This is a genomic window from Neisseria sp. P0021.S007, from assembly GCF_051956855.1.
Window position 1 is genome coordinate 1 of record NZ_JBQCXA010000001.1, and the last position, 55,916, is coordinate 55,916.

The 55,916-nt window shown below is 47.8% G+C and carries 55 protein-coding genes, 2 tRNA genes and 1 riboswitch; of the genes, 34 read left to right on the forward strand and 23 right to left on the reverse strand.

What is annotated here, in order from left to right; translation table 11 throughout:
• The first annotated feature begins 378 nt into the window (after window positions 1-378).
• Window positions 379-666, forward strand: a complete 288-nt coding sequence (locus tag ACTHUR_RS00005; protein ID WP_004520163.1) for a ComEA family DNA-binding protein — start codon at window positions 379-381, stop codon at window positions 664-666.
• Between the two features lie 188 nt (window positions 667-854).
• Window positions 855-1,349, forward strand: coding sequence for a type IV pilin protein (locus ACTHUR_RS00010; protein WP_049337096.1), 495 nt, complete (start codon window positions 855-857; stop codon window positions 1,347-1,349).
• A gap of 71 nt (window positions 1,350-1,420) precedes the next feature.
• Here ACTHUR_RS00010 and ACTHUR_RS00015 read toward each other — a convergent pair whose 3' ends face one another.
• The 7 genes from ACTHUR_RS00015 to metK all read right to left on the reverse strand — a co-directional run bounded on the left by ACTHUR_RS00015 (window position 1,421) and on the right by metK (window position 8,480).
• A complete protein-coding gene (locus ACTHUR_RS00015) occupies window positions 1,421-2,245 on the reverse strand; it encodes an undecaprenyl-diphosphate phosphatase (protein WP_049337089.1) in 825 nt (274 codons plus the stop codon).
• A 44-nt stretch (window positions 2,246-2,289) separates the two neighbouring features.
• Complete coding sequence (locus tag ACTHUR_RS00020; protein WP_049344447.1) at window positions 2,290-2,931, reverse strand: thiol:disulfide interchange protein DsbA/DsbL; 642 nt, start codon at window positions 2,929-2,931, stop codon at window positions 2,290-2,292.
• An 11-nt stretch (window positions 2,932-2,942) separates the two neighbouring features.
• A complete protein-coding gene (locus ACTHUR_RS00025) occupies window positions 2,943-3,962 on the reverse strand; it encodes an SPOR domain-containing protein (RefSeq protein WP_440361151.1) in 1,020 nt (339 codons plus the stop codon).
• 154 nt (window positions 3,963-4,116) lie between these two features.
• Window positions 4,117-5,613, reverse strand: coding sequence for a YifB family Mg chelatase-like AAA ATPase (locus tag ACTHUR_RS00030; RefSeq protein ID WP_049337086.1), 1,497 nt, complete (start codon window positions 5,611-5,613; stop codon window positions 4,117-4,119).
• Between the two features lie 13 nt (window positions 5,614-5,626).
• Window positions 5,627-5,947, reverse strand: coding sequence for an accessory factor UbiK family protein (locus ACTHUR_RS00035; RefSeq protein ID WP_004521053.1), 321 nt, complete (start codon window positions 5,945-5,947; stop codon window positions 5,627-5,629).
• A 124-nt stretch (window positions 5,948-6,071) separates the two neighbouring features.
• The gene (locus ACTHUR_RS00040) at window positions 6,072-7,139 is read right to left on the reverse strand and encodes a DUF1176 domain-containing protein (RefSeq protein WP_004521055.1); all 1,068 of its coding nucleotides are present in this window, start codon (window positions 7,137-7,139) and stop codon (window positions 6,072-6,074) included.
• A gap of 171 nt (window positions 7,140-7,310) precedes the next feature.
• Window positions 7,311-8,480 (reverse strand): methionine adenosyltransferase, encoded by a 1,170-nt coding sequence (gene metK / locus ACTHUR_RS00045; RefSeq protein WP_004521057.1) that lies wholly within the window; start codon window positions 8,478-8,480, stop codon window positions 7,311-7,313.
• Window positions 8,481-8,653: 173 nt separating this feature from the next.
• A riboswitch (SAM-I-IV-variant riboswitch) is annotated at window positions 8,654-8,764 on the reverse strand.
• Window positions 8,765-8,872: 108 nt separating this feature from the next.
• Here metK and ACTHUR_RS00050 point away from each other — a divergent pair.
• Window positions 8,873-9,751 (forward strand): lysophospholipid acyltransferase family protein, encoded by an 879-nt coding sequence (locus ACTHUR_RS00050; protein WP_440361150.1) that lies wholly within the window; start codon window positions 8,873-8,875, stop codon window positions 9,749-9,751.
• Between the two features lie 49 nt (window positions 9,752-9,800).
• Here ACTHUR_RS00050 and ACTHUR_RS00055 read toward each other — a convergent pair.
• Window positions 9,801-9,877, reverse strand: a tRNA-Pro gene (locus ACTHUR_RS00055).
• Window positions 9,878-10,081: 204 nt separating this feature from the next.
• On the opposite strand from ACTHUR_RS00055, the gene recC reads away from it, so the two are divergent.
• Both recC and ACTHUR_RS00065 read left to right on the forward strand, forming a co-directional pair.
• On the forward strand, window positions 10,082-13,381 hold the full coding sequence (gene recC / locus ACTHUR_RS00060) for an exodeoxyribonuclease V subunit gamma (RefSeq protein ID WP_004521059.1): 3,300 nt from the start codon (window positions 10,082-10,084) through the stop codon (window positions 13,379-13,381).
• A 3-nt stretch (window positions 13,382-13,384) separates the two neighbouring features.
• Entirely contained in the window at window positions 13,385-13,891 is a 507-nt protein-coding gene (locus ACTHUR_RS00065; RefSeq protein ID WP_004521060.1) for a thioredoxin family protein, read from the forward strand.
• A 76-nt stretch (window positions 13,892-13,967) separates the two neighbouring features.
• Here ACTHUR_RS00065 and ACTHUR_RS00070 read toward each other — a convergent pair whose 3' ends face one another.
• The 3 genes from ACTHUR_RS00070 to ACTHUR_RS00080 form a co-directional block, all read right to left on the reverse strand.
• Window positions 13,968-14,453 (reverse strand): GNAT family N-acetyltransferase, encoded by a 486-nt coding sequence (locus ACTHUR_RS00070; RefSeq protein ID WP_440392563.1) that lies wholly within the window; start codon window positions 14,451-14,453, stop codon window positions 13,968-13,970.
• A 156-nt stretch (window positions 14,454-14,609) separates the two neighbouring features.
• Window positions 14,610-15,779 carry a lipopolysaccharide assembly protein LapB gene (gene lapB / locus ACTHUR_RS00075; protein ID WP_003684462.1) on the reverse strand — a complete coding sequence of 390 codons (1,170 nt, stop codon included), beginning with the start codon at window positions 15,777-15,779 and terminating at the stop codon, window positions 14,610-14,612.
• A 25-nt stretch (window positions 15,780-15,804) separates the two neighbouring features.
• The gene (locus ACTHUR_RS00080; protein ID WP_004521063.1) at window positions 15,805-16,128 is read right to left on the reverse strand and encodes a LapA family protein; all 324 of its coding nucleotides are present in this window, start codon (window positions 16,126-16,128) and stop codon (window positions 15,805-15,807) included.
• 213 nt (window positions 16,129-16,341) lie between these two features.
• On the opposite strand from ACTHUR_RS00080, the gene ilvE reads away from it, so the two are divergent.
• On the forward strand, window positions 16,342-17,340 hold the full coding sequence (gene ilvE / locus ACTHUR_RS00085; RefSeq protein WP_049344435.1) for a branched-chain-amino-acid transaminase: 999 nt from the start codon (window positions 16,342-16,344) through the stop codon (window positions 17,338-17,340).
• Between the two features lie 1,085 nt (window positions 17,341-18,425).
• On the forward strand, window positions 18,426-20,666 hold the full coding sequence (locus tag ACTHUR_RS00090) for a right-handed parallel beta-helix repeat-containing protein (RefSeq protein ID WP_070588515.1): 2,241 nt from the start codon (window positions 18,426-18,428) through the stop codon (window positions 20,664-20,666).
• 92 nt (window positions 20,667-20,758) lie between these two features.
• On the opposite strand, the gene metE is transcribed toward ACTHUR_RS00090, so the two are convergent.
• From metE to iscX, 3 genes are all read right to left on the reverse strand, one after another.
• On the reverse strand, window positions 20,759-23,035 hold the full coding sequence (gene metE / locus ACTHUR_RS00095; RefSeq protein WP_004521067.1) for a 5-methyltetrahydropteroyltriglutamate--homocysteine S-methyltransferase: 2,277 nt from the start codon (window positions 23,033-23,035) through the stop codon (window positions 20,759-20,761).
• Window positions 23,036-23,124: 89 nt separating this feature from the next.
• Window positions 23,125-24,006, reverse strand: a complete 882-nt coding sequence (gene metF, locus ACTHUR_RS00100; RefSeq protein ID WP_049323818.1) for a methylenetetrahydrofolate reductase — start codon at window positions 24,004-24,006, stop codon at window positions 23,125-23,127.
• 171 nt (window positions 24,007-24,177) lie between these two features.
• On the reverse strand, window positions 24,178-24,375 hold the full coding sequence (gene iscX / locus ACTHUR_RS00105) for a Fe-S cluster assembly protein IscX (RefSeq protein WP_039861945.1): 198 nt from the start codon (window positions 24,373-24,375) through the stop codon (window positions 24,178-24,180).
• 299 nt (window positions 24,376-24,674) lie between these two features.
• Between iscX and ACTHUR_RS00110 the strand changes: the two genes are divergently transcribed.
• Window positions 24,675-25,295, forward strand: coding sequence for a hypothetical protein (locus ACTHUR_RS00110; RefSeq protein ID WP_049337078.1), 621 nt, complete (start codon window positions 24,675-24,677; stop codon window positions 25,293-25,295).
• 76 nt (window positions 25,296-25,371) lie between these two features.
• On the opposite strand, the gene fdx is transcribed toward ACTHUR_RS00110, so the two are convergent.
• The 4 genes from fdx to hscA all read right to left on the reverse strand — a co-directional run bounded on the left by fdx (window position 25,372) and on the right by hscA (window position 28,736).
• Complete coding sequence (gene fdx, locus ACTHUR_RS00115) at window positions 25,372-25,713, reverse strand: ISC system 2Fe-2S type ferredoxin (protein ID WP_003686005.1); 342 nt, start codon at window positions 25,711-25,713, stop codon at window positions 25,372-25,374.
• Window positions 25,714-25,805: 92 nt separating this feature from the next.
• Window positions 25,806-26,168, reverse strand: a complete 363-nt coding sequence (locus tag ACTHUR_RS00120) for a TIGR02328 family protein (RefSeq protein ID WP_049337076.1) — start codon at window positions 26,166-26,168, stop codon at window positions 25,806-25,808.
• Window positions 26,165-26,794, reverse strand: a complete 630-nt coding sequence (locus ACTHUR_RS00125) for a GIY-YIG nuclease family protein (RefSeq protein ID WP_049337074.1) — start codon at window positions 26,792-26,794, stop codon at window positions 26,165-26,167. Before ACTHUR_RS00125 ends, ACTHUR_RS00120 begins: the two co-directional genes overlap by 4 nt.
• Window positions 26,795-26,876: 82 nt before the next feature.
• Complete coding sequence (gene hscA / locus ACTHUR_RS00130; protein ID WP_049337073.1) at window positions 26,877-28,736, reverse strand: Fe-S protein assembly chaperone HscA; 1,860 nt, start codon at window positions 28,734-28,736, stop codon at window positions 26,877-26,879.
• A gap of 245 nt (window positions 28,737-28,981) precedes the next feature.
• Here hscA and rpsF point away from each other — a divergent pair, with 245 nt between their 5' ends.
• From rpsF to mltB, 5 genes are all read left to right on the forward strand, one after another.
• A complete protein-coding gene (rpsF, locus tag ACTHUR_RS00135; RefSeq protein ID WP_004519252.1) occupies window positions 28,982-29,353 on the forward strand; it encodes a 30S ribosomal protein S6 in 372 nt (123 codons plus the stop codon).
• The gene (gene priB, locus ACTHUR_RS00140) at window positions 29,350-29,652 is read left to right on the forward strand and encodes a primosomal replication protein N (protein ID WP_180947864.1); all 303 of its coding nucleotides are present in this window, start codon (window positions 29,350-29,352) and stop codon (window positions 29,650-29,652) included. The genes rpsF and priB overlap by 4 nt, the downstream gene beginning before the upstream one ends.
• Before the next feature lie 6 nt (window positions 29,653-29,658).
• On the forward strand, window positions 29,659-29,889 hold the full coding sequence (gene rpsR / locus ACTHUR_RS00145; RefSeq protein WP_003678863.1) for a 30S ribosomal protein S18: 231 nt from the start codon (window positions 29,659-29,661) through the stop codon (window positions 29,887-29,889).
• A gap of 16 nt (window positions 29,890-29,905) precedes the next feature.
• A complete protein-coding gene (gene rplI, locus ACTHUR_RS00150; protein WP_003678862.1) occupies window positions 29,906-30,358 on the forward strand; it encodes a 50S ribosomal protein L9 in 453 nt (150 codons plus the stop codon).
• A gap of 201 nt (window positions 30,359-30,559) precedes the next feature.
• The gene (mltB, locus tag ACTHUR_RS00155) at window positions 30,560-31,639 is read left to right on the forward strand and encodes a lytic murein transglycosylase B (protein ID WP_049337071.1); all 1,080 of its coding nucleotides are present in this window, start codon (window positions 30,560-30,562) and stop codon (window positions 31,637-31,639) included.
• Window positions 31,640-31,697: 58 nt separating this feature from the next.
• Here the strand turns inward: mltB and ACTHUR_RS00160 are convergent, their stop codons facing one another.
• Entirely contained in the window at window positions 31,698-32,411 is a 714-nt protein-coding gene (locus ACTHUR_RS00160) for an aldose epimerase family protein (RefSeq protein WP_004519255.1), read from the reverse strand.
• 198 nt (window positions 32,412-32,609) lie between these two features.
• On the opposite strand from ACTHUR_RS00160, the gene dnaX reads away from it, so the two are divergent.
• Both dnaX and ACTHUR_RS00170 read left to right on the forward strand, forming a co-directional pair.
• Entirely contained in the window at window positions 32,610-34,601 is a 1,992-nt protein-coding gene (gene dnaX, locus ACTHUR_RS00165) for a DNA polymerase III subunit gamma/tau (RefSeq protein WP_049337069.1), read from the forward strand.
• Window positions 34,602-34,691: 90 nt separating this feature from the next.
• Window positions 34,692-35,027 (forward strand): YbaB/EbfC family nucleoid-associated protein, encoded by a 336-nt coding sequence (locus tag ACTHUR_RS00170; protein WP_003678854.1) that lies wholly within the window; start codon window positions 34,692-34,694, stop codon window positions 35,025-35,027.
• A 148-nt stretch (window positions 35,028-35,175) separates the two neighbouring features.
• Here the strand turns inward: ACTHUR_RS00170 and ACTHUR_RS00175 are convergent.
• Window positions 35,176-35,251, reverse strand: a tRNA-Asn gene (locus tag ACTHUR_RS00175).
• 139 nt (window positions 35,252-35,390) lie between these two features.
• A complete protein-coding gene (locus ACTHUR_RS00180; RefSeq protein WP_049336771.1) occupies window positions 35,391-35,882 on the reverse strand; it encodes a hypothetical protein in 492 nt (163 codons plus the stop codon).
• 180 nt (window positions 35,883-36,062) lie between these two features.
• Between ACTHUR_RS00180 and dapF the strand changes: the two genes are divergently transcribed.
• The 4 genes from dapF (at window position 36,063) to ACTHUR_RS00200 (ending at window position 39,207) form a co-directional block, all read left to right on the forward strand.
• A complete protein-coding gene (gene dapF / locus ACTHUR_RS00185) occupies window positions 36,063-36,914 on the forward strand; it encodes a diaminopimelate epimerase (protein ID WP_049336770.1) in 852 nt (283 codons plus the stop codon).
• Window positions 36,911-37,513: a hypothetical protein gene (locus ACTHUR_RS00190; RefSeq protein WP_049336767.1), complete on the forward strand. Its 603-nt coding sequence runs from the start codon at window positions 36,911-36,913 to the stop codon at window positions 37,511-37,513. The genes dapF and ACTHUR_RS00190 overlap by 4 nt, the downstream gene beginning before the upstream one ends.
• 106 nt (window positions 37,514-37,619) lie before the next feature.
• Window positions 37,620-38,552 (forward strand): cysteine synthase A, encoded by a 933-nt coding sequence (cysK, locus tag ACTHUR_RS00195; protein ID WP_107723629.1) that lies wholly within the window; start codon window positions 37,620-37,622, stop codon window positions 38,550-38,552.
• Window positions 38,553-38,706: 154 nt separating this feature from the next.
• Window positions 38,707-39,207, forward strand: a complete 501-nt coding sequence (locus ACTHUR_RS00200) for a membrane lipoprotein lipid attachment site-containing protein (protein ID WP_371440888.1) — start codon at window positions 38,707-38,709, stop codon at window positions 39,205-39,207.
• Window positions 39,208-39,290: 83 nt separating this feature from the next.
• On the opposite strand, the gene ACTHUR_RS00205 is transcribed toward ACTHUR_RS00200, so the two are convergent.
• Entirely contained in the window at window positions 39,291-39,674 is a 384-nt protein-coding gene (locus ACTHUR_RS00205) for a YkvA family protein (protein ID WP_049329785.1), read from the reverse strand.
• A gap of 460 nt (window positions 39,675-40,134) precedes the next feature.
• On the opposite strand from ACTHUR_RS00205, the gene sdhC reads away from it, so the two are divergent.
• The 14 genes from sdhC to ACTHUR_RS00275 all read left to right on the forward strand — a co-directional run bounded on the left by sdhC (window position 40,135) and on the right by ACTHUR_RS00275 (window position 54,806).
• A complete protein-coding gene (sdhC, locus tag ACTHUR_RS00210) occupies window positions 40,135-40,512 on the forward strand; it encodes a succinate dehydrogenase, cytochrome b556 subunit (protein ID WP_049336763.1) in 378 nt (125 codons plus the stop codon).
• Window positions 40,506-40,847: a succinate dehydrogenase, hydrophobic membrane anchor protein gene (sdhD, locus tag ACTHUR_RS00215; protein ID WP_003678837.1), complete on the forward strand. Its 342-nt coding sequence runs from the start codon at window positions 40,506-40,508 to the stop codon at window positions 40,845-40,847. The genes sdhC and sdhD overlap by 7 nt, the downstream gene beginning before the upstream one ends.
• Before the next feature lie 2 nt (window positions 40,848-40,849).
• A complete protein-coding gene (gene sdhA / locus ACTHUR_RS00220; RefSeq protein ID WP_049336762.1) occupies window positions 40,850-42,613 on the forward strand; it encodes a succinate dehydrogenase flavoprotein subunit in 1,764 nt (587 codons plus the stop codon).
• A gap of 119 nt (window positions 42,614-42,732) precedes the next feature.
• On the forward strand, window positions 42,733-43,440 hold the full coding sequence (locus ACTHUR_RS00225; RefSeq protein ID WP_003678833.1) for a succinate dehydrogenase iron-sulfur subunit: 708 nt from the start codon (window positions 42,733-42,735) through the stop codon (window positions 43,438-43,440).
• Between the two features lie 3 nt (window positions 43,441-43,443).
• The gene (locus tag ACTHUR_RS00230; protein WP_003678830.1) at window positions 43,444-43,692 is read left to right on the forward strand and encodes an FAD assembly factor SdhE; all 249 of its coding nucleotides are present in this window, start codon (window positions 43,444-43,446) and stop codon (window positions 43,690-43,692) included.
• A gap of 123 nt (window positions 43,693-43,815) precedes the next feature.
• Window positions 43,816-45,099, forward strand: a complete 1,284-nt coding sequence (gltA, locus tag ACTHUR_RS00235) for a citrate synthase (RefSeq protein ID WP_004519267.1) — start codon at window positions 43,816-43,818, stop codon at window positions 45,097-45,099.
• A gap of 209 nt (window positions 45,100-45,308) precedes the next feature.
• Complete coding sequence (locus tag ACTHUR_RS00240) at window positions 45,309-48,137, forward strand: 2-oxoglutarate dehydrogenase E1 component (protein WP_004519268.1); 2,829 nt, start codon at window positions 45,309-45,311, stop codon at window positions 48,135-48,137.
• 99 nt (window positions 48,138-48,236) lie between these two features.
• Window positions 48,237-49,418: a 2-oxoglutarate dehydrogenase complex dihydrolipoyllysine-residue succinyltransferase gene (gene odhB, locus ACTHUR_RS00245; protein ID WP_004519270.1), complete on the forward strand. Its 1,182-nt coding sequence runs from the start codon at window positions 48,237-48,239 to the stop codon at window positions 49,416-49,418.
• 258 nt (window positions 49,419-49,676) lie between these two features.
• The gene (gene lpdA, locus ACTHUR_RS00250) at window positions 49,677-51,110 is read left to right on the forward strand and encodes a dihydrolipoyl dehydrogenase (protein WP_002217382.1); all 1,434 of its coding nucleotides are present in this window, start codon (window positions 49,677-49,679) and stop codon (window positions 51,108-51,110) included.
• Between the two features lie 124 nt (window positions 51,111-51,234).
• Complete coding sequence (locus ACTHUR_RS00255; protein WP_004519272.1) at window positions 51,235-51,522, forward strand: hypothetical protein; 288 nt, start codon at window positions 51,235-51,237, stop codon at window positions 51,520-51,522.
• A gap of 71 nt (window positions 51,523-51,593) precedes the next feature.
• Window positions 51,594-52,760, forward strand: a complete 1,167-nt coding sequence (sucC, locus tag ACTHUR_RS00260) for an ADP-forming succinate--CoA ligase subunit beta (RefSeq protein ID WP_003675098.1) — start codon at window positions 51,594-51,596, stop codon at window positions 52,758-52,760.
• Window positions 52,761-52,770: 10 nt separating this feature from the next.
• A complete protein-coding gene (gene sucD, locus ACTHUR_RS00265; protein WP_002221113.1) occupies window positions 52,771-53,661 on the forward strand; it encodes a succinate--CoA ligase subunit alpha in 891 nt (296 codons plus the stop codon).
• A 193-nt stretch (window positions 53,662-53,854) separates the two neighbouring features.
• Window positions 53,855-54,289, forward strand: a complete 435-nt coding sequence (locus tag ACTHUR_RS00270) for a DUF883 family protein (protein ID WP_004519274.1) — start codon at window positions 53,855-53,857, stop codon at window positions 54,287-54,289.
• 109 nt (window positions 54,290-54,398) lie between these two features.
• Entirely contained in the window at window positions 54,399-54,806 is a 408-nt protein-coding gene (locus ACTHUR_RS00275; RefSeq protein WP_039861951.1) for a phage holin family protein, read from the forward strand.
• A 174-nt stretch (window positions 54,807-54,980) separates the two neighbouring features.
• On the opposite strand, the gene ACTHUR_RS00280 is transcribed toward ACTHUR_RS00275, so the two are convergent.
• A complete protein-coding gene (locus ACTHUR_RS00280; protein WP_004519276.1) occupies window positions 54,981-55,307 on the reverse strand; it encodes a hypothetical protein in 327 nt (108 codons plus the stop codon).
• Between the two features lie 341 nt (window positions 55,308-55,648).
• Between ACTHUR_RS00280 and ACTHUR_RS00285 the strand changes: the two genes are divergently transcribed.
• Window positions 55,649-55,915, forward strand: a complete 267-nt coding sequence (locus ACTHUR_RS00285) for a hypothetical protein (RefSeq protein WP_039861953.1) — start codon at window positions 55,649-55,651, stop codon at window positions 55,913-55,915.
• Window position 55,916 lies beyond the last annotated feature (1 nt).

Sequence of the window (55,916 nt, forward strand, 5' to 3'; positions counted from 1 at the left end):
TGAAACGACTCAGCGCCGATGATAGTGTGGTTCTTCCATGTGAAAGTAGGTCACCGCCAAACACTCATTCCGAAGCCCCCGACTGATGTCGGGGGCTTTTTACATGCCTGTCGGTTCTGTCGGTTTGATGACTCATGCATTCTTGTTGTTTAAATTAAAGGATGATAACTATGTTGTTATTCTTGAACATAAAGTGCCGAAAGTTACGGTTAACTGTTTAGAATATTTGAAATCGAACGGTATTTGCGTTATTATGTCGTATGCATTTATATGGAATAGGGCCGTGTTCTACTGTCGTGTGGCAGTGTCTGCGGGGAAGTAAAACTGTCCTGCAGCCGGCCCGGTTGATTCAATCCAACACGTTATAGGAAAACCCTGATGAAGAAATTTTTATTTGGTGTCTTTGCCGCCGTGTGTACGGCATTCTCTTTGGCTGCCGTGAACGTCAATACGGCCTCTTCTGCCGAACTGGAGGCATTGCCGGGTATCGGCCCGGCTAAGGCGAAAGCGATTGTGGAATATCGTCAGAAGAACGGTGCGTTCAAATCGGTGGAGGAGCTGAAAAACGTGAAGGGCATCGGTGATGCGGTGCTGAACAAGTTGAAGGCGGAGGCGACGGTTTCTTCTGCCGCGCCTAAGGCCGCGCAGCCTGCCGTGAAAAAATAAGTCTGACGGACGTTTGTGCCGTATATGCCGCCCCGAGGCCGAACCGTTTGCCGGTTGGGCCACGGGGCGGCTTTGTTTGGGGGTGGGAATAAAACTTGAACCAGTGGAGACTTTACATGGGGTGAAGGGATAAACGGATAGGGTGCCTCTTGTTGGATAGAGATATAGAAGATAAAGGGAAGAAAGATATGTACTTAAAGGCATTTGACAGAAAATGGGATAGGGCAACTGTGCAGAGGGGCTACTCCTTGATACAGCTGCTGGTGGTGATGCTGCTGGTTTCGATCTTGGCAACGGCGGCCTTTACGGTCTATCGGGAATCGGTCCGCTCGGCCAACCTGCGTGCGGCTCATGCAGCGCTGCTGGAAAATGCGCGCTTTATGGAGCAGTTCTATACGAAAAAGGGCAGCTTTAAGCTGACGTCGACGAAGTGGCCGGAACTGCCGGTGAAGGAGGCGGGCGGTTTCTGTATCAGGATGAGCGGTCAGGCTAAGGGCATCCTGGAGGGTAAGTTTACCTTGAAGGCGGTGGCGCTGGACAGGGAGGCGGAGCCGAGGGTGCTGCGCTTGAACGAGTCGCTGACGGCGGTGGTGTGCGGGAAGATGAAGGGGAAGGGCAGCTGTACGGACGGTGAGGAGATATTTAGGGGCAATGATGCGGAGTGTCGGCCTTTTACGGGGTAGAAACCTGATCTAAAGGGAGGAAGCGGATAAAGAAATAGGACGTGCTCAGGCACGTCCTTTAGGGAGAGGGGCTATTCGCTCCAGCTGACCCAGCCCAGCATCCAAGTAAGGAGAATCAGACCACCAAATACAATACGGTAGTAGGCAAAAGGTACATAGTTTTTACTGGAGATAAATTTCAGCAAAGCTTTTACTGCCAATAGACCGGCGATAAATGCTGCGATAAAACCGATGGCAATTTGTCCGACATCTTGTAAGGTAAAGAGTTTGTAGTTTTTTAAGATGTCGTAACCTGTTGCCGCAATCATCATTGGTACAGCAAGGAAGAATGAAAATTCGGTAGCCGTTTTACGTTCTAATCCCCACAGCATACCGCCCATGATGGTGCTGCCTGAACGTGATGTCCCAGGGATAAGGGCACAAATTTGGGCGCATCCTACAACAAATGCGTCGATTGGGCGCATATCGTCTACATGATTGACTTTAGGTTTGGCTGTTGTTTGGCGTTTTTCAACCCATAAAATGAAGAAACCACCGAGTACTAGCATAGTAGCAACAGTAATGGGGTTGAAAAGATGCAATTTAATTTGTTTACTGAATAAGAGGCCAACAATCGCAGCGGGGATGAACGCGATAAATAAATTCAGCACAAAGCGATTGGCTGTTCGCTCTTTGCCTAGTCCTTTTATGATATGGGTAAATCGTTGGCGATATTCGAATACGACGGCTAATACGGCACCGAGCTGGATGGCAATTTCGAATACTTTTCCGTTGCTTTGGAAATTCATTAAGTCGCCAAATACAATCAAGTGACCGGTACTTGAAATAGGGAGGAACTCGGTTAAACCTTCGATAATACCGAGAATAAGTGCTTTAAATAAAATCAAAATGTCCATAAGTTTTCAGACGGCCTTGAGGCCGTCTTTCTTTTGTTGAATAGTTAAAGTGGTTTTGAGGATTGTTCGCGGCGGACTTTGACGATGAGCTCGTCTATGGTTTTCATACCGACTTTCCAGTCGCTACCATTGAAATTGACTTTGTATTTACCACCGACGATGACAGTTGGTGTGTTTTCAATTCGATAAGTTTCCGTCAATTGCTGCATTTTTGCAGCAGCCGACGCGGCAGCAGGGCTATTGTAGGTTTGAAGTAGTTTTTGACTGTCAAAACTTGTCTGTTTGCCGACCCATGATCGGAATACATTTGCATCAGCCAAGTTAATCTTCTGTTCGTAAACAGCTTTGAAGATGACTGGATTGGCCTGATATTTTAAACCTGAAAGATTGACGGCAGCGGCTACTTTGGCCAAGCCTAACATTTCAGGCATCCAAACGACGTGTTCTGTCCGTAAGGAAACATCTTTGGCAAAGGTTTTGCTGTGTTGCAACAAAACTGGATCGAGATGGTAACAATGGACGCAGAAGTAGCCGAAAAATTCTAGCACTTCAATTTTTCCGGCTTGCTGCTGCGGGATAGGGCGACTAAGAACGGTATAGTCCACGCCTTCGGTAGCAGCCTGCGCACTCAGACTGAGCAGGATCAGGCTGAGTACGGCAATGGTTTGTTTCATACGCTGCTTCATCAGTGATTCCATTATTTGGTAGAACGAATCAAGCTGTTGATATTATGGTCTTGCAGGTTTTTTTGCAGTTTCACAGCGGCTTCCTGCTGCATAGTGTTACTTTGAACTCGGTAAATGGTTTTGTCGCCGTTTTGCGATTCAACCACTTTGGAAGAAACACCTAAAATAGCCAGTTTTGCACGTTGTGAATCTGCGCTGGAACGGTCTGCATATGAACCAAGTTGCAGGAAGGCTTTTTTACCGCTGTTGGCAGCTGCTTCGGCTTTTTCTGCTGACTGTTTATTTGCAGCGTTGCTGCTTTCTTTTGTTGCAGAGGCATTTGCTGCTTTACGTGCTTTTTCGATGCTGCCGCTGTTGAGGATTTGCTCAGGTGTCGGCTTGTTTTGTTTTTTGGCTTCGGCTGCTTTTTTCTCAGCCAATTTGCGCTCGGCACGCTCTTTTTGTTTGTCGGTCAGTTGGTCGGCTGCTTTTTTATCTTTTGCAGTTTTATCAGTAGCTTCTTTTTCAGCTTTGGCTTTTTCTGCGCGTTTTTTCTCTAATTCGGCTTTTTTCTCGGACAGTTTTTTCTTGGCGGCTTCTTTTTCTGCTTCCGTTTTTGCGGCTTTTTCTTTGGCTTCACGTTCGGCTTTGTCGGCGGCGGCTTTTTCAGCTTTTTCTTTGGCTTCACGTTCTGCTTGTTCGGCTTTTTCCTGAGCTTCTTTTTCCGCTTGAGCTTTTTCTTCAGCTTCTTTGGCAGCCTTTTCAGCCTCTTCTTTAGCTTTGGCTTCTTTCTCAGCAGCTTCTTTTTCTGCTTTGGCTTTTTCTTCATCTGCTTGGGTAGATGAAGTGTCGGTGGTTGGGCGTTTCTCTGCTTTGTCCTGAGGTTTCAGGATTTCAGGTTCTTCGCTTTGTTTAGGCTGAGTCAGCTCTTTGAAAACGTTTTGGTTGCCTTGGTTCAAGAAGAACAAAATACCGGCAATAATACCTGTTGCCAGTATCAGGCCGAAAAAGAAACCGGCCAAGCCTTTGCCATATTGTGTAGATTTTTTCATGACTTACCTTGTAATAATGTGTTCAGACGGCCTGAAGGGAGACTGTCTGAGTTTGGATTCGATATTTTATCAATAACCGTTATGGACGGCAAAATCCTGATGCTTTGTTTACTCTAGTTTTACTTAAACATAAAGATTCAGGCCGTCTGAAAAGTTAAAGGGCGCGACGGAAGCCGATGGCTTTCATCACATGGGTTTTGCTGACTTCTTCGTCGCCTGCCAAATCAGCCAGCGTACGGGCAACGCGCATGATGCGGTGGAAGCTTCGAGCGGAAAGGGATAGTTTTTCGAGCATGGTTCCCAAGGCTTCTTGCGCTTCTTTTTGGATGCGGGCTTTACCATCGAGCTCGCTGACACTCAGTTCGGCATTGACTTTGCCTTGTCTGTTGTATTGGATTTTGCGTGCGGCGGTAACGCGTTCCAATACTGTGGCACTGGATTCGCCTGCTTCTTGTTGCATCAATTCGGCAGCGGAAAGGCTGGGTACTTCGATGGTTAAATCAATACGGTCGAGCAATGGCCCTGAAATTTTGTTGCGGTAGCGGGCAACGCTTTCAGGCGTGCAGCAGCAAGGTTTGGATGGATGACCAAGATAGCCGCAAGGGCAGGGGTTCATGGCGGCGACAAGTTGGAACTTGGCCGGATAAACTGCTTGGCGTGCGGCGCGGGAAATATGGATTTCGCCGTTTTCCAAAGGTTCGCGCAACACTTCTAATACTTTACGGTCAAACTCGGGCAATTCGTCTAAAAACAACACTCCGTGGTGCGCCAATGAAATTTCGCCCGGACGCGGGTCTGAACCGCCACCCACCATAGCAGCCGAGCTGGCACTGTGATGAGGGCTGCGGAAAGGACGGTTGCTGTCGAGTTGCTGTTGATGGTTGGGCAGGAGCGAACGCAAAGCCCATACTTCGACCAATTCGTCTTCGGTCAAAGGCGGAAGGATGCCGGGCAAACGTTGCGAAAGCATGGATTTGCCCGTACCCGGCGGGCCCATCATCAACAGGCTGTGTCCGCCTGCCGCTGCGATTTCTAAAGCAAGGCGAGCGGTATGCTGGCCTTTAACATCGGCTAAATCAGGTATTTTACTTTGTTCAGACGGCCTTTGCGTCAGCTTGCATTCAGTTTGTGTCAGCGGTTCGATACCGTTTAAATGTGCGGCCACTTCGCCTAAAGAACGCGCACCATAAACCGCGATACCGCGCATAACGGCAGCCTGTTCGGCATTTTCTTGCGGCAAGACGAACGAACGACCTGCCTGCATTCCCTGCCATGCCATGGCCAGCGCGCCGCGTACGGGACGCAGCAGCCCGGACAGCGCCAATTCTCCGGCAAACTCATATTGCGCGAGCTTTTCAGGATTAATTTGTCCCGATGCGGCAAGAATGCCCAAGGCAATCGGTAAATCGAAACGGCCGGATTCTTTGGGGAGGTCGGCCGGTGCGAGGTTGACGGTAATTTTCTTGGCGGGGAAGTCGAAACCGCTTTGGATGATGGCGGCACGCACACGGTCGCGGCTTTCTTTGACTTCAGTATCGGGCAAGCCGACGATATTGAAATGTGGCAAGCCGTTGGCAAGGTGGGCTTCCACTTCGACCAACGGCGCATTCATGCCGCTTAAGGCGCGGCTGTAAACCAAAGCAAGCGACATGTTTCAGACGGCCTTATTCGGCAGCTTCAGTTTGTTGTTTGATTTCGGCAACAGCTTCTTCCGCAGCAGCTTCGGCCGCTTTCAAAGCAGCTTCTTCAGGCTCTTGAGCGGCTTCGAGTTTGACCAAACGGGCTTCCAATTCGGCCAGTTTGGTACGGGTTTTAATCAAAACCTGTTGTTGGATGTCGAATTCTTCGCGGGTCACCAAGTCCATGCGGTTGAACGCGCTGCCGAGCATGGCTTTAACGTTTTTTTCCATGTCTTTGGCAGGGCTGTTGGCGATGGTTTCGCTGATTTTGGAGCTGACTTCTTCAAAAAGTTGTTTGCCGAACATAATCCGTATCCTTTATTCAGAATGTATATAGAAATTCAAGTGGCTATTGTATAAGGAAAAAGGCCGTCTGAAAACGGGAATTTTGAGACGGCCTTTGCTTTCTATCGTAAATATTCCGTGTATTTTAACGTTCAACACGGGCTTCAAAAATAGGCATCAGCCACGCGCCGCCTGTGAAGCCTTTGCATGAACCGGTGGTGTGTTCCTCACTGCGGACAAACGTTTTACCGTCCCACACCGCTGCATTACCAGACCAGCAGTCGCCGATCCCTCGGCCTTTGAAGCTGCCGCTAAGGGTGGCTGTTTTCTCATCGAATCCACCGTGACCGCCGTATGTCATTGGCGGTAGCACTTGTTCGATTTTGGTTAATTCTTTGTTGGCAATGGCATAGTAGCCGCCGGTTTGATAGGCTCCGCCGATACAGATGGCCTCTACCAATACTTGTTGTTTGTTGAGCGGATAAATACTTAGGCTGCGATTCCAATCCATGTGCTCTTTATCATGCAGGGCGGGGCAGTAATTGTCATCGTCAGTGGGAGCATAGTTGTTGCTGTCTCGCAGCAGTTTCATGACGGCATTGTGGCGCGGCGTGTTTTGCTCCAGCGTATCGCCTGCATTTTTCGGCACGGCAACGGCGCGGATAACGGGTTTGGGTTGAGGATTGAGGACTGCCTGACTGCTGTTGCCTTTGCGTATCAGTGCGGAAGGTGTGTTCAGACGGCCTTGGAATTCGTCCGTTTTCAACATCGCCGCCGCTGCGCCTTTGTCGGACAAATGCCATTCATATTTTCCAGAGCGGATGCTGATTTTGCTCTCTTTTTTCAATGCTTCGAGTAAGGCACTGGTTTGCGCGCTGCTCAATTTGCCTTGGCCTTTTTTATTGAACGCCAATTTGCCCAGTGATTTACCGTTCAATACCAATTCGTTGCGGGTTGCAATGCTGGCGAGTTGTGCTTCATCGTCATTAAATGGCAGTAGGGAAACTTCGCCAATTACTGCGGCATTCGCCCCTGCTTGTCGGGTAAACAGGATAGAAACCGGTGGTTCTATTTCATCTGCTTGGTATCCGGCAAGACGGCAGGTGCCGGTATTGTCGCAAGCAATGTCCCAGTCTTTGTAATTTTGATAAAAGCCTTGAGGCGGAGCAGCCAGTGCGGTGGCAGGCAAAACAGCCAGCAGCCATTTCTTCATGATGTATGCTTTCAATTTTATTTATGTAGATTCACAAAGACAGCATAGCAATCCAAGGTTTCGTTGCGCTGTTTTTGTGAAAATACGATGTGTCGTTCGTAAAAAGGTTTTGAATATTTAGATGTAAAAAGGCCGTCTGAAACTCCCGTTCAGACGACCTTTATTATTTTTTTACACGCCTGCGGCTGCTTTCAATGCGGCTGATTTGTCGGTGCACTCCCAAGTAAATTCAGGCTCTTCGCGACCGAAGTGGCCGTAGGCGGCGGATTTTCCGTAAATCGGGCGCAGCAGGTCGAGCATTTGGACGATGCCTTTAGGGCGCAGGTCGAAATGTTCGCGAACCAGGGCAATCAGTTTTTCTTCGCTGATTTTGCCGGTGCCGAAAGTATCGATGGAAATCGAAGTCGGTTCGGCAACGCCGATGGCGTAGGAAACTTGGATTTGGCATTGGGTTGCCAAACCGGCGGCGACGATGTTTTTCGCAACGTAGCGGCAGGCGTAAGCGGCGGAACGGTCCACTTTGGACGGATCTTTGCCGGAGAATGCACCGCCACCGTGCGGAGCTGCGCCGCCGTAGGTATCGACGATGATTTTGCGGCCGGTCAAACCGCAGTCGCCTTGCGGGCCGCCGATAACGAAGCGGCCGGTCGGGTTGATCAGGTATTTGGTTTCGTCGGTCAGCAGTTCAGACGGCAGAACCGGTTTGATGATGTGTTCGATCACGGCGTTTTTCAGCTCTTCGTAACCGATAGACGGATCGTGCTGGGTAGACAGGACGACTGTGTCGATGCGTTTTACTTTGCCGGTTTCGCTGTCGTAAACCACGGTCAGTTGGGCTTTGGCATCAGGACGCAGCCAAGGCAGGCGGCCGTCTTTGCGCAATTCGCTTTGGCGTTGCATCAGGCGGTGGCTGTAATAGATGGCAAACGGCATCAGGGTAGGGGTTTCGTCGCAGGCATAGCCGAACATCAAACCTTGATCGCCCGCGCCTTGGTTCAGGTCGATGCCTTCGCCTTCGTTCACGCCTTGGGCGATGTCCGGAGATTGTTGGTCGTAGTACACGCCGACTGCGCAGCCGTTGGCATCAAAGCCCAGCTCGGAGGAGTTGTAGCCGATGCGTTTGATGGTTTCGCGTGCAACTTTGATGTAGTCCACTTGGGCGGTGGTAGTGATTTCGCCTGCCAATACGCACAAGCCTGTGTTGACCAAGGTTTCTGCTGCGACACGCGCTTTGGGGTCTTGCGCCAAGATGGCATCCAAAATCGCATCGGATACTTGGTCGGCAACTTTATCCGGATGGCCTTCGGATACCGATTCGGAAGTAAACAGATATTCGCTCATTGCTATTCTTTCATTAAAAACAGGCTGCTGTGTTTTCAGACAGCCTTTTATTTCGGACAGCGGAAATCATAACAAAAACTCCGCTTTTTCTCTATACAAGTGAGAAACATTCGCACTTGTCTGCTGTTTCGGAATCCTGTTGCACGTTTCTTACAGGCAAAAAAATTCCCGCATTAAGCGGGTTTGGATTGCTCTGGCGAGCCACATCGGTTTTTCAACCGTCCACCTTACCTTTCCGTTTGAAAAGCAGGTTGGCATGGAATTCCCAACTCTTAATGCAGCGCGGATAGTAGCAGAAAAGCAGGTGTGCCGCAATATATTTGCCCGAAGTCTGTTTTGTTCAGACGGCCTGTTTCGTTTACAATCTGTCCACTTCATTTTGGTAAAACCTTATGCAAACGCTTGTTACCTTTGTTTTTAAATTTTTGGCCGCGCTGCCTTTGGCTTGGTTGCACAAATTAGGCAATCTGCTGGGCAGTTTGGGTTTCCGTTTGCTGTCGAAAGATCGCCGACGTGTTTTCGAAAACATGAAACTTGCCGGCTTGAACCCGACGGACGAGGCGGTGAAAAAAGTTTTCCGTGAAACGGCAAAAGGCGGCTTGGAATTGCCGGTGGCGTTTTTCAGACGGCCTGAGGAAATTGAAAACCTGTTTGTCAGCGTCAATGGTTGGGAACATGTTCAGACGGCCTTGAGCGCGGGCGAAGGTTTGCTGTTTATCACGCCGCACATCGGCAGCTATGATTTGGCCGGCCGCTACATCAGCCAGCAGCTGCCGTTTCCGCTGACGGCGATGTACAAGCCTCCGAAAATCAAGGCTTTTGATGCGGTGATGCAGGCGGGGCGCGTGCGTGGCAAGGGTAAGACTGCGCCGACCAGCATTCAGGGCGTCAAACAAATCATCAAAGCGCTGCGCGGCGGCGAAGCGACCATTGTGTTGCCGGACCATGTGCCGTCTCCGGAAGAAGGCGGCGACGGCGTGTGGGTAGACTTTTTCGGCAAACCTGCCTACACTATGACGTTGGCGGGCAAGCTGGCGCAAGTCAAAGGCGTGAAGGCTTTGTTTTTCTGCGGCGAGCGTCTGCCCGATGGGAAAGGCTTTGTCTTGCACATCGAGCCTTTGCGCGGCGAATTGAACGGTGATAAGGAGCACGACGCGCGTGTTATCAATGAAAATACCGAATATTGGATACGCCGTTTTCCGGAACAATATTTGTTTATGTACAACCGCTACAAACATCCCGAAGGCGCGCCTTTCCCGCCGGAAGTATAGGCTTGCCGAATGTAAAAAAACCTGCTTGGACTCAAGCAGGTTTTGTATTTGGTCGGAATGAGAGGATTCGAACCTCCGACCCCTTCGTCCCGAACGAAGTGCGCTACCGGGCTGCGCTACATTCCGAATGTGGGAAATTATAGGATAGGGGAAGCCGGTTTGTACAGAGGTCGATAAATAATTAATAATTGGCTGCTGATGGGTTTGTTGTGTTTTAGGCCGTCTGAAGCGATGTGTTTCAGACGGCCTGTGTTTTTGTTTGCCGCTTCTGCTGAAGCATTTGTCCTAATGGCATTATAATGTGGGCAATTGTTTTTTAGATTGTCTGCTATGTTTTATCTTTATCAGTCCGACCGTTTGGAAGCGCTTGCCGAAATGTGCGCGCATATTCATCAGGCCTTGCCTTTGGATGTGGTATTGGCACAGGAAGAAGTGGTGGTGCAGAGCCAGGGGATGCGGCGTTATCTGAATGTGTTTTTCGCGCGCAAACTCGGCGTGGCGGCGAATTTGAAGTTCAGCCTGCCTGCCGGTTTGGCGTGGCAGCTGATGCGCAAATTGGTTCCCGATGTGCCGCCGCTCAGTCCGTTTTCGCCTGAAGTTATGCGCTGGCGTTTGCTGGATTTGTTCCGCAGCGAAGCGTTTCAGACGGCCCCGGAGTACGAAAACGTGCGCCTGAAGCTGGAAAGTTATTTGCACAGCTCGGCATCGGCGGATTATCAGCTTGCCGGACAGATGGCAGATATTTTCGACCAATATTTGGTGTACCGCCCGGATTGGATTGATGCGTGGCAGGCTGGGAAGCTGCTGGGTTTGGGCGATGATGAGGATTGGCAGGCGCGGCTGTGGCGTTATTTGGATGATGGCAGCCAATCGGCGCCGCACCGCGTGGCCTTGTGGGAAAAGCTGTTGGCGCAGTTGGATAAATCGGTTTTGCCGCAAAGGTTGTTTGTATTCGGCATTTCGACAATGGCACCGATGTATCTGCAACTGCTGCACCAAATTTCCAAGCATTGCGATGTGTTTGTGTTCGCGCTCAACCCGAGCAGCCAATATTGGGGCGAGGTCATCGACGAGGCGCAAATTTTGAAAAGGGGCGATGAGGCGGATTTGTCGCAGGCAGGGCATCCGCTGTTGGCTTCTTTGGGCAAGCAGGGACGCGATTTCTTTGATTTTCTGTCGGAAGTGGAAACCGAGCAGGATATTCAGGTTTATGAAGAGGGAAGAGACGATACCTTGTTGCATTGCCTGCAAAACGATATCCAAAACTTGATCATGCCGTCTGAACGCTTATATCAACAGGAAGAAGGCGAAGCAGGCGCGCAGCAGGCTTTGGTTCAGGTTCACGATGCGGACGGCAATCCAGTGTGTGTCGAGCCGGACAAGCTGCTGAACGACGGCTCAGTCAAAATCGTTGCGGCACACAGCCCTTTGCGCGAATTGCAGATTTTGAAAGAAGAGCTGTCGCTGGTGTTGCAAAAAAATCCCGACTGGCAGCCGCACGATATTGCCGTTTTGACGCCGAACATCGAGCCGTACAGTCCGTTTATCGAAGCCGTTTTTGGACAGGAGCATGTAGGCAGCCAGGCTTTGCCGTATTCGATTTCGGATGTGAAACTCAGCCGCCGTCAGCCCTTGCTGTATGCTTTGGCGCAAACTTTGGACTTGCTGGAGAGCCGGTTTGAAGTGGACAAGGTTTTGCCTTTACTGGAGAGTTGGTTGGTGCTGCAACGCTTCGGTTTGAGCGAAGAGGATGTGCCGCTGCTGCATGAGACTGTTGCCGGATTGAATGTGCATTGGGGGTTGGACCAAACCATGCGCGAGGGTAAAGACAACCTCTTTACTTGGCAGCAGGCGGTAGAGCGTTTGGCCTTGGGCTGGATGCTGCCTGAAGGCGGCAACGGCATGTGGCAGGGCGTGAGCGCGTGGCATAGCAATGTCAATCAGCTGGACGTGTTCAGCGGTTTTGCCGAATTTATCCGTACTTTAGCCGATATGGCGGCGCAATGGCAAGAGCCTGCCAATGTGGAGAGCTGGGTGCAGCGTTGCCGTGATTTGCTGGAGAAACTGTTTGCTCCGGATACGGACGACCAATACGCCAAGCAGCAGTTTGAGCAGTCTTTGGCGAAATGGCAGGAAGAGGCGCAGTTGGCCGAATTTGACGGATTGTTGCCGTGTAAAACCGTTATCCGCCATATCCGCCGCTTTTTGGACAGCGAAAGCCAAGCCGGATTTTTGAGCGGCGGCATCACTTTTTGCAGTATGGTGCCGATGCGCAGCCTGCCGTTTAAAATGGTTTGCCTACTGGGTTTGAATGACGGCGATTTTCCTCGCAATACCAAAGCGGCGGTGTTCGACCTGATTGCCAAACATCCGAAAAAAGGCGACCGCGCCCGCCGTGACGACGACCGTTATCTCTTCCTCGAAGCCTTAATCAGCGCGCGCGAAATGTTGTATTTGTCTTATATCGGCCGCGATATACGCAATGATGCCGAGTTTGCGCCGTCTTCATTAATCAGCGAGCTGCTGGATACCATCGCCGCCATGACGGGGAAAAGCGGGCGTGAGTTGTCGGAGAAATGGGTGAAACATCATCCTTTGCAGGCGTTTTCGCGCCGTTATTTCCAAAAGGACGCGCTTTCAGACGGCCTCTTCAGTACGCGCCAAGATTATGCCGATGCATTGAACCAACCGCAAGCGGAAGCGCAGCCGTTTTTCCTTGAGGCTTTAAGTCAGGAAGAGCCGGGCAAAACCATTCATCAAGGCGAACTCATCAGTTTTTGGCGCAATCCTGTCAAAGTTTGGCTGAAGAAAAATTTAAGCTGGGATCAGCCGTATCTGGACGGCGCATGGGAATCTGCCGAACCGTTTGAGCCGCAACATGAAGGTCGGATTGCCGATGCCTATTTGGATGCGCGGCGCAAAGGTGAAGATTTTGAAGATACGGCCATTCGGCTGAATGCAGAAAGTCTGATGCCGGTAGGCGAGTTGGGCGGCTTATGGCAGAAGCAGTATCAGATATCTGCGAAAAACGTGGATACCGAGTTGATACACAGTAACAAAAGGCCGTCTGAACCTTATGAAGAATCCTTTGACGATTTGGTTTTACAAGGCACCATCGGCAATCTTTATGAGTGCGGCCGCATTGTGTTCCTAAATCAAAAAGACAATGCACCCAACCGCATTGCCCGTTTATTGGAGCATTTGATTTTTTGCGCCATCGCCCCTAAATCCGTTGAAAGCCGACAAACCTATATTGTCAGCCTGGGACAGACCGAAACCTATGCCGCCATCGGGCAAGAGGTGGCGAGGGCACTTTTGAAAGAATGGTTGGTATATTTCCGAATCGGACAAAATACCCCCTTGCCGTTTTTTGCCAAAACCAGCCTTGCCGCTGCGGAGGAGTACAACAAGAAAGAGGATTGGGATGCTGCCTTGAGAAAAGCCCATGATGTTTTTAATGGCAATAAAATGAGCAAAGGGCAGAAAGAATATACCGAAGTGAAGCTGGTGTTTGGTCATTCGGAAGAATCGCCGCTTGATGAGCCACTATTTGAAAACCTCGTCGTCAATCTACTTGTTCCACTTTTGACCGGCGTAGCAGGGAAAACCAATGCAACAGAACAGGAGTAAAGCATGGCCACTTATGCAGAATATTTGGATTTTGATACTGAAGAAGACAAATTGAAACAGCAGCAACTCTATCAGGCGACCGAGTTGTCGGCGCAAACGGTAGCAGAGGTTAAAAAGATCAGTCGTCCGCAAAACTGGTTGCTTGCCGCTGCGCCATATTGTCCTGATTGTCGCGTGTTTGTGCCGTTTATTCAGAAAATGGCGGAGTTGAACCCCAATATCCGCGTCAACTATATTGCCCGTAACGATTTTGACGACAGCAGCCGTTTCGATAATCCTCGCCAACAGGAAATCGTCCGTACCAACCAAAAAATTCCTGCACTGTTCCTGATGGGGCATGAAGAGGCCGGGCCTGTGTTTAACGAGTTTCCGCAAGTGGTGTTAAACCAAATTGCGGCAGATGAAACCGGTCGCACGGAATTGCGCGATGCGTACCGTGCCGGCGAATTTAATGCCGATATTGAGGCTCAGATTGTAGCGGCGTTGGCATGGGCAGAGCAGCGTTGTTGAGTAGATATTGTTGGTGTGTAAGACTATATTTTGAGCCACTTTGATAAAGGGGACAATTTCTAGTGTAATTTAGTTCTTACCTAGATTTTCTCATTATGTATTTACGTTCTGGAACTTCAATGGTTTGAACAATTTCAAATCCCTCTTTTTGGTAGAGGTCTCTAGCTATTTGATTTGACTCAAAAACCGTTAGGGAAATACTTTCTATTTCTTCATTTTCAAACATTTCTTGAAGAAAGTATTGAAAAGCTTTTCTACCTAATCCTTTTCCCTGCTTCTGTGGAGCTATGAGAAATCTTCCAATATGAAGATTTTTATCTTCTAGTTTGATTTTCTGGATGATGCCTACAAACTCTTCTCCAACAAAAATGGAAAAAATCCCTTCCATCTTTTGCAAGGATTGGGCAATCAAGGGATAAGAAATCTTTGGCCCCATCCATTGCTTCTGAAAACTTTCTCCCAAAGCATTAGACCACTGACAAATGAGTTGGGCATTTTCTAACTGAAGTCCTTTTTCAAAGTGAATTTTCATATTTGCTCCTAAAACTTCTCTTATATCCAACTATTATACTCTTTCTCATATTTTTTCCGAATAATTAAGTATGATTCAACTTTATTTTTTTCTTGTTGGAACGATTCTTGCTTCCTTTCTTTGCTTTGTAATAAAAAGGCCGTCTGAAAAGATTTCAGACGGCCTTTTTTGATGCTCAACGTTTGATCAAATCTCGATTTTATTCGGCGTAAAGGTTTGCCATTTGTTGCAGGCTGGGCAGTGCCAGAAGAAGACTTGGGATTTGAAGTGGCAGTTGCGGCAGCGGTACATAACGCTTTTTTGCAGCTGGCGGCCGATAATGGAACGAATCATATCGGTGTCGGCTTTCCACTCCGGATTCATACTGCTGAGTTTCAAGCCAAGCAGGCGGTACACGCCGTTGAGGTCGGGTTTTTGGCGGACGAGTTCGACAGCGATTTGCGCCGCTTCGGTTTCGCCTTTGAGCAGCAGAGCCTTTTCGTAGATGACGTTGATCAGGTCAAGATCGGGAAAGGTTTGCATATAGCCGATGAGGCGGTTGAGGCCTTCTTCCTGCTTGCCTTGCGCGGCATAGGCTTCATAGAGCTTCTCGCCGACCATGCTCAGATAGGCGTGGTTTTGCTGCTCGATGGCGGAATACGCTTCCACTGCGGCAGGGAAGTTGCCCTGACGGTATTCGATGTCGCCGAGGATGATGTTGGCGCGCGTACATTTCTTGTTGGCTTCGAGTGCTTTGCCGATGTTGTAGCGTGCGGCGTCGAAGTTGGACTTGAACAGTGCGGCTTGGGCGATTTCGCAATAGAACTGGGCGATTTCAAACTGGTAGGTTTGTTCGTCATGGCTCAAGAGTTGCGCCATTTCGATGGCTTTTTCCCAGTCGCGGTCTTGTTGGTAAATACTCAAAAGGTGTTGGCGGGCTTCGCGTGCCATATCGCCTTCCTGCAAGCCGAGGAAGATTTGTTCGGCACGGTCCACCAAGCCTGCGCTTTGGTAGTTTTGCGCCAATTCAAAAAGCACGCGCGCGCGTTTTTCGTTGACTGTGTCGGGCGAATCGAGCAGGGCGCGGTGCATATTGATGGCTTTGTCGTTTTCGCCGCGTTGACGGTAGAGCTTGCCTAGGGTCAGGTTTAAGTCGTATGACTGCGGCTGTTGGTCAATCACTTCCGCCAATTCGCGCGCGGCGCGGCCACTGTTGCGGTCAACGAGGGCGTCAAGGCTTTTGTAAAACCCTGCCGGTATGCTTTTAGCCTGTTTCAGGACGGTCTTCATATCGACGCGCGCGGCAAACCAGCCCATAGCGAAGAAAACGGGGAGGAGGACGATGGGCAGTAAGATGACCCACAATTCGTTGTCCATGGTATTCCTTTATTGATTGGTGGCATTACGCTTTGGGAGTGGCTTCGGAAGTCGTTGCCGGTGTTTCGGTTTTGACCGGGGTCAGGTCTTTTTCGGAAAGGTGGGCGTATTTTTTCACTTCGGCACGCAGGCGGTTGTTTTCGCTGCGCAGGGACAGCAGACGGCCGAAGAGGGCAAACATACCGAACACGATACCGATAATAAATGCACCGAAAAGCACGACAATTAGCGGCAGATTGATGTTTTGGCCGGGCAGGTAGAAGAAGGATACGGTGTGGGTATTGGTAATGGCCAGCAGGAGGAAAACAAGAAGAATCAGGATTTTGATGATGGTATAGATGAGTTTCATGGGTTACTCCGGGTTGGCTGCGGTTGGGGCAGGCCGTCTGAAAAATGGTATCAGTTTAAACGATTTGCCGGATTTCGGATAGAACGGCATGTTTCAGACGGCAGGGGAGATGGTGTCTTTATGCTGACGGGTACTTGTCAAACCCATATTGAAAGGCGTATTGTTCAGTCTTTAGTTATTATCTTACAAATCAGAATAAGAAAGGCAATCATCATGAGCAGACCAGTCCCAGCCGTATTCGGCAGCGTTTTCCACGCTGAAATGCCCGTTATCGCTTATCGTGAAGGTAAATGGCAACCGGTAGAATGGCAATCTTCCAAAGACCTGACACTCGCCCCCGGCGCACATGCTTTGCATTATGGCAGCGAATGTTTTGAAGGTTTGAAGGCATTCCGTCAGGCAAACGGCAAAATCGTGATGTTCCGCCCGACTGCTAACATCGCGCGTATGCAGCAAAGCGCAGATATTCTGCACCTACCGTGTCCTGAGACAGAGGCTTATTTGAATGCTTTGATCGAATTGGTCAAACGTTCCGCCGAGGAAATCCCTGATGCGCCTGCCGCTTTGTACCTGCGTCCGACTTTGATCGGTACCGACCCTGTGATCGGCAAAGCCGGTTCTCCTTCCGAAACAGCCTTGCTGTACATTCTGGCTTCTCCTGTCGGTGACTATTTCAAAGCCGGTTCGCCCGTTAAAATCTTGGTGGAAACCGAACATATCCGTTGCGCCCCACATATGGGTCGTGTGAAATGCGGCGGCAACTACGCTTCCGCCATGCCTTGGGTATTGAAAGCCAAAGCAGAGCATGGTGCAAACCAAGTATTGTTCTGCCCGAATGGCGACGTTCAGGAAACCGGCGCGTCCAACTTTATCCTGATTAACGGCGATGAAATCATTACCAAACCGTTGACAGATGAATTCCTGCACGGCGTTACCCGTGATTCCGTGCTGACTGTTGCCAAAGATTTGGGTTACACTGTTACCGAGCGCAACTTTACTGTCGACGAGCTGAAAACTGCGATTGAGAATGGTGCGGAAGCGATTCTGACTGGTACGGCTGCGGTTATTTCTCCAGTAACTTCTTTCGTGATTGATGGCAAAGAAATTGAAGTGAAGAGCCAAGAGCGCGGTTACGCAATCCGTAAGGCGATTACCGACATTCAATACGGTTTGACAGAAGACAAACACGGCTGGTTGGTCGAAGTTTGTTAAGTAGAACGTTAATATAAAAGGCCGTCTGAAATATTTTTTCAGACGGCTTTTTTTATTGGCATTTAGAAGGAAAAAGCGATAATAAAATGCTAAATTTTTTAAACAAACGGTAGTATTTTTAGATAATCGGTATATAATGCGCAGTCATGTTGTAAAAATACATATTGGAAATATCGAATTTTATTGATTTTTAGAAGAAGTTAAAAACAGTTATAGATATTTATTCTGTATATTTTGTAAATTTAGTTAAATAGGGAATGCTAAAAACATATCGTGTTAGAATTTCCCTCCTTTTTGGCTTCGCGGGATTCACTCTGTCAAGTCAAAAAGGAAACCAGTGCAAGATAAAACCATTTTTATTTTGCTATAAAAATCAAAAATAACTTAACTCTGGATGAACTAATCAATTAAAAAGGGACTCTGATACATTTCCGTCAAAAATAACCGGATACATGGTACGCGGACAGATCGCCTATATAAAGTCATCCAAGGGTTCTGTCTGACACCATGACCGTTTCCAATCAGAAAACCGGCAGAAGGGGAAACGCTGCCGAGTTTCTCAAAGCGGCCAACTTCAGTTTGGCCTTTATACAGGCAATTGTTGTTACGACAGAATCCGTCTTACCTCTTTAATCAATCGGCTTTTTTGTTGCACGCTTGTGCGGTGGGAAAGGCGATATTCGATACAAGGAAATACGCTGATTATGTCACATAAACTTGCTCCTCTTGGCCGTACCCACATTCGTCACGGCTCATCCACACCTGAAGCAAATTCCAAATCATCTTCTCCTCTAAAAGAATGGATACACACCCACAATTGGGGGGATATGCCGTCGGTTTCTCCTGAGCTTAAGCAATTAAGCGGTAAAAATACGGTAACGAGAGAAGTAGTGCATGTGGCGGAGGCAGCAAGATTTGACAGTTCATCATCATCTTCAGACGGCCTTGTGACAAAAATGCATGTTGCACGGGCCAGTGTTGCTTCTGTAAGCAGCGTTTCCAGTAAACATATCATTGCGCCTAAAGTAACAAATAAACCTGCCGCTACCGATAAAGCAACGGCAGCTAAACCAGTCAATAAATCGATGGAAAAAATTCTGGCTGAAAAGCAAAAAATTTACGAAGAGGCTAAAGCAAAAAAAATAGCCGAGGCTGCCGCTGCCAAAGCAAAGGCGGTCGAACGCGCAAAAGAAGCGCATAAAGCGGCAGTCGAAAAAGCGATTGCAGAGCGTAAAGCCAAACAAGAAGCCGCCCGCAAAGAGAAAGAGGAGGAAGACAGAATTGCCGAAGAAAAAGAAACCGTTGAGATTGTTCATAAAAAGAATCTGAAGGATTCAGACGGCCATGACAAAATAGCGGGCGTTTCTTCCGGTAAAAAAGCAATCAATAGCCACGACGGCCACCTCAGTTCGGGTAAAGCAAACAAAATTGACGACCATGCTGAAAGCAGGGTAGGCCTATCCGGAAAATACCGCGTGTATGAATCTAAAGAGTACGGTAATTACGTTCGTGTGAATGATTTTGGTGCCGATGCGCAGGGTAAAAAAGACAGTCTTCAGGCATTTAAAGCAGCTTTAGAAGCGGCTCATAAAGAAAAAGCCATGGTCTTCTTGGATGGTACTTACTATATTTCCAACCAGATTGTGATGGATAAAACCGTTTCCGGCGCACGCGGTTTGTTTGGTTCGGGTATGGGCAAAACCAAAGTAACGTTTGATAAAGCGCAGACGGGCGTGTTCAATCCGGACACCAACCATGACGATATCCGCGAATTTGCCGGTATTTTGGTTGATGGGCAAAACAATAAAACCATTGCCGACTTGTCGGTTCAATATACCAACCCTGATTTTTACCGCAAAGGCTTAAGCTATTTTGGCAAGGTAAACGGCATTTTAGTGAACGATGCGGACAATACTTTAATCAGCAAAGTAGAGGTTTCCGGTGCCAATCGTGCTGGTGTGATGTTTACGTCAACCGCTTCTTTGGAAACGGAAAAAGGTCAAAAACTGACCTTTAAAGCGCGCGTACAAAGCGGCGAAATTGATGAAAAATACGAAGCGCTGCCTTTGGGTGAAAACAACCGTATTGTTGATTCGTATCTGCACCACAACCGCGTTGCCGGTGCGCTGATCGGTTTCCAACAAAACTTTATCGGCGAGGGCAACCGTTTGGATTGGAACGGCCACGAAGCGGACGGCGGTACCGGCTATGGTATGGCTGTGGCTGCGGGTAGTTACAATTACGGCATCACATACCGTAAAAACACGACTGACCACAACTACCGCAAAGGCTTGGATGTGCATGATGGTACAGGCATTGTCATTGAAGACAATGTGTTAACGGGTGACCGGCTGTATGGTATTGTTGCCTACAACCGCCAGTTTTCTATGGATAAAGTCAAAATTACGGGCAATACCATTATCCAAGACCCGAGCTTCCGTTTGAATGTTGATGATGACTTGGGTAAGTACTACCACATGTATTCAGGGATTCAGGTACAAACCAATACCCAATACAAAGATTTGCACTCGGCTGATAAAGGTTATTTCGATATTAGCGATAATGTCATTAAAAATCTGACGGTTTATCAAAACAATATTCAGACCTACGCGATTGAGTTCCGTAACCATGAAAGCAAAATGGATTACACGCTCAATATGGCAAACAACAAGATCAGCGGCGAATCTACCAAATATCTGATTGCCGTCATCAACGATACCTACGACCGCGTTTTATCTAAAAACGGCATTGGTAGCGGTACCATTACCATCAGCGGCAATGATGCCGATATTGGTAAGATTATGAAAGGCGCAGTACCGGTTTATGTGGAAGAACACCATGGCAATGTCGCTATGCATGGTGCGGTGACAATTCACAACAACAAAATTTCCGTGCGCGAAGAATCTGAAGGCTATGTTGAATTTGCCTATTTAAAGAGCAATGCCAAAGAGTACAACATCACCAATAACACATTGAAACTTGGTGGTGCCCTGAATGATGCTTTGGTAGACGTACACAGTACCAACCCTAAAGGCAAAGCATCTTTAAATGTAGCCAACAACAAAATCATGACGGACATTAAAGGCAAACTGTATGATTCATGGCTGCGCTTTGAAAACGACATCAAGACGTATTCTGAAGGCAATAGCCATAACGGCGCAGCACTGAAAAAGGTGAATACGACCGGCAGTAAAGTGGCATTGAGCGATATCTTGTCAGAAGCTAACCATATTGTTGAAACGACTAAAGAGACTGTGTATCACCATACTCAGAACGTGTATACATCAGGAGTGGAAGAACATCATACAACGACAGGGATTTTGTAAGTTGTTGAAGTCGTAATCTTTATGTTTTAAATATTGATAAATAAAAAAAGGCCGTCTGAAAATTTTCAGACGGCCTTTTCATCTAACTCACATTATTTAGCCAGTTCGGCACGCAGTTTGTGGGTTACGTTCATCATCACTTGGAGTTGTTCCAGAGTTTCTTTCCAGCCACGGGTTTTCAGGCCGCAGTCCGGGTTAACCCACAGACGTTCAACCGGTACAACCTCGATGGCTTTGCGCAACAGATGCTCAACTTCAGCTTCAGTCGGTACGCGTGGGCTGTGGATGTCGTAAACACCTGGGCCAATGTCGTTCGGGTATTTGAATTCGCCGAACGCGGTCAAGAGCTCCATATCGGAACGTGAAGTTTCAATGGTGATGACGTCAGCGTCCATAGCAGCGATGGCAGGCAGGATGTCGTTGAACTCAGAATAGCACATATGAGTGTGGATTTGGGTGCTGTCTTCGCAACCGGTAGAGGACAGGCGGAAAGATTCGCCGGCCCAGTTCAGGTAGGCATCCCAATCGGCACGTTTCAAAGGCAGACCTTCGCGGATGGCAGGTTCGTCAATTTGGATGACTTTGATGCCGGCTTTTTCCAGATCCAATACTTCGTCGTTCAGAGCCAGTGCGATTTGTTTGCACACGGTAGAGCGAGGAATATCATTGCGGACAAAAGACCATTGCAGAATGGTTACAGGGCCGGTCAACATACCTTTCATCGGGCGTTTGGTCAGGCTTTGAGCGTAAGTAGACCAAGCCACAGTCATGGCTTCAGGACGACTTACGTCACCAAAGATGATAGGTGGTTTAACGCAACGTGAGCCGTAGCTTTGTACCCAGCCGTATTGGGTGAATGCAAAACCGCTCAACAATTCGCCGAAGTATTCAACCATGTCGTTACGCTCGGCTTCGCCGTGTACCAGTACGTCCAAGTCCAGTTTTTCTTGCTCTTCAACCACCAAGGCGATTTCTTTTTTCATCGCGGCTTCGTAATCTGCGGCAGACAGTTCGCCTTTTTTGAAGGCTGCACGTGCTTGGCGGATTTCGGTAGTTTGTGGGAAAGAACCGATGTTGGTAGTCGGCAGTAAAGGCAGGTTCAACCATGCTTGTTGCGCTTTGATACGGTCGGCAAATGGAGATTTGCGTTGGTCTGCGTTGGCAGGCAAATCGGCCAGGCGTTTGGCAACGTCTGCACGGTGGATTTCGCTGCTGTTGGCACGGGAGTCGGCGGCAGCTTGGCTAGCGGCCAGTTCTTCGGCAACAGAATCACGACCTTCGTTCAATGCGGCTTTCAGAACGCGCAATTCTTGGGTTTTTTGCAGGGTGAATGCCAACCAAGAGTACAGGTCAGGTTTGTTGGCTTTCAGTTTTTCTTCAACTGACAAGTCAAATGGAGTGTGCAGCAGAGAGCAAGAGCTGGAGATCCACAAACGGTCGCCCAGTTTGGCTTGCAGAGGCTCGACAGTTTCCAAAACTTTGTTCAGGTTGGCGCGCCAAATGTTGCGGCCGTCGATAACGCCGGCAGACAGAACTTTGTCGTAGTCGGCAAATGCGTCCAGCTGTTCAGGAGCGCGTACCAAGTCGATGTGCAGGCCGTCAACAGGCAGGGATTTCAGCAAAGTAGCGTGTTCGGCAACAGAACCGAAGTAAGTGCTCAACAGGATTTTGGCGCTTACTTTGCTCAAAGTAGCGTAAACGTCTTTGTATGCTTCTACCCATTCTTTAGGCAGGTCAACAGTCAAAGCAGGCTCGTCGATTTGAATCCACTCGGCACCGGCTTCAACCAAAGCAGTCAGGATTTCAACGTAAACAGGCAACAGTTTAGGCAACAGGCTCAGACGGTCGAATTCAACAGCGCCTTTTTCTTTACCAACCCACAGGAAAGTCAACGGACCAACAACGGTCGGTTTGGCTTTCAGACCCAAAGCTTGGGCTTCTTGCAGTTGTTGAACGTAGTGTTTGGCGTTGGCTTTGAATTCGGTATCGGCGTGGAATTCAGGCACCAAGTAGTGGTAGTTGGTGTCGAACCATTTGGTCATTTCGATAGCGAATTGGTCTTTGTTACCGCGGGCCAGTTGGAAGAATTGTTCCAAAGACAGGTTTTGGTTGTCGAAGCCGAAACGGGCAGGGATGGCACCGGTAGCAACTTGCAGGTCGAGGATGTGGTCGTAGAAAGTGAAATCGCCTACAGCAACGTAATCAGCGTTGGCAGCAGCTTGGTGTTTCCAGTTTTTCTCGCGCAAGTCTTTAGCAACAGCCAGCAATTCTTGCTCGCTGATTTCTTTGCGCCAGTATTTTTCTTGTGCGAATTTCAATTCGCGGAAGGCACCGACGCGCGGGAAGCCTGAAAAATGCAATGTTGTCATGTTAACTCTCCTAGTTGGAATTTTGAATCAGGCCAGTATGGCCTGAATGTTCGATATTGTAAATCAGAATGGGGAGGCCGTCTGTTTTATTAACGGGGGCGTACACCCAAAATATGGCAGATGGCGTAAGTCAGTTCGCTGCGGTTGAGGGTGTAGAAGTGGAAGTCTTTGACACCTTCGCGCGAGAGGACTTTGACCATGTCGATGGCGATGCTGGCGGCAACAAGGTTGCGCGTGCCTTGGTCGTCATCCAAACCTTCGTACATTTTAGACAGCCAGCTTGGGATTTTGACATTGGTCACTTGGGCCATTTTGGTCAATTGTTTGAAATTGGTTACGGGCAGGATGCCGGGAACAATTTCAACGTCAATGCCCATCATCACGCAACGGTCGCGGAAGCGCAGATAGCTTTCCACGTCAAAGAAAAATTGGGTAATAACGTGGTTTGCACCCGCATCAATTTTGCGTTTCAGATTGATTAAGTCGGCTTGTGCGGATTTGGCTTCCGGGTGCACTTCTGGATAGGCTGCTACGGAAATATCAAAGTCGGCAACGGAGCGCAACAGTTTGACCAAATCTTCGGCATAGAAAGGTTTTTTCTCGTAGCCGGGCGGCTCGTCGCCACGCAGGGCGACAATGCGGCGGATACCGCTATCCCAATAATCTTTGGCGATTTGGCGCAACTCGTCAGGGCTGGCGTCGATACCTGTCAGGTGGGGGGCAGCGTCAAGGCCGGTTTCTTGTTTGATGCGTTTGACGATGCTGTGTGTGCGGTCGCGTTCGCCGGAGTTTGCACCGTAGGTTACGGAAACGAATTTCGGATGCAGGGTTTGCAGGCGATGGATGGAATCCCACAGCATGGTTTCCATTTGTTCGTTTTTCGGCGGGAAAAATTCGAATGAAACATTGATGTCGCCTTTTAAATCAGAAAGGCTGTTGTTTAAAGCGGCGATTTCTCGAGCGTGATTCATGGCTATGCACCTTCTGCATATCTTTTATTTGTTGTCAGGTTGCATAATAAATTTGAGGTTGGTATGAGTCAATTTCGAAATTTTCCGAAATTGTATGAATAAATTTAATAAAGACCTCAGGCCGTCTGAAAAACTGTCTGAGGTCTTGTTTGATAGGGAAGTGGGGAAAGATTATTCTGCTTCATCTATCCACGCTTGTTGCACGGCTTCGAGAATACGCTCGCCGCAACGCGTCGGGTCATCGTCAAATTCAGGCAAAGCCATAATTAAATCACGCAGTTGGGTAAAGCGTACGGTTTTCGGATCGATGCTGTCGCCGTGTAAGTCGTAGAGTTCTTCGGCGATGCGTTGGGTATCTGTCCATTTCATGATGTGTTCCTTTATTGGGTTTGGGCTATTAGTAATTATTTTAATCAAGAAGAAGTTGGACTGCCAGATTGTTTTACGGAAGATTGGCAGATAAATGATGGCGCTATTTTTTAACAAAATAGCATAGTTGCGTTAAAATACGGCAAGACACTTAAAATTCACGGCAATCTGCCGTTTTATACTTTCTATTCCGCTTTGTATGATTTGGTTTTCATACAAAATTTACACTTTGTTATGCAACCAAATTTTTTGGAACGGCTCTTAAGACAATCCATCGCTTAAAAATAAAAGGAAAAAAGATGAATAACGCACTCAACGCCAAGCTGTCCAAGCTGATTTACGCGCTCGCTTCCGATGATCCGGAGTATCTGTCCCAAGCAGGTGCATTCGACCGTTTGCTGTTGTTGGTTCGTGAACTTTATCGGATGCTGGACGAAACAGAAGGTTTGAAGCAGCTGGTGTTCCGTCTGTATTACGGCAAGCATTATGGTTTGATTAAACTGGATGCCGCTTCACCCAATGACGATGCAGGCGCATTGAGGTTGAAACGTTGGATGGTTTATTCGCGTATCGCAGAGCGTATCGAAAATTGCGGCAAGCATTTGTCGGTCGTGCTTGAAAATGCTGTATTGGAAAATGGCGCAAACAAATCTCATTATATAGATGAAGCCAATGCCATTATCGAGCGTTTCGGTTTAGTAAGGGATGAGGCTGCACTTTCGGCCATTGAGGCGGAGGAAGCGTTGAAGGTAGAGGCTGAACTGCCGACCGTAAACAAATCTCAAAACGCGGCTCCCCGTTATAACGGCAATGTGCATCAAATCAGAATGCAAGAAAAAATTGAAAATTACTCCGCTACGCAGAAAGTGGCCTCCATGCAGATTTCGCGTATGCGTTTTATTTTCCCTCATATCAAATAGTTTGCTGCATAACCAAAAGGCCGTCTGAAAACCATGAATTTGTGGTTTTAGACGGCCTTCTTCATACAATCTTGTTTTAGTGGTCTTCACGTGCATGGTTGATCGTATATTTGGGGATTTCTACGACCAAATCTTCATCGGCAACGACTGCCTGACAGCTCAAGCGTGAATCGGCTTCCAAGCCCCATGCTTGGTCGAGCAAGTCTTCTTCCAATTCGGTCGGTTCTTCCAGGCTGTCAAAACCTTTGCGGATAATCACGTGGCAGGTGGTGCAGGCGCAGGATTTTTCGCAGGCGTGATCGACTTCGATATCGTGGTCGAGCAGTACGTCAAGGACGGTTTGGCCTTCCGGTGCATCTTCGATAACTGCGCCTTCAGGGCATAATGTCGCGTGTGGGAGTACGGTAATTTTTGGCATTTTTATTGTCTCGGTTGTTTAAGAGTGGTTGTGGTTAAAGTGGTTTCAGACGGCCTTGGGTATTCAATATTCAGGCCGTCTGAAAAATGGGTTTATAACATGATGCCTTTACTTTTTAAATTTTCCAGACATTCGTCCAAGTAAGCATCATCATGTTCAGCATAAATCGGCGAAGTAGCTGTTTCAGCCGCGTGCGAATGGTATGGGGCAACGGCTTTGCCGCGATACAGCGGGTCTTTCCATAAGGTATCGGGTTTGTAACCGCGCTTTTCCATCTCTTCCATAATCAACGCGTGATACAGATAGAGTTTGTAGGGCGAATGGGTAAAAACGTAATTAACCGTCGCATGCGGTCTGCCCCAGCCCGCTCCGCGTAAAGCAGCGCATTCGCGGTGTTGCCCCAAAAGCTGGGCGCGGGGTAGTAGGGGGATAAGGGTTTGGTGCCAGAGTCTCATTGTGATTCAAATAATTTTGAATATTCTGCGTAAGCTTTCTCTAAATTTTCTTTTGAGTAGGTAGTATAAATATGAAGACCTTCTTCAATTTCAGTAGTTAGCTTTGTTCCACTTTTCCCAAAGTATTCGTCTTTATAGAGACGGACTTTGGAATTTTTAGGTTTATGTGTATTTTTCGAAGAGATGAGATTTCTTAATATAGAAGGATTTTGTTGGTGCTTTTCTTTGATAAAGGAGATAAATGCACTTCTGTCTATTTCAAAAATTTTTTCTTGATGATGTTCTTCGACAGTTTTTTCAAAACCCAACTCTGCTATTTCATTTTTAGGAAATACAATTTCACCTCTTAATGAGAGAAAAAGCCTTTTCACAAGATTTTCATCAATTGCAAAAAGCTCAGTTTCTCCTATTCGGCTTTTGCCGAAAATTTCATGAAGTAAGGTTTCTTTTTCTTTATAGTTGTCGGTTTTAATCGCTAGAATACGTTCTAACCCGGCAACGTTTGCGTAGCCGTTGTTTTCCAAATGGCGCATTCTAGTTTCAAAATTATTTTCGTCAGTAATACCAATTTTATATACGCCTTTGATGACGGTTTTCATCAGGTAGACAATGCCCGCTTTTTCCATTGTTGTCCTTTATTTTTATTTCTGTATGAAGATATCTTTTCAGACGGCCTTTTTATCAAAGTCCGTCTGAAACCATTTGCCGTCAAATATTATCAACGCTTTGACCTGTCAACGCACGTTGGATGTTGCGGTTCATGCGTTTGGCGGCGAAGTTGTCTGTGCTGTGGCTGAGCTTGGCGACGGCGGAGCGGATGTCTTCGGCTTTGCCGTCTTTCAGACGGCCTTGCAAAACGGCGATGTCTTGTTGAATTTGTTGCAACTCTTCGGCATCCAGCAAATCGCTATCCAACTCAAGGGCAGCATTAACGGCGTCGGTCAGGCTTTCGGCTTCGACTACGGCTTCGGCGCGTGCGCGTGCGGCCATGTCTTCGGCGGCGTTGCTCATGCTGTCTTTGAGCATTTGAGTGATGGTGCTGTCGTCCAAGCCGTAGGAAGGTTTGACTTCGATTTGCGCCTGTACGCCGGTGCTTTGCTCTTGTGCGGAAACGGACAGCAAACCGTCGGCATCAACTTGGAAGGTCACGCGGATACGCGCTGCGCCTGCAGCCATGGGCGGAATGCCGCGCAGGGTAAATTTGGCAAGGCTGCGACAGTCGGAAACGAGTTCGCGCTCGCCTTGTACGACGTGTATCGTCATGGCGGTTTGACCGTCTTTGAAAGTGGTGAAGTCCTGTGCGCGTGCGGTAGGAATGGTGGAGTTGCGCGGGATAATTTTTTCGGCAAGACCGCCGTAGGTTTCCAATCCGAGTGACAAAGGTGTAACGTCAAGTAGCAGCCATTCGCCGTCGGTTTTGTTACCCGCAAGGACGTTTGCCTGTATGGCGGCGCCGAGTGCGACCACTTCGTCAGGATTGAGGTTGTTCAGTGGAGTTTGGCCAAAGAAGGTGGCAACTGCTTGTTGAACGTGCAACATGCGGGTAGAGCCGCCAACCATAATTACGCCCTTGACATCCGCCTTGGTTACGCCGGCATCTTTCAAAGCCTGTTTGACGGGCTCGATGGTTTTTTGTACCAGATTTTGGGTCAGATTGTGAAACTCTTGGCGGGTAATGACGGTATGAACTTTATGGCCGTCTGAAAGTATGGTCTCGATGACGGCTTCGGTTTGAGTGGTCAGTTTTTCTTTGGCGGTACGGGCAAGGGAAAGTAGAAGCTGGCTGTCTTGTTCGTTGAGTTTGGAAAGGTCGTTTTGTTCGAGTAGGTAGCAGAACAAACGATGGTCGAAGTCATCGCCGCCCAATGCGCTGTTGCCGCCGGTGGCTTTAACTTCAAACAGGCCTTTAGTCAGTTGCAATACGGATACGTCGAATGTGCCGCCGCCCAAGTCGTAAACGACAAACGTGCCTTCTGAGGCGTTGTCCAGTCCGTAGGCGATTGCGGCGGCAGTCGGCTCGTTGAGGAGGCGCAAGACGTTCAAGCCCGCCAAGCGTGCGGCATCTTTGGTGGCTTGACGTTGGGCGTCGTCAAAATAAGCGGGTACGGTAATGACGGCACCGACCAAATCACCGCCTAATGTTTCTTCGGCACGCGATTTAAGGGCTTTGAGGATTTCAGCCGATACTTCGATAGGCGTTTTTGCACCTTGACGGGTGTTTAATTCAACCACGCGCTCATTGGGTGTAAATCGATAGGGCAGGTATTGCGCCTCTTGTGCGAGGTCGGTAAGGGTACGGCCGATCAGGCGTTTGGCGGAGCTGACTGTATTTAACGGATCGGTTTTTTGGGCAGAAAGGGCGTTTTTGCCGACTTCAACTTCGCCATCCAAATAACGGACAACCGAAGGCAGGGTGGCGCGGCCGTCTGAATCGGGCAGGCAGACTGCGCTGCCGCTGCGGACTGTGGCAACCAAGCTGTTGGTTGTGCCTAAATCAATGCCTACGGCGAGGCGGTGTTGATGGGGGGCGGCGGACATGCCGGGTTCTGAAATCTGCAAAAGAGCCATGATTGTGTGCCTTCTGATGCTGTATTTATTAGGATGGGGCAGATTTTAGCAGATTTTTGGCAGATAGTTGAGTGGATTGCTAGGAAATAACCATAAGGCTTAATGTTGTTTTTTAATTGAAAAGAAAGTGGATTTTGAATTCAGACTTGTATTTTTTAAGAAATACGGATAAAATTCAGCCTCTTTGCCTTGCCTTTTACTTCGCATGGTGAAAGGCTGTTTTTAATCATCCATAAGGAGATAACATGCGTCATTACGAGATCGTGTTTATCGTTCATCCTGATCAAAGCGAGCAAGTGCCTGCTATGGTTGAGCGTTACAAAACCATGATTACTGAAGCCAACGGTAAAATCCACCGTTTGGAAGACTGGGGCCGTCGTCAATTGGCTTACCCAATCAACAAAATCCATAAAGCACACTATGTTTTGATGAATATCGAAACTACTCCCGAAGTGGTTGAAGAGCTGGAAACTGCTTTCCGCTTCAATGATGCCGTACTGCGTCACCTGACCATCAAAACAAAACACGCTGTAACTGAAGCTTCCCCAATGCTGGGCGGCGAAAAAGCAAAAAACTTGCTGAACGGTGCAGCTGAAGAAGTTGCAGCAGCTGAATAAGATTGAACAATCTGATTAAGCTTACCGCCCGTATCTTGCAGGTTCAGCCTTTGAGATATACGCCGGCAGGAATCCCTGTTTTAGATATTGTGTTGCAACATGAATCTTGGCAGGAAGAAAACGGACAAAAATGTCTGGTCAAATTTGAAATTCCCGCGCGGATTTTAGGTAAGCAGGCTGAGGAATGGCAGTATCGGCAAGATGCAGTCATCGAGTCGGAAGGTTTTTTGGCGCAACGCAGCCAACGCTTCCCCAAGCCGGTACTACGCATACAGAACATTAAAGAATATAAAGGTTAAACGACAATGGCTCGTCAATCATTCAAACGTAGAAAATTCTGCCGCTTTACGGCTGAAAAAATCCAAGAAGTTGATTACAAACAAGTTGATTTGTTGAAAGACTTCATCTCTGAAAACGGCAAAATCATCCCTGCCCGCATTACTGGTACTAAAGCACACTACCAACGTCAGTTGGCTACTGCTGTGAAACGTGCCCGTTTCCTGGCTCTGTTGCCTTACACCGATCAACACAAATAATTTTGGAGTTTAAATCATGCAAATTATTCTGTTAGAAAAAATCGGCGGTCTGGGTAACTTGGGTGACATCGTTACCGTTAAAAACGGTTACGCACGCAACTTCCTGATCCCTGCCGGTAAAGCAAAACGTGCAACCGAAGCCAACATGAAAGAATTCGAAGCACGCCGCGCTGAATTGGAAGCCAAACAAGCTGAAATCTTGGCTGATGCTAAAGCCCGTCAAGAAAAACTGGAAGGCCAAACCATTACTGTTGCTCAAAAAGCCGGTGTTGATGGTCGTCTGTTCGGTTCTGTTACCAATGCTGACATCGCTGAAGCGATTGTTGCTGCCGGTATCCAAGCTGCTAAAGCAAACGTACGTCTGCCTAACGGTCCGTTGAAAGCTGTTGGCGAATACGAAGTTGAAGTAGCTCTGCACACTGACGCTGTTGCTAAAATTACCGTTGCTGTTGTTGCAGCCGCTGAGTAATTGATTCATTCAAGGCCGTCTGAAAATCAAGGGTTTCCTTGAATTTCAGACGGCCTTGTTTATCTGCTTGAGCCGAAGTAAGTAAATATTGATTTGTCTATATTTTTAAGTCTGTCTAGAAATATAGCGGAAGAGATGATGTATTGGCCGAATATTCATTCGTGTTCGGGTTTGTCGTATTATTTAGTAAAGAGATTATTTATGAATAAAATCAAAATCTTTGGGATAGGTTTGACTGCTTTGGCTTTAGCTTCATGCGGCACTCCGCAAAAGCCTGCTGTTGATACGGCAAAACCTGTCGAGCCTGTTTCCTCTGCAAAACGCCCTGTATTTGATGCTGCGGCTGAATCTGTTGCCAGCAGCGGTTTTAATGAGAACGTCAATGTTCAGCAGTTTATCCAATATGAAGTGAAAAATCGCCGTTTCAGTGCGGAAGAGTTGCGCAATTTCTTTAATGGCGTGGTGTATAAAGGCAACATTATTACCATTATGTACCGCCCAAGCACTTCGCGTCCTTGGTATGAATTCCGCACCGGTAACTCTGGTGCAGCCAAATTTAATGGCGGCAGACAATTCTATGCGGCAAACCGTGCCGTAATTGATGATGTGGCACGCAAATACGGCGTACCTGCCGAATTGATTGTGGCGATTCTCGGGATTGAAACCAATTATGGTAAAAATACAGGCAGCTTCCGCGTTGCCGATGCCTTGAGTACATTGGCCTTTGATTATCCTCGCCGTGCCGAGTTTTTCCAAAATGAATTGAGTGAACTTTTGCAGATGGCAAAAGAAGAAAAAGAAAATATCTTTGACTTCAAAGGCAGCTATGCCGGCGCGATGGGCATGCCGCAATTTATGCCTTCAAGCTACCGTAAATGGGCGGTGGACTATGATGGTGATGGTCATCGCGATATTTGGAATAATGTTGGCGATGTGGCGGCTTCTGTCGCCAATTATATGAAACAGCATGGCTGGCAGACCGGCGGTAAGATGGTTGTGCCGGTAAGTCTGACGATTACTCCGCACTTGCAGGCGATTATCGATGAGAAAACTGCCTTGACGCGCACTGTCGCAGATTTCAAAGCTTTGGGTGTCGTGCCTCAAGCTGCTATTGCCGATAATGAAAAAGCTGTGCTGTATGCTTTGGAGACCAGCCCGGGCGTATTTGAATACTATTTGGGTCTGAATAACTTCTACACGGTATGGCAATACAACCACAGCCGTATGTATGTAACAGCGGTACGCGATATTGCGAATGCAATCAATAACAATGGCCTGTAAGCCATAAGAAAACCACCCTTTGGGGTGGTTTTTAAATATCGAGGATTTGTAAAGGGGGTTAAGCTATCAGTCTGATTTTCATGGCGTAACGTTTTTTGCTGTGTCCTGAAACAAACTGTCCTCCTCGGGCAGGGGATAAAAACGCATTGCCTTCTGCGGTTGGCTCTGCACAAGTATATTGACCGTTTCGATCGCTCCAAAGGGCATACACAGGCAGATTGTGGGTACGGATATCCAGTTTCAAGCCGTCAAATGCAACGTGTGCATCCTGGTCGGAGGAAACAAATTCGGTATGGGAGATATAGTCGGCATCGTATGGGGCGCCGTTGAAATCAAATTGTGTGCCGGCGGCGGTAAAGTAGGGGTGGAATCCTGGGGACGTGCGGATGGGTGATTCGCCGTAATTGCAGACAGTTAGGATGGCGATGGCTTCATTTTCGTTAGGCAGACTGTAATCGAGCAACCATTCGACGTGTTCATAGCCTTTTTCTGTGCTGATTAATTTTAAGCCGATATCTGATTCATTTTGATGGCGGATTTCCCAGTCTGAAGTTCTGCCGAAACCATGTTGGGCCAGATGATTTTTGCTGTCAGGTCCGAATTGAGGTAGGCAGACGTGCATGCCGCCGCGTAATTTTGTGTCATCGCCTACTTGAACGCTGGTTTTCGGAAATAAGACTTCCCATCCTTTTAGAATCAGGGAATCAATATATCCGCCCATTGTATTTACTTGCATAGTGGCTGATTGGTTGCGTAGTATGATTTCGGACATGATGTTTCAAACTTCAAATTACTTATCATTTATGTAGCATTCTAACATTGCAATGACATGCTGTCGCTGTCGGTTTGATAGAAAATCCTTAATAAAAATCAAAAAAATGCTAGAATATATGCCATTTTCTGAGGCCGTCTGAAAAGCGGAGAATTCTTTTCAGACGGCCTTCCGATTTATTTCCCGTAGAGAAACAACATGGCTTATCAAGTTCTTGCACGAAAATGGCGTCCGAAAACCTTTGCCGATTTGGTCGGTCAGGAACACGTCGTCAAAGCCCTGCGTAACGCGCTGGACGAAGGCCGTCTGCACCATGCCTATCTGCTGACAGGGACACGCGGTGTGGGTAAGACCACGATTGCCAGGATTTTGGCCAAGAGCCTGAACTGCGAAAATGCCGTGCATGGTGAGCCGTGCGGTCAGTGTGAAAGCTGTACGCAAATCGACAGCGGCCGTTATGTGGATCTATTGGAAATCGACGCGGCATCGAATACCGGTATCGACAATATCCGCGAAGTGTTGGAAAACGCGCAATACGCGCCGACTGCGGGTAAATACAAAGTCTATATCATCGACGAAGTGCATATGCTTTCCAAAAGCGCGTTCAATGCCATGCTGAAGACTTTGGAAGAACCGCCTGAACACGTTAAATTTATTTTGGCGACCACCGATCCGCATAAAGTCCCCATTACTGTATTGAGCCGCTGTTTGCAATTTGTGTTGCGCAACATGACAACCCAGCAGGTTGCCGAGCATTTGGCGCATGTCTTGGATCGTGAAAACGTTCCTTATCAGCCACAGGCTTTGCAACTTTTAGGCCGTGCCGCCGCCGGCTCGATGCGCGATGCGTTGAGCCTTTTAGATCAGGCGATTGCCATGGGTTCGGGTAAAGTGGCCGAACAAGATGTCCGCCAGATGATCGGAGCGGTCGATAAACAATACTTGTTTGAATTGCTTGAAGGAATCATCAATCAAAACGGGGAAGCCTTGCTGGAAAAGGCTCAGGAAATGTCCGCCAGAGCGATTGGTTTTGACAGCGCGTTGGCAGAATTGGCCATGTTGTTGCAACGTTTGGCTTTGATTCAAACCATTCCTTCCGCCTTGGCAAATGACGATCCTGAACGTGAAACTTTGCAGCGATTAAGTCAGGCTTTGAGTGGCGAGCAGATTCAGCTTTATTATCAATGCGCTATTCATGGTAAACAGGATTTACCGCTGGCTCCAGACGAGTATGCCGGTTTTGTCATGACGCTTTTGCGCATGCTTGCATTTGCGCCGTTGGCCGCTTCGGGTTGCGATACGCAAAGTCAGATTGAACACACGGATTTGCATTCCGACCATCAGAAAGCTGAGGCCGAAAAAAAGCCTTTTCAGCTGCCGAAATCTGAGCCGATAGCAGCACCGGCGGTTGAGAAAGAGGCTGTTCCGACTAAACAGGATATCGTTGAAAGGCCGTCTGAAGAAACTATTCAGTCTGCTCAACAACAGGGGGATGTCCCGCCTTGGGAAGACATGCCGAGCCAAGTATCGGCTGAGCCGCCTCAAACACAAACGGCGCAGATGCAAGAAACTGCGGAGCCATTGCCTGTTGCAAAAGTTCAGACGGCCCCTGAACCGGAAGAATATCCGCACATAGATGAGGAAATTCCACCTCCGTATTTTGATGAAGCATATGCATATGAAGATTCACACCGTGCTGATGTGATGGAAGTACTGCAGCCGGTTGTGTCTGAAGAAGAGGAGGGAGATGAAGAAGAGCTTCAGTTCGCTCCTTTGCCTGAGTTTAAAACTGAGAATTGGCACAGCATTATCGAACGATTTGCCCGTAAATTAGGCGCGGCGCAGATGTTGGCACAAAATGCGGCATGGACGAGTTATGATACGGAAGCAGGATTAATCATGCTGTCGTTGACGGATGAGGCCAAAGCTACTGCCAATAAAGAGCGCTTGGACAAAATCTGCCAGACGTTGAGCGAGGCTTACCATCTTGGCAATTTAAGGCTGCAAACCGAGCCTTGGCAGGATGATAAAGGCTGGGAAACGCCGGTGATGCGCCGCAAACGTATTCAAGAAGAAGGACGGCAGCAGGCGCAAGATTTGCTGGAAGCGGATACAACGGCGCAGAAAATTTTGCAAATCTTTGAAGCGCAATGGCTGCCGGATTCTTTAGAGTTAGTAGGGCATTCTTAAAATACTGACATACAAGGCCGTCTGAAAGGCAATAGCGTTTTTCAGACGGCATGAGTGAAACCCATTTATTCAAACCCATAGGAGTAAAACATGTTCGGAAAAGCCGGATTAGGCGGCCTGATGAAACAGGCTCAACAAATGCAAGAAAACATGAAAAAGGCACAAGCCAAGCTGGCTGAAACCGAAGTTGAAGGTGAAGCAGGCAATGGTTTGGTGAAAGTTGTGATGACGTGTTCGCACGTTGTTCGCAAACTTGAAATCAGCCCTGATTTGATTCAAGAAGCCGCAGACGACAAAGAAATGCTGGAAGATTTGGTATTGGCCGCTATCAATGCCGCTTCTGAAAAAGCCGAAGAAACGACCAACAAAACCATGGGTGCATTTACCCAAGGCCTGCCGGCAGGCATGGGCGACTTCTTCCGTTGATTTAAAAATAAATAAAAGGCCGTCTGAAGCCAGATTTGGGTTTCAGACGGCCTTTTTTATTATGAGGATTCATGGGCTTTCTTTGGGAAAGAACAAGCGTTCCTTATTGATGTAAAAAAGCCTGAACAGAAGTTCAGGCTTTTAAATTTGGCTCCCCGACCTGGGCTCGAACCAGGGACCTGCGGATTAACAGTCCGTCGCTCTACCGACTGAGCTATCGGGGAATGGGGCGTATTATAATGGCTGGAAAAAATGTGTCAATCAATATTTTTAAGGAAATGGTGCAAAATATTTCAAATGTTTGAATGTTAAAAATATTTTGTAATCAAGTTTCACATGCTCCTCAGCCGTTTCAGACGGCCTTTAGTATTTGGCGTTAACCAATTTGCCGTTTTGGAATACTTGTTGCTGCATCACCGTGCCGTTGTAGGCGTAAGTGGTTAACGAGCCATTGCTTGGCGTGGCGCGGAACTGCATCAGTTGGTTACGGCTGAGAACGTAGGGGTCCGTGCGTTTTTGACTGTTGTCGCTGTAAAAGTCTTGGACGACGTATTCGTTGTTACGTTTGCTGATCAGTTGGCGATGGAAGCCACCTTTGACTGCGCTGTTGCTGGGTGTGCCGTGTGCATCAAAATAGGTCACGATTTGTTCTTCTGAGATACGGATGCCGTCTGAATCCGTGCCTTTGGTGGTTTTGGTTTTATCCAAGCCGACAGGGATGTTGATGGATGTACCCAGGCCGACATGGCGGCCGATGCTGGTGCCGACGCCTAAGCCGACGGAAACACCGGGCGTGCCGACTGTACATGCGCTGAGTGAAGCGGCCAAAAGGGCAGGTAAGAGAATTTTTTTCATAATGTGTATCCTTGTAATAAGAAATATTTGTAATGTGGGAAGTATAGTATTTTTGCGGGGTGGCTGGTGTTAGTATTGGTAAAAGGGCGCAAGGCCGTCTGAGAAACAAGATAGAAACGAATATATCATTCTGGTGTAGAATGTGCCGAAATAATGATTTAATAAGAATGTGAATAAATAATGAAAACTTTGAAATTTACGAAGATGCACGGCTTGGGCAATGATTTTATGGTGGTTAATGCCATCGATCAGGACTTTGATCCGTTGACTGCGCCGCTTGCCCAATGGGCAGACCGCTATCGCGGCGTGGGTTTTGATCAGTTTTTGGTAGTGGAGAAGCCTTCTTCTGATGCGGTCGATTTTCGGTACCGCATTTTCAATGCCGATGGTCGGGAAGTAGAGCAGTGCGGCAATGGAGCGCGTTGTTTTGCGCGTTTTGTCGCGGATAAGGGTTTGACGGATAAAACGGAAATTTTGGTCGAAACGGCCAAAGGGATTATTGTACCGAAGCTGTTGGATAACGGTTTGGTTACCGTCAATATGGGTAAACCGCGTTTCATGCCGTCTGAAATTCCGTTTGTGCCTGCACATGGTGAAAATGAAGATGCGCTGACACATATTGTCTTGGTCGGTTTGGAGTCTGTACCGGTAAGCTGTGTGAATATGGGTAATCCGCATGCGGTGATTTTGGTTGATGATGTTGAGACTGCGCCGGTGGAATATTGGGGCGGCGCTATTGAATCGCACGAGCAGTTTCCTGAACGGGTCAATGTCGGCTTTTTGCAGGTTGAAGATGAATTGTCAGTCCGCCTGCGAGTGTTTGAACGCGGGGTGGGGGAAACTCAGGCTTGCGGCACTGGAGCGTGTGCGGCCGTGGTGGCAGGCGTGCGCAATGGCTTGCTGAAAGCGGGTGCGCCTGTGCGTGTTACTCTGCCTGGAGGTGAATTGTTTATCAGTTGGGAAGAAGGTGGCGATGTGCAAATGACCGGCCCTGCGGAAACTGTTTTTGAAGGCGAGTTGCAGTATTCATGATGGTTTCTTTGGATTTTTGGTTTGCCGTCGCGTATGCTGCGGTATCGTTGGCATTTATTTTTCGCGCGCAGCGGTTTCAATGGCTTTGGGCTACGGTGTTGTTGTGGCTGGGGATTTCGGCACTGGGCGCACGCTTGTTGCCCGGAATATGGGGCTTTACGCATACAGGCCCTTTGTTCATCCCTCATTTTTATCTGACAATCGCCAGTATTTTCTTCTTTATTGATGACTGCAGTAAAACGGAAGACAAAAAGTTTTGGTCGGCAGGCGAATATGCCGGTTTGACCTTATTTGCGGTTTCCAATGTCGTCATGACTTTGGCTTTTGTTTTCTTGGTAGGCGTGGTTTATTTCATCTTGCCGCTGGCGGGCGCGGTTTTTGCGTGGGCGGCCTTGCTGAAAATTTATGCTTTGAAACCCATTTATTGGTTTGCATTGCAGGGCGTCCTGATGCTGGTGTTTTATCTGCACAGAGTGGTTGTTTGCAAGCAGTCTGCCTCTCTTTTCAGTATGCGGCAGATGTGGGCAGGTTGGATGGTTGCCGTCGTGATGCAGGCTGTAGTTGCCGTTACATTGATTTTTGAGCGCAGTGGATATTGACCGCGCTTGAACCAAAAGTTATAAAGAAAGAAATTTTCGATATTGGTTTTTCAGACGGCCTGAGTTTAATATGCAGGCTGTATTACATCTAAATCAGGAGCAGGAAATGAAAATTGCAAATAATATTACCGAGCTGATCGGCAACACACCTCTGGTGAAACTGAACCGCCTGACCGAAGGTTTAAAAGCGCAAATCGCCGTTAAACTTGAATTCTTTAATCCAGGCAGCAGCGTGAAAGACCGTATTGCCGAATCTATGATTGAAGCGGCCGAGCAAGCCGGTAAAATCAATAAAGATACCGTTATCGTCGAGGCAACCAGTGGCAATACCGGTATCGGTTTGGCCATGGTGTGTGCGGCCCGCGGTTATAAATTGGCGATTACTATGCCTGAAAGCATGAGTAAAGAACGCAAAATGCTGCTGCGTGCATTCGGTGCAGAGCTAATTTTGACACCTGCTGCCGAAGGTATGGCGGGCGCTATTGCTAAAGCCCAGTCTTTGGTGGACGAACATCCAGATACTTACTTTATGCCGCGCCAATTTGATAACGAGGCTAATCCTGAAGTTCACCGCAAAACCACTGCCGAAGAAATTTGGCGCGATACAGACGGTAAAGTAGATATTTTCGTGGCCGGTGTAGGTACAGGCGGTACGATTACCGGTGTGGGCGAAGTATTGAAAAAATACAAACCCGAAGTTCAAATCGTGGCTGTCGAGCCTGAAGCTTCCCCAGTATTGAGCGGTGGCGAGAAAGGTCCGCATCCGATTCAAGGTTTGGGTGCAGGCTTTATCCCCAGCGTTTTGAATACGACTGTTTACGACAGCATTTCCAAAGTACCTAACGAGGCAGCGTTTGAAACTGCGCGCGCTATGGCTGAAAAAGAAGGCATTTTGGTAGGTATTTCTTCAGGTGCCGCAGTATGGAGCGCATTGCAACTGGCTAAAAAACCTGAAAACGAAGGTAAGTTGATCGTTGTCTTGTTGCCATCATATGGCGAACGCTATCTTTCTACGCCTCTGTTTGCCGATTTGGCATAATATAGGATTGTTGTTAAAAGGCCGTTTTCAGACGGCCTTTTTTGCGTATGGGCTTGAGATATCGTATGAAATCTGTTGTAATTCAGTTAATGAGCTTTGAATACCATTATTCAAAAGTTGGTTTCTTCAACGAATCATGCTTATAATGCGCATTATGAAAAAATACATTCTTCCTATCTTTGCTGTGGCGGCACTTGCCGGTTGTGAATCGATTTATGTTCCAACATTGAAAGAAGTGCCAGTTCGACCAACCAACGTTAAGAAACCTAAGGCTGATTCACAAGTTTCAGCTACCGGTTATCATTTAGCTCCTTCGCATTGGGCAGATGTTTCCAAGATTCATGATGAAGCACGTCGCTTGAGTACCCAAGTGAGCCAAGGTAGTCTGACCAAAGTTCAGGCTGCACAATATTTGAACCGCTTCCGTATCCAACAAGTGGGACGCAACTCTGTCGATGACAGTATGTACGAAGTTTATCTGCGTTCTGCCGTTGACAGCCAACGTGGTGAAATTACTACCGAGCAATCCAAACAGTACATCCAAGGTGCTTTGCGCGGTTGGCAACAGCGTTGGAAAAACATGGATACCAAACCAAGCAATCCTGCGTTTACCAACTTCCTGATGGAAGTTATGGGTATGCAGCCTTTGAAATAAAAAGTCATAAACTGAGAAGGCCGTCTGAATATTCAGACGACCTTCTTTTTGTATTTATATATGTGTAGTCGGACTTTATCCAATTAAGAACCAAACAGCTTGTCAGCCGCTTGACGGGCTTTTTCTTGAATATCTTCGGTCAGATAGTTTTTCATCTGAGAATAAACCAGCGCAATGACGGCAATGTCATCGCTGAAGCCAAATGGAATCAGAAGGTCGGGAATGCTGTCAATAGGACTGAGGAAGTAAACCAGTGCGCCGACAATAATCATTTTTGCACGTTTGGGTGTATGTTCGGATTCCCAGAGATAATAAAGCGCATAAAGCTGGCGGACGACAGGTTTACCCAAGCGACCGGCAAAGCGTCCGAGTTTTTTCATGAAGCCGGATGTGTCTAAGTTTCGACGGCGGAAGGAGGGGATGTAGTCTTCCGGATCGGGTGTGTTTTGATGAGGGGAGTGTGTCATGATGCAGCTTCCTTTTTAGGTATGGAAACATGGTTGGTGTTACGTCGTATTTTAGTCTATTTTGGGCGGATGAAATGTCTTTGAATGTATAACTATGTAAGAGTAGTGATGATAATGCAATGGTAATAAGTTAAGAATGGCTTATGCCTTTGTAAAGATTAGGTATCAAGAGTGAGAATTTATCTCACAATAGATACAATTCTCAAACAATAATGATGTTATCGTAAGTGCTTTGATGGGGAGATGGCTTAATTGCAGGAAAGTAACAAAAAAGGCTAGCCACACAAAAAAAATCTAAGAATGATTGTTTGATTTTATTAGTCTTTTGGTAAAAATCATTAGAGCATTCATAAATTGCACTGTTCAAAATGAGATAAAACAGGTAAATTATGGTTTATGTAGCTTATTGTAGTGCTGAGCTATAGGTTTTGAGCTGATAATAAATCTAGAGGAACTGACCATGTCCGCCAAATCACGCCCGGTATTTTTGGAAATTCCGAATATCCGATTGCCCATACCGGGGATTGTATCTATTCTTCACCGTATCAGCGGCGTCGGCTTGTTTGTGATGCTGCCTGTTCTCTTGTATTTCTTCTCCGGAACGCTGGATCGCGAAGCGTCGTTTGAAGCATATCGTACTGCTATTTCCAATCCGTTTGTGAAGCTGATCCTTATCGGTCTGTTGTGGGCATATCTGCACCACTTTTTCGCCGGTATCCGCTTTCTGTTTTTGGATGTGCATAAAGGCCTGGAATTAAATACTGCCCGTACTACTGCTAAAGTTGTATTTGCTTCTGCTTTGATTCTGACCGTCGTTTTGGGAGCTTTGTTATGGTAGAACGTAAATTGACAGGTGCGCATTACGGTTTGCGCGATTGGGCAATGCAACGTGCAACTGCGGTCATCATGTTGGTGTACACCGTGGTTCTTTTGGTTGTTTTGTTTACGTTGCCTAAAGAATATTCGGCATGGCAGGCATTTTTTGATCAAACTTGGGTAAAAGTATTTACCCAAGTGAGCTTCTTGGCTGTATTCCTGCATGCATGGGTAGGTATCCGCGATTTGTGGATGGACTACATTAAGCCTTTCGGTCTGCGTTTGTTTTTACAAGTTGCCACCATCGTTTGGTTGGTAGGCTGCTTGGTGTATTCTGTTAAAGTAATTTGGGGGTAAATATGGGTTATCCTGTTCGCAAGTTTGATGCCGTGATTGTTGGCGGTGGTGGTGCAGGTTTACGCGCAGCCCTCCAATTGTCTAAATCCGGCCTGAATTGTGCTGTTTTGTCTAAAGTCTTCCCAACCCGTTCTCATACTGTAGCGGCTCAAGGTGGTATTTCTGCTTCATTGGGTAATGTGCAAGAAGACCGTTGGGATTGGCATATGTACGATACCGTGAAAGGTTCTGACTGGTTGGGCGACCAAGATGCGATTGAGTTTATGTGTCGCGCCGCGCCTGAAGCCGTAATTGAGTTGGAACACATGGGTATGCCTTTTGACCGTGTGGAAAGTGGCAAAATCTACCAACGTCCTTTCGGTGGTCATACTGCCGAACATGGTAAACGTGCGGTAGAACGTGCATGTGCGGTTGCCGACCGTACCGGTCATGCGATGTTGCATACTTTGTACCAACAAAACGTCCGTGCCAATACACAATTCTTTGTGGAATGGACGGCACAAGATTTGATTCGTGATGAAAACGGCGACGTCGTCGGTGTAACCGCCATGGAAATGGAAACCGGCGAAGTTTATATTTTCCACGCTAAAGCCGTGATGTTTGCTACCGGTGGTGGCGGCCGTATTTATGCGTCTTCAACCAATGCTTATATGAATACCGGTGATGGTTTGGGTATTTGTGCCCGTGCAGGTATTCCGTTGGAAGACATGGAATTCTGGCAATTCCACCCGACCGGTGTAGCCGGTGCCGGTGTATTGATTACTGAGGGTGTGCGCGGTGAGGGTGGTATTCTGTTGAATGCCGATGGCGAACGCTTTATGGAACGTTATGCTCCAACCGTAAAAGACTTGGCTTCCCGTGACGTGGTTTCCCGTGCGATGGCGATGGAAATCTACGAAGGTCGCGGCTGTGGTAAAAACAAAGACCACGTTTTGCTGAAAATCGACCATATCGGCGCAGAAAAAATTATGGAAAAACTGCCGGGCATCCGCGAGATTTCCATCCAGTTTGCCGGTATCGACCCGATTAAAGACCCAATTCCTGTTGTGCCGACTACCCACTACATGATGGGCGGTATTCCGACTAACTACCATGGCGAAGTTGTCGTTCCGCAAGGTGAAGATTACGAAGTGCCTGTAAAAGGTCTGTATGCGGCAGGTGAGTGTGCTTGTGCTTCCGTGCACGGTGCGAACCGCTTGGGTACCAACTCCCTGTTGGACTTGGTGGTATTCGGTAAAGCTGCCGGCGACAGCATGATTAAATTCATCAAAGAGCAAAGCGACTGGAAACCTCTGCCTGCTAATGCCGGTGAGTTGACCCGCCAACGTATCGAGCGTTTGGACAACCAAACCGATGGTGAAAACGTTGATGCATTGCGTCGCGAACTGCAACGCTCCGTACAACTGCATGCCGGTGTGTTCCGTACCGATGAGATTCTGAGCAAAGGCGTTCGAGAAATCATGGAGATTGCCGAGCGCGTGAAACGTACTGAAATCAAAGACAAGAGCAAAGTATGGAATACCGCGCGTATCGAAGCTTTGGAGTTGGATAATCTGATTGAAGTAGCGAAAGCGACTTTGGTGTCTGCCGAAGCACGTAAAGAATCGCGTGGCGCACACGCTTCAGACGACCATCCTGAGCGCGATGACGAAAACTGGATGAAACATACCCTGTATCATTCAGATACCAATACTTTGTCTTACAAACCGGTACATACCAAGCCTTTGAGCGTGGAATACATCAAACCGGCTAAACGCGTTTATTGATGAGTTTTCAGACGGCCTTTACCTTAAAGGCCGTCTGAAACCTAACCATACCCACATTGAACTGCTTGAATTCATAATACAAAATCATTGAGCAGTTTATGAGAAAAGGAACACTTCTCATGGAAAAAATGAGTTTTGAAATTTACCGTTACAACCCGGACGTTGATGCCAAACCTTATATGCAACGTTACGAGTTGGAATTGGAACCAACCGACGTTAAGCTTTTGGACGCTTTAGTGCGCCTGAAAGCACAAGACGATACATTGTCTTTCCGCCGTTCTTGCCGCGAAGGTATTTGCGGTTCTGACGGTATGAACATCAACGGTAAAAACGGCTTGGCATGTCTGACCGATCTGCGCAGCCTGAAACAGCCGGTTAAAATCCGCCCTCTGCCAGGTCTGCCTGTTATCCGCGACCTGATTGTGGATATGACCCAGTTCTTCAAACAATATCACTCAATCAAACCTTACGTTGTCAACGACAACCCTATCGATGCGGACAAAGAGCGTCTGCAAACTCAGGAAGAGCGTAAAGAGTTGGACGGTTTGTACGAGTGTATTTTGTGCGCCTGCTGTTCGACTGCCTGCCCGTCATTCTGGTGGAATCCTGATAAATTCGTTGGTCCGTCTGGCTTGCTGAATGCTTACCGTTTCATTGCGGATAGCCGTGATACCATCACTAATGAGCGTTTGGATAATCTGAACGACCCATACCGTTTGTTCCGTTGCCACACCATTATGAACTGCGTAGACGTATGTCCTAAACACTTGAATCCGACCCGAGCCATCGGTAAGATTAAAGAGATTATGTTGAAACGAGCCGTTTAAGAAATGATGGTTTTTGACGATATTGCCAAACGGAAAATCCGTTTTCAAACCCGCCGGGGATTGTTAGAACTAGACTTAATCTTCGGCAGGTTTATGGAAAAAGAATTCGAGCACCTGAGTGATCAGGAGTTGTCCGAATTTTCCGAAATCCTCGAATTTCAAGACCAAGAGTTGCTTGCCTTGATTAACGGACATTCGGCAACGGACAAGAAACACCTGATTCCCATGCTTGAAAAAATCAGACAGGCATGATGTGTTATAGAGCTTGTTTGCGATGCCAATCCGAACAAGCTTTTTCCATACTGAGGCCGTCTGAAAAAAGGACCGTGCCGCTTGGGCGGCAACGAAAGCCCCAACTTACAAAGGAGTTTAAGAATGTCTAAATCAGTCAAGCTCACCACCCCAAATCAAGAGACCTTGGAACTGCCAGTATTGGAAGCAAGTATCGGCCATGATGTGGTTGACATCCGTGCGTTGACAAAAAATACAGGTCTGTTTTCATTCGACCCAGGATTCGTGTCCACTGCAAGTTGCGAATCCAAAATCACTTATATTGACGGCGATAAAGGTCTGTTATATTACCGTGGTTATCCTATCGAGCAGTTGGCCGAAAAATCCGATTACTTGGAAGTTTGTTACCTGTTGATCTACGGCGAGCTGCCTACGCCCGAACAGAAAAAAGAATTTGATGCTACAGTCAGCCACCATACTATGGTGCATGAACAGTTGACTTGGTTCTTCCGCGGTTTCCGTCGCGATGCGCACCCGATGGCGATGATGGTGGGTGTGGTTGGCGCTTTGTCTGCTTTCTATCAAGACAGCTTGGATATTACCAATCCTGAACACCGCAAAATCGCGATTTACCGCTTAATCTCCAAAATTCCGACCATTGCGGCAATGTGTTACCGTTATTCCAACGGTTTGCCGTTCAATTATCCAAAAAATAACCTTTCCTATGCTGAAAACTTCTTGCACATGATGTTTGCCACACCGTGTGAAGAATACAAACCTAATCCAGTCTTGGCCCGCGCGCTCGACCGCATCTTTATTTTGCATGCCGACCACGAGCAAAATGCTTCTACTTCGACCGTACGTTTGGCAGGCTCTTCAGGGGCGAACCCATTTGCCTGTATCGCTGCTGGTATCGCCTGTCTGTGGGGTGCTTCACACGGCGGTGCAAACGAAGCTGTGTTGAAGATGCTGGATGAAATCGGCGATGTGTCTAATGTTGCCGCATACATGGAAGGTGTGAAACAACGCAAATACCGTCTGATGGGCTTCGGTCACCGCGTATACCGCAATATGGACCCACGAGCCAACATCATGCGCGAAACCTGTTATGAAGTCTTAAAAGAATTGGGCTTGGAAGACAGTCCTAAATTCAAGCTGGCGATGGAATTGGAACAAATTGCACTGAAAGACCCATTCTTTGTTGAACGCAAGCTGTATCCAAACGTCGACTTCTACTCTGGTATCGTCTTGTCTGCATTGGGCATTCCAACTGAAATGTTTACCGTTATCTTCGCATTGTCGCGCAGTGTAGGTTGGATTTCTCATTGGCATGAAATGATTAGCGATCCGGCACTGAAAATCGGTCGCCCACGTCAACTTTATACCGGTGCAGAACGTCGCGATTACGTTCCGGTAGATAAACGCTAATAAACAATACATTAATATATTGTTGAAAAGTCGTTTGAAAAAATCGAATTGCCGTTTTCAATGAGGTTGGTCGTAATTAATTAAGTTGATAGCAGGTAATTTGATTTGAAATAGGGTAGAATAAAGTGTCATTTCAGACGGCCTGAATTCCGTTCGGAGAACACGGGATTCTACCCTTTGTTTATATTTTAAAGAAAAGAGCTCACGCCATGATGGACGAAAAACTCAATTTCTCTTATCTGTTTGGTTCTAATGCGCCATACATCGAGGAGTTGTATGAAAAGTTTCTGGATAATCCGGAATCTGTCGATGAAAAATGGAAACAGTACTTTACCGATTTGAGTAAACAGCCGGGCGCAGTCGCTGTCGATGTTGCCCATACACCGATTCGTGAATCATTTGCCACTTTGGCTAAAAAGAAAATTGCCGCAGCCGTCGCAGGCGGTGTGGATGAGGCAATGATGAAAAAGCAAGTCAGCGTTTTGCGACTGATTTCTGCCTATCGTATCCAAGGCGTGGGTGCAGCCCAACTTGATCCGCTCAAACGTATTCCTCCTCAAAATATTGAAGCTCTCGATCCTAAATTCCACGGTCTGTCAGATGCCGATATGGCACTTCAGTTCAATATGGGCGAGGGCGATTTTTCCGGTCAGAGCAAACTGCCTCTGTCCCAAATCATCAGTAACCTCAAACAAACCTACTGCGGCCATATCGCGGTAGAGTACATCTACATTCCAAATACCGAAGAGCGTCGTTGGGTTCGTAATTATTTTGAAAGCGTACTGTCTACACCAAGCTACAACGTTGAACAAAAACGCCGTATCTTGAAAGAAATGACTGCTGCCGAAACTCTGGAACGCTACCTGCATACCAAATATGTCGGTCAAAAACGTTTCGGTGTCGAAGGTGGCGAAAGTGCCATTGCCGGTTTGAACTATTTGATTCAAAACGCCGGTAAAGACGGCGTGGAAGAAGTCATCATCGGTATGGCACACCGTGGCCGTCTGAATGTTTTGGTTAACATTTTGGGCAAAAAACCGGCTGATCTGTTTGCCGAATTTGAAGGCCGTGCCGAAATCAAATTGCCTAGCGGCGACGTGAAATACCACATGGGCTTCAGCTCCGACATTGCTACGCCACACGGCCCGATGCACGTTTCTTTGGCATTCAACCCGTCACACTTGGAAATCGTTAATCCAGTAGTAGAAGGTTCTGCACGCGCCAAACAAAAACGTTTGGGCGAAAACGGCCGCGATAAAGTCTTGCCGGTATTGATTCATGGTGACTCCGCATTTATCGGTTTGGGTGTTAACCAAGCAACATTCAACCTGTCTAAAACACGCGGTTATACCACCGGCGGTACTGTTCACATCGTGATCAACAACCAAATCGGCTTTACGACTTCCGATACCCGCGATACCCGTTCAACCGTACACTGTACCGATATCGCGAAAATGGTTTCCGCTCCGGTTATCCATGTGAATGGCGATGATCCTGAACGCGTTTGCTTTGCCATCCAAGCTGCCTTGGATTACCGCAAAAAATTCCATAAAGACATCGTGGTTGATGTTGTCTGCTACCGTAAATGGGGCCACAACGAGGGCGATGATCCGACCTTGACCCAACCGATGATGTACAAAAAAGTATCGCAACACCCAGGTGCGCGTGCTTTGTACACCGAGCAACTGATTGCCGAAGGCGTGGTAACCCAAGCTGAGGCTGACGGTTACATCCAAGCCTACCGTGATGCTTTGGACAAAGGCGAACATGTTGAACAAACAACGTTGAGCAATTTCCAACGCACACAAATCGACTGGAGCAAATACCAAGGCAAAGATTGGCGCGAAAAAATCGAAACCGGTTTGCCTGCCGCCGACATTGAGCGTCTTACTGAGAAATTCACCGCTGTACCGGAAGGCTTTGCCCTGCATCCGACTGCAAAACGTGTGATCGAAGCGCGTAAAGCCATGGCATCCGGCAAACAAGCCATCGACTGGGGTATGGCCGAAACCCTCGCATACGCAAGCCTGCTGACCAAAGGTCATGGCGTGCGTATCTCTGGTGAGGACTCCGGCCGCGGTACATTCTCACACCGTCATGCCGTTCTGCACGATCAAAAACGCGAAAAATGGGACGACGGTACTTATGTTCCTCTGCGCAACATGGGCGAAGGCTTGGGCGAGTTCCTGGTTATCGACTCTATCTTGAACGAAGAAGCCGTAATGGCGTTCGAGTACGGCTTTGCCTGCTCCGCTCCTGACAAGCTGACCATTTGGGAAGCGCAATTCGGTGACTTCGCTAACGGCGCGCAAGTAACTATCGACCAATTCCTGTCTTCAGGCGAAACCAAATGGGGTCGTTTGTGCGGTCTGACCACCATCCTGCCGCACGGTTACGACGGTCAAGGCCCTGAGCACTCTTCTGCACGTGTAGAACGTTGGTTGCAACTGTGTTCTGAGAACAATATGCAAGTCATCATGCCGTCTGAAGCGTCGCAAATGTTCCACCTCTTGCAACGTCAAGTCTTGGGTTCATACCGCAAACCGCTGGTGATTTTCATGTCCAAACGCCTGTTGCGCTTCAAAGGTGCAATGAGCCCGCTGGAAAACTTCACCGAAGGTTCGACTTTCCGTCCAGTTATCGGAGATACCGCAGAACGTGCAAGCAACGACAGCGTGAAACGCGTGGTATTGTGTGCCGGTCAGGTTTACTATGACTTGGAAGCCGGCCGTACCGAGCGTAAACTGGAAAATGATGTTGCTATCGTCCGCGTTGAGCAGCTGTATCCGTTCCCATACGATGAGGTTAAAGCTGAACTGGCGAAATACCCGAACGCAAAATCTGTGGTTTGGGCGCAAGAAGAGCCGAAAAACCAAGGTGCGTTCTACCAAATCCGCCACCGTATCGAAGACGTTATCAGCGAAGAGCAAAAACTGTCTTATGCCGGTCGTCCAAGCAGTGCATCGCCTGCAGTGGGCTACTCAAGCAAACACATTGCTCAATTGAAACAATTGGTTGAAGACGCTTTGGCGTTGTAAACCTAGTGGCATTCCGTTTGAAATTGTTCAGGCGGAATGCCCATATGCAGAATTAAAAACACACAACAGGCCGTCTGAAAGGGCCATTGGAGACACAAAATGATTATTGATGTAAAAGTACCTATGCTGTCTGAAAGCGTATCTGAGGGCACGCTCTTGGAATGGAAGAAAAAAGTTGGCGAAGCAGTTGCCCGTGACGAAATCCTGATCGATATCGAAACTGACAAAGTGGTTTTGGAAGTCCCTTCTCCACAAGCCGGCGTATTGGTTGAAATCGTAGCTCAAGACGGTGAAACCGTTGTTGCCGACCAAGTTTTGGCTCGCATCGATACAGCTGCTACTGCCGCTGCTGAAGCCCCAGCCGCCGCGCCTGCCGAAGCTACCCCAGCCGCCGCTCCTGCTGCTGCACAAAACAACGCCGCTATGCCTGCTGCCGCCAAACTGGCTGCCGAGACCGGTGTTGACGTGAACGCATTGCAAGGTTCCGGCCGTGACGGTCGCGTATTGAAAGAAGACGTACAAAATGCCGCTGCCAAACCTGCCGCAGCCGCAGCCCCTGCCGTTGCACTTCCTGCCGGCGCACGTCCTGAAGAACGCGTACCAATGAGCCGCCTGCGTGCCCGTGTTGCAGAACGCCTCTTGGCTTCTCAACAAGAAAACGCCATTTTGACTACATTCAACGAAGTCAACATGAAACCAATCATGGACTTGCGTGCGAAGTACAAAGATAAATTCGAGAAAGAACACGGCGTGAAATTGGGCTTTATGTCCTTCTTCGTTAAATCCGCTGTTGCCGCCCTGAAAAAATACCCGGTTGTGAATGCTTCTGTTGACGGCAAAGACATCGTTTACCACGGCTACTTCGACATCGGTATCGCAATTGGCAGCCCACGCGGTTTGGTTGTGCCAATCCTGCGCGATGCCGACCAAATGAGCATTGCCGACATCGAACAAGCAATTGTTGATTACGCGAAAAAAGCAAAAGACGGCAAAATCGCTATCGAAGATCTGACCGGCGGTACATTCAGTATTACCAACGGCGGTACTTTCGGTTCTATGATGTCTACCCCGATCATCAACCCGCCTCAATCTGCGATTTTGGGTATGCACGCCACTAAAGAGCGCGCTGTGGTTGAAAACGGTCAAGTTGTTGTCCGTCCAATGATGTATCTGGCTCTGTCTTACGACCACCGTATCATTGACGGCCGCGAAGCTGTATTGACCTTGGTAGCCATTAAAGACGCGTTGGAAGACCCAGCACGCCTGTTGTTGGATCTGTAATCGTTTCAGACGGCCTTTTATTTGTTAATGAAAAGGCCGTCTGAATTTTTATTTAGATGTAGCGTAATGTAGTATCGTGCTACAATAGGCTCAACGAACGATTGAGGCCGTCTGAAACATTTGATTCGAATGAATCGGCAGATATAGACTTTCAGACGGCCTTTTCTTAAAACCATCAAAACGCAGTCATTCAAAATAAAAAAGAAACAAAAAGTATCGTTTTTATTTTGAGATACTGCAAAAGCAAAGGATGACACGATGTCTCAATATGATGTAGTAGTGATTGGTGCAGGCCCGGGCGGATACGTTGCCGCCATTCGTGCTGCGCAACTGGGTTTCAAAACCGCTTGCGTTGACGCAGGCGTTAACAAAGCAGGCAACGCCCCAGCATTGGGCGGTACTTGCTTGAACGTAGGCTGTATCCCTTCTAAAGCCCTGTTGCAATCCAGCGAACATTTCCACGCTGCGCAACACGATTTTGCAGAACACGGTATCACTGTCGGCGACGTAAAATTCGACGCAGCCAAAATGATTGAGCGCAAAGATGCCATCGTAACCAAGCTGACCGGCGGCGTGAAATTCCTGTTCCAAAAAAACAAAGTAACCAGCCTGTTCGGTACTGCTTCTTTTGCTGGTAAAAATGGCGATGCTTATCAAATCGAAGTCGATAACAAAGGCGAGAAAACCGTTATCGAAGCCAAACACGTCATCGTAGCGACCGGTTCCGTACCGCGTCCGCTGCCACAAGTTGCTATAGACAACGTGAACGTATTAGACAACGAAGGCGCATTGAATCTGACCGAAGTACCTGCCAAACTCGGCGTGATCGGTTCCGGTGTGATTGGTTTGGAAATGGGTTCCGTATGGAACCGCGTGGGTGCAGAAGTTACCATTCTTGAAGCCGCGCCGACCTTCCTGGCTGCCGCCGACCAACAAATCGCCAAGGAAGCCTTCAAATACTTCACCAAAGAGCAAGGTCTGAGCATCGAATTGGGCGTGAAAATCGGCGACATCAAATCTGAAGGCAAAGGCGTTTCCGTTGCTTACGAAACTGCTGCCGGCGAAGCCAAAACCGAAGTATTCGACAAACTGATTGTTGCCATCGGCCGTATTCCAAACACCAAAGGCCTGAACGCCGAAGCCGTAGGCTTGGAAAAAGACGAACGCGGCTTTATCAAAGTAGATGGCGAATGCCGTACCAATCTGCCTAACGTATGGGCAATCGGCGACGTGGTTCGCGGCCCGATGTTGGCACACAAAGCCAGTGACGAAGGTGTTGCCGTTGCAGAGCGCATTGCCGGTCAAAAACCGCATATCGACTTCAACAACGTACCGTTCGTGATTTACACCGACCCTGAAATCGCTTGGGTGGGTAAAACCGAAGAGCAACTCAAAGCCGAAGGCGTGGAGTACAAAAAAGGTACTTCAGGTTTCGGCGCAAACGGTCGCGCATTGGCAATGGGCAAAGCCAAAGGTACGGTCAAAGTATTGGCAGATGCCAAAACCGACCGCATCTTAGGCGTACACATGATTGGTCCGGTTGTCAGCGAATTGGTTACCGAAGGCGTGACTGCGCTCGAATTCTTCGCCAGCAGCGAAGACATCGCCCGCATCATCCATGCCCACCCAACCTTGTCCGAAGTGGTTCACGAAGCTGCATTGGCGGCCGACAAACGCGCTTTGCACGGTTGATAGACATTAAGGCCGTCTGAAATTTTTCAGACGGCCTTAAGACCTCCGACAAATTGAATGTTCCGAGAGCTTCGTTTTCTGATTTATAATTCCGTCAGACAAACAAACAGCATTTACATTCATTATGAACAAAGAAATAGTCGGTATTTTCTTTATACCGATGGGCATCATCAGCATGTGTATGGCCGCATTGTGGCAGATGTATGTGATGATGACCGAAACTTATACGCTCAACCGTTTCAAAGATAAAGAATTGGTTTGGCGCGTGGCATTGTTGTTTATCAGTTTCAGCCTTGCCGTTTATCTGCTCTGCCCGAATTCGCGTAAAAAAGGCATTGTCTTTTTTATTCTCGGAGGAGGAGGCGCAACCATGTATCTGCTGGCGCGGATGTGGTTGCCTTTCAGTAAATAGTAGGGCCGTCTGAAAATATGGGATTGGCCGCAGGGCGATTCCTAAAACCCACTCACCTTAAGGAGAAATCCATGAATTTACACGAGTATCAGGCTAAAGAACTGCTGGCTAGCTACGGTTTGCCCGTACAAGGCGGTATTTTGGCACACAACGGCGAAGAAGCCGCTGCAGCTTACGACAAATTGGGCGGTAAATTCGCTGTTGTCAAAGCACAAGTACACGCCGGCGGCCGCGGTAAAGCGGGTGGCGTAAAAGTCGTTAAAAGCCGCGAAGAAGCTAAAGAAGTGGCTGAAAGCCTGATTGGCACCAACTTGGTAACTTACCAAACCGATGCCAACGGCCAACCTGTCAACAGCGTTTTGGTTTGCGAAGACATGTATCCGGTTCAAACCGAGCTGTACTTGGGCGCAGTGGTTGACCGTTCTACCCGCCGCGTTACATTCATGGCCTCTACCGAAGGTGGCGTGGAAATCGAAAAAGTTGCTGCCGAAACTCCAGAAAAAATCTTCAAAGTAACCGTTGATCCGCTGGTTGGCCTGCAACCTTGCCAAGCTCGCGAAGTTGCGTTCCAACTGGGCTTGAAAGACAAACAAATCAACGAGTTCGTCAAACTGATGACCGGCGCGTACAAAGCGTTTATCGAAAACGACTTCGCCCTGTTTGAAGTAAACCCATTGGCAGTTCGCGAAAATGGCGCGCTGGCTTGCGTAGATGGCAAAATCGGTATCGACAGCAACGCGCTCTACCGCCTGCCAAAAATCGCTGAATTGCGCGACAAATCTCAAGAAAACGAACGTGAGCTGAAAGCTTCTGAATTCGACCTGAACTATGTTGCCCTGGAAGGTAACATCGGCTGTATGGTTAACGGTGCCGGTTTGGCGATGGCCACTATGGACATCATCAAACTCAAAGGCGGCCAACCTGCCAACTTCTTGGACGTTGGCGGCGGTGCAACCAAAGACCGCGTGGTTGAAGCGTTCAAACTGATTCTGGAAGACAAATCCGTTAAAGGCGTATTGATCAACATCTTCGGCGGTATCGTACGTTGCGACATGATTGCGGAAGCCATCGTGGCAGCCGTTAAAGAAATCAACGTCAACGTTCCTGTCGTTGTTCGTTTGGAAGGTAACAATGCCGAACTCGGCGCGAAAATCCTGAACGAATCAGGTCTGAAACTGACTTCTGCAGACGGCCTGAATGACGCAGCCGAAAAAATTGTTGCAGCCGTAAACGCCTAAGGAGAAAAGAATGAGCGTATTGATTAATAAAGACACCAAAGTATTGGTTCAAGGTTTCACCGGTAAAAACGGTACTTTCCACTCCGAACAAGCTCTGGCTTACGGCACTAAAGTTGTCGGCGGCGTTACCCCGGGCAAAGGCGGTCAAACCCACCTGAACCTGCCCGTGTTTAACACCATGAAAGAAGCCGTTAAAGAAACCGGCGCAGACGCATCTGTAATTTACGTTCCAGCTCCGTTTGTATTGGACTCTATCGTTGAAGCCGTTGATTCAGGCGTAGGCTTGGTCGTTGTGATTACCGAAGGCGTGCCTACTTTGGACATGCTCAAAGCCAAACGTTACTTGGAAACCAACGGCAACGGTACCCGCTTGGTCGGCCCTAACTGCCCTGGTGTGATTACTCCGGGTGAGTGCAAAATCGGTATTATGCCGGGCCACATCCACACTCCGGGCCGCATCGGTATTATTTCCCGTTCCGGTACATTGACTTACGAAGCTGTAGCACAAACCACCAAACTGGGCTTGGGTCAATCAACCTGTATTGGTATCGGCGGCGACCCGATTCCTGGTATGAACCAAATCGACGCACTGAAACTCTTCCAAGAAGACCCAGATACCGACGCCATCATCATGATCGGTGAAATCGGCGGTACTGCGGAAGAAGAAGCAGCCGAATACATCCAATCCAACGTAACCAAACCTGTTGTAGGTTACATCGCTGGTGTTACCGCTCCTAAAGGCAAACGTATGGGCCACGCCGGTGCGATTATCTCCGGTGGTAAAGGTACTGCCGAAGAAAAATTCGCCGCTTTCGAAAAAGCCGGTATCGCTTACACCCGCAGCCCTGCCGAGTTGGGCACTACCATGCTGGAAGTGTTGAAAGCAAAAGGTTTGGCATAAGACTTAAGTCTTTAAGCTGAATTGAAAAGGCCGTCTGAAGTTTTCAGACGGCCTTTTTTTAAATTTCATTTGCTTGTTTTCATAATAAGCACTTAATTTTATTTAAATTAACGTTTATTTTAGAATAAACGGTTATAATTTATTAACAGATAAACAGTCTGTAACCATATCAACCTATATCAAGGAGAAAACCATGAAAAAACACGATTTTGAGGCACGTCGCGAGGCTTTGCTGAAAGACATCCGAGAAGTAATGGATGATGTGGAAGAGTTATACCGCAATGGTGTTGAAGCCGGTTCGGAAGAGGGTAGCAAAGCCCGAGCCAAATTGGAAGAAAAATTGGCTGTGGCCAAAGAGCGTTTGAGCCGTTTTGAAGAAGAGGCCGGCGAACGTCTGCGCCATCATGCCGAGCGTGCGCGTGAAAAATACGAGCAGTTTGAAGAAGCGGCTCAGGAGCGTTTGAAAGAAGGCAAAGAGCGTTTTGCCGAATTTGAAGCTGATGCGGGCGAGCGTTTGAAACGCGGTGCCAAACACGCTGATGAAGTGGTGCATGAGAAACCATATTATGCGATGGGTTTTGCCGCATTGGCCGGTTTGGTTGTCGGTGTGTTGTTGAACCGCCGTTAATGTGAATATGTTAAGGCCGTCTGAACAGGCGTGTACATGAAATCATGGATTTCATTGCGCCGTGCAGACGGCCTTAGCCTTATTTTTCCTGGAAAAAAGGATAATCGAGATGGGAATTCGCCAGCGTTTTGAACATGGCAAGGCTTTGTTGAATCAGGGCGCGGATTTGCTGCTGCTGCGTTTGCAGGTATTGAGCTTGGATTTGACGCGTCAGGCGGAAAATGTGTTTCGTTTGGCGATTTGGCTGGTGTTGTCCGGCGCGCTGTTGATGGTGGGCTTGGTCGGTTTGCTGTTCGGCTTGAACCGCGTGCTGTCGGATGTGGCGGCGTTATGGGTGTTTTTCGGCATTTTCTTCTTGAGCCTGCTGATTATTGCCGTATTGTTCCGCAAAGTATCGGCAGATTATCGGGAGCAGGGCAGCCGTGTGGCTGAGACCTTGCAGGATATTCGATCGGATATTGCGTATTTGCGCGGTGAGATAGACAAGGATGCGGACGATGAAGCAACAGGTGCATAGGAGTTTTCTAAGAATATTAGAACATGTCAATTCTATTGCAAATGCCGTCATAGATAGACATAAAAATATTTTCGTAGCTTTTAAGATACTCTTGAAACCTTGATTAGGCATTTGCTCTCTAATGATAAGGGGTTGTCCTCAAATAATCAGTAAAGAAAGATTTGTTCTGGTTATCTATAGCAGGGTAGTTCCAGTAATATTAATTTGGGGATAGAGTTTTATCAGGATATGAAGACTGTTAGAAAATTTAAATGATAGGTAATTACCATTTTCATCCAAATATAGCTCCGACAGATTTTCTAGATAAAGATCAATGACAATATAATCTTTTCTGTAAAACAAGAGTCGGACAGAATTTACTGTCAGATCAAAGCTCAAAGTAACTCGTTCATCACCGTTAACAAACTTAACAGTCTGAATAACATCGTCTATTTCGCAATCAAATCCATAAATAGATATAAACTCATTACAATTTGGAATCACTAATTTAGTATTATTCATTGCTAGTTCCCTCCGTTGAGTATTATGGTAGCAGAAGATCTCGAGTTGTTATTTATTATTGGAAAAAGACTCTTAAATTTTTAACTTTTTAGGACAGTTACATCTTCTTTTGTTTAAGCCTTATATTTTCCTGAAAAGAGATAATATTGAGATAGCGTTGTCAAATCTGGTGGCTTTGAGGATATTTTTAGGTATTTTTTATGAAGCTGTTGATTATACTGTATCATTTTAAACGGTATCGGCAGATTATCGGGAGCAGGGCAGCCGTGTGGCTGAGACCTTGCAGGATATTCGATCGGATATTGCGTATTTGCGCGGTGAGATAGATAAGGATGCGGACGATGAAGCAACAGGAGTATGAAGAAGCGCGCGAGCTGCTGCTTTTAGAAGCTAAGCTGGTGCGGCTGCGGATTGAAGCGGAAAATTTGAAACTGCGTAAAGCGGAAGAAGGTAATGCTCGGCAGACTAATCGCTTGGTAATGTTGGCCGATGTGGCGTATCAGTTGAGCCAAACGCGTTTGCTGTCTCAACGCTCTTTGTTCTCTACATCACGCCGTCGGCATTGGATCTGGCTAGTGTTGGCGGTCATACTGGGCTTGTCGAGATAAT

What these genes read in the sequence shown, in the direction of transcription:
- ACTHUR_RS00005 (WP_004520163.1), top strand. Translation starts at nt 379, where the DNA reads ATGAAGAAATTTTTATTTGGTGTCTTTGCCGCCGTGTGTACGGCATTC.
- ACTHUR_RS00010 (WP_049337096.1), top strand. Translation starts at nt 855, where the DNA reads ATGTACTTAAAGGCATTTGACAGAAAATGGGATAGGGCAACTGTGCAG.
- ACTHUR_RS00015 (WP_049337089.1), bottom strand. Translation starts at nt 2,245, where the DNA reads ATGGACATTTTGATTTTATTTAAAGCACTTATTCTCGGTATTATCGAA.
- ACTHUR_RS00020 (WP_049344447.1), bottom strand. Translation starts at nt 2,931, where the DNA reads ATGAAGCAGCGTATGAAACAAACCATTGCCGTACTCAGCCTGATCCTG.
- ACTHUR_RS00025 (WP_440361151.1), bottom strand. Translation starts at nt 3,962, where the DNA reads ATGAAAAAATCTACACAATATGGCAAAGGCTTGGCCGGTTTCTTTTTC.
- ACTHUR_RS00030 (WP_049337086.1), bottom strand. Translation starts at nt 5,613, where the DNA reads ATGTCGCTTGCTTTGGTTTACAGCCGCGCCTTAAGCGGCATGAATGCG.
- ACTHUR_RS00035 (WP_004521053.1), bottom strand. Translation starts at nt 5,947, where the DNA reads ATGTTCGGCAAACAACTTTTTGAAGAAGTCAGCTCCAAAATCAGCGAA.
- ACTHUR_RS00040 (WP_004521055.1), bottom strand. Translation starts at nt 7,139, where the DNA reads ATGAAGAAATGGCTGCTGGCTGTTTTGCCTGCCACCGCACTGGCTGCT.
- metK (WP_004521057.1), bottom strand. Translation starts at nt 8,480, where the DNA reads ATGAGCGAATATCTGTTTACTTCCGAATCGGTATCCGAAGGCCATCCG.
- ACTHUR_RS00050 (WP_440361150.1), top strand. Translation starts at nt 8,873, where the DNA reads ATGCAAACGCTTGTTACCTTTGTTTTTAAATTTTTGGCCGCGCTGCCT.
- recC (WP_004521059.1), top strand. Translation starts at nt 10,082, where the DNA reads ATGTTTTATCTTTATCAGTCCGACCGTTTGGAAGCGCTTGCCGAAATG.
- ACTHUR_RS00065 (WP_004521060.1), top strand. Translation starts at nt 13,385, where the DNA reads ATGGCCACTTATGCAGAATATTTGGATTTTGATACTGAAGAAGACAAA.
- lapB (WP_003684462.1), bottom strand. Translation starts at nt 15,779, where the DNA reads ATGGACAACGAATTGTGGGTCATCTTACTGCCCATCGTCCTCCTCCCC.
- ACTHUR_RS00080 (WP_004521063.1), bottom strand. Translation starts at nt 16,128, where the DNA reads ATGAAACTCATCTATACCATCATCAAAATCCTGATTCTTCTTGTTTTC.
- ilvE (WP_049344435.1), top strand. Translation starts at nt 16,342, where the DNA reads ATGAGCAGACCAGTCCCAGCCGTATTCGGCAGCGTTTTCCACGCTGAA.
- ACTHUR_RS00090 (WP_070588515.1), top strand. Translation starts at nt 18,426, where the DNA reads ATGGAAAAAATTCTGGCTGAAAAGCAAAAAATTTACGAAGAGGCTAAA.
- metE (WP_004521067.1), bottom strand. Translation starts at nt 23,035, where the DNA reads ATGACAACATTGCATTTTTCAGGCTTCCCGCGCGTCGGTGCCTTCCGC.
- metF (WP_049323818.1), bottom strand. Translation starts at nt 24,006, where the DNA reads ATGAATCACGCTCGAGAAATCGCCGCTTTAAACAACAGCCTTTCTGAT.
- iscX (WP_039861945.1), bottom strand. Translation starts at nt 24,375, where the DNA reads ATGAAATGGACAGATACCCAACGCATCGCCGAAGAACTCTACGACTTA.
- ACTHUR_RS00110 (WP_049337078.1), top strand. Translation starts at nt 24,675, where the DNA reads ATGAATAACGCACTCAACGCCAAGCTGTCCAAGCTGATTTACGCGCTC.
- fdx (WP_003686005.1), bottom strand. Translation starts at nt 25,713, where the DNA reads ATGCCAAAAATTACCGTACTCCCACACGCGACATTATGCCCTGAAGGC.
- ACTHUR_RS00120 (WP_049337076.1), bottom strand. Translation starts at nt 26,168, where the DNA reads ATGAGACTCTGGCACCAAACCCTTATCCCCCTACTACCCCGCGCCCAG.
- ACTHUR_RS00125 (WP_049337074.1), bottom strand. Translation starts at nt 26,794, where the DNA reads ATGGAAAAAGCGGGCATTGTCTACCTGATGAAAACCGTCATCAAAGGC.
- hscA (WP_049337073.1), bottom strand. Translation starts at nt 28,736, where the DNA reads ATGGCTCTTTTGCAGATTTCAGAACCCGGCATGTCCGCCGCCCCCCAT.
- rpsF (WP_004519252.1), top strand. Translation starts at nt 28,982, where the DNA reads ATGCGTCATTACGAGATCGTGTTTATCGTTCATCCTGATCAAAGCGAG.
- rpsR (WP_003678863.1), top strand. Translation starts at nt 29,659, where the DNA reads ATGGCTCGTCAATCATTCAAACGTAGAAAATTCTGCCGCTTTACGGCT.
- rplI (WP_003678862.1), top strand. Translation starts at nt 29,906, where the DNA reads ATGCAAATTATTCTGTTAGAAAAAATCGGCGGTCTGGGTAACTTGGGT.
- mltB (WP_049337071.1), top strand. Translation starts at nt 30,560, where the DNA reads ATGAATAAAATCAAAATCTTTGGGATAGGTTTGACTGCTTTGGCTTTA.
- ACTHUR_RS00160 (WP_004519255.1), bottom strand. Translation starts at nt 32,411, where the DNA reads ATGTCCGAAATCATACTACGCAACCAATCAGCCACTATGCAAGTAAAT.
- dnaX (WP_049337069.1), top strand. Translation starts at nt 32,610, where the DNA reads ATGGCTTATCAAGTTCTTGCACGAAAATGGCGTCCGAAAACCTTTGCC.
- ACTHUR_RS00170 (WP_003678854.1), top strand. Translation starts at nt 34,692, where the DNA reads ATGTTCGGAAAAGCCGGATTAGGCGGCCTGATGAAACAGGCTCAACAA.
- ACTHUR_RS00180 (WP_049336771.1), bottom strand. Translation starts at nt 35,882, where the DNA reads ATGAAAAAAATTCTCTTACCTGCCCTTTTGGCCGCTTCACTCAGCGCA.
- dapF (WP_049336770.1), top strand. Translation starts at nt 36,063, where the DNA reads ATGAAAACTTTGAAATTTACGAAGATGCACGGCTTGGGCAATGATTTT.
- ACTHUR_RS00190 (WP_049336767.1), top strand. Translation starts at nt 36,911, where the DNA reads ATGATGGTTTCTTTGGATTTTTGGTTTGCCGTCGCGTATGCTGCGGTA.
- cysK (WP_107723629.1), top strand. Translation starts at nt 37,620, where the DNA reads ATGAAAATTGCAAATAATATTACCGAGCTGATCGGCAACACACCTCTG.
- ACTHUR_RS00200 (WP_371440888.1), top strand. Translation starts at nt 38,707, where the DNA reads ATGAAAAAATACATTCTTCCTATCTTTGCTGTGGCGGCACTTGCCGGT.
- ACTHUR_RS00205 (WP_049329785.1), bottom strand. Translation starts at nt 39,674, where the DNA reads ATGACACACTCCCCTCATCAAAACACACCCGATCCGGAAGACTACATC.
- sdhC (WP_049336763.1), top strand. Translation starts at nt 40,135, where the DNA reads ATGTCCGCCAAATCACGCCCGGTATTTTTGGAAATTCCGAATATCCGA.
- sdhD (WP_003678837.1), top strand. Translation starts at nt 40,506, where the DNA reads ATGGTAGAACGTAAATTGACAGGTGCGCATTACGGTTTGCGCGATTGG.
- sdhA (WP_049336762.1), top strand. Translation starts at nt 40,850, where the DNA reads ATGGGTTATCCTGTTCGCAAGTTTGATGCCGTGATTGTTGGCGGTGGT.
- ACTHUR_RS00225 (WP_003678833.1), top strand. Translation starts at nt 42,733, where the DNA reads ATGGAAAAAATGAGTTTTGAAATTTACCGTTACAACCCGGACGTTGAT.
- ACTHUR_RS00230 (WP_003678830.1), top strand. Translation starts at nt 43,444, where the DNA reads ATGATGGTTTTTGACGATATTGCCAAACGGAAAATCCGTTTTCAAACC.
- gltA (WP_004519267.1), top strand. Translation starts at nt 43,816, where the DNA reads ATGTCTAAATCAGTCAAGCTCACCACCCCAAATCAAGAGACCTTGGAA.
- ACTHUR_RS00240 (WP_004519268.1), top strand. Translation starts at nt 45,309, where the DNA reads ATGATGGACGAAAAACTCAATTTCTCTTATCTGTTTGGTTCTAATGCG.
- odhB (WP_004519270.1), top strand. Translation starts at nt 48,237, where the DNA reads ATGATTATTGATGTAAAAGTACCTATGCTGTCTGAAAGCGTATCTGAG.
- lpdA (WP_002217382.1), top strand. Translation starts at nt 49,677, where the DNA reads ATGTCTCAATATGATGTAGTAGTGATTGGTGCAGGCCCGGGCGGATAC.
- ACTHUR_RS00255 (WP_004519272.1), top strand. Translation starts at nt 51,235, where the DNA reads ATGAACAAAGAAATAGTCGGTATTTTCTTTATACCGATGGGCATCATC.
- sucC (WP_003675098.1), top strand. Translation starts at nt 51,594, where the DNA reads ATGAATTTACACGAGTATCAGGCTAAAGAACTGCTGGCTAGCTACGGT.
- sucD (WP_002221113.1), top strand. Translation starts at nt 52,771, where the DNA reads ATGAGCGTATTGATTAATAAAGACACCAAAGTATTGGTTCAAGGTTTC.
- ACTHUR_RS00270 (WP_004519274.1), top strand. Translation starts at nt 53,855, where the DNA reads ATGAAAAAACACGATTTTGAGGCACGTCGCGAGGCTTTGCTGAAAGAC.
- ACTHUR_RS00275 (WP_039861951.1), top strand. Translation starts at nt 54,399, where the DNA reads ATGGGAATTCGCCAGCGTTTTGAACATGGCAAGGCTTTGTTGAATCAG.
- ACTHUR_RS00280 (WP_004519276.1), bottom strand. Translation starts at nt 55,307, where the DNA reads ATGAATAATACTAAATTAGTGATTCCAAATTGTAATGAGTTTATATCT.
- ACTHUR_RS00285 (WP_039861953.1), top strand. Translation starts at nt 55,649, where the DNA reads ATGAAGCAACAGGAGTATGAAGAAGCGCGCGAGCTGCTGCTTTTAGAA.